We start from the raw sequence: 52,402 nt of genomic DNA, 5'->3' as shown, positions 1-52,402 counted from the left end.
GCGCTGGTGAAGGATCTCGTCGACCGGCTGATGGGCACCAACCCCGCCCACCGCTTCACCTTCATCCAGGAAAATGCGGCGCGGGTCGAGGAGGATGCGATCGACGCCTGACGATTAGGCCCGTGCCAACCCTGCCTTGCGCGCCGAAAACACCGCAATCGCGTAGCAGCCCGCGAGCAGTCCGGCATCCTTGAACAGGAATTGCGCGAGCGATCCGATAAAGGGGAAGCCATAGCCTTCCTCCCACAGCGGCACGCCAAGCGTGAAGCTGAGCGTGATGAGGAACGTCGCCATGCCCATCAGCCCGCCGATCACGCTGATGCGCGGCGAGAACGCGCCGAGCGCGAGCGCGGCGGCCGTCGCGAGTTCGATCGTACCGATCACGTTGCTCGCCACGCGCGGCCCCCAGAGCGGGTACATCCACGCAAACAGCGGATATTGGCTGGCGATCCGCGCAACGCCCTCGGCTTCGTACTGCGCGAATTTCGCGATGCCGAAGAACAGGAAAATGAAAACGAGCGCCCAGCGCAGCGCGGCGATGGCGCTGTCGGTGGACGGCACCGGATAACGATTGGACATGGCAAGCCCCCAGATTTCGAAACGATTGCCCGGGCTTTCGCGACGGCGGCGGCAAAGGTTACATGGGCCGAGAGGGCACGCGCAGTCGTCGGTTGCGCACGCTCACCAGATTGACGTTGCCGTGGCGCGTTAATAACACACCTTCAGTGCATGGAGGAGAAGGTCGTGATCCAACTGAATCGTCGTGACGTGATGACGGCGGGCGCGGCGCTCGCTGCTGTGCCCTTGATCGGCGCCGGCACCGCCGAACCAGGCTGGGAGAAACTCCCGACCGAGGCCTATCCCGGCAAGCGCGACGACATCAGCTTCGCCGATCCGCTGCACGGCTGGTATGGCACCGGCAAGGGCGATTTGTTCCGCACCACCGACGGCGGCGCGAGCTGGGCGAAGGTCGCGAGCAAGCCCGGCACATTCATCCGCGCGCTCGGCTTCGTCGATGCGAACACCGGCTTCATCGGCAATGTCGGCACGGATTATTATCCGGGTGTCACCGATACCACGCCGCTCTATCGCACCGACGATGGCGGCGTCACCTGGACCCCGGCGGAGCTGGGCGGCAAGACCATTGTCGGCGTCTGCGCGATCGACGTGCTGAAGACGCAGCGCATCTATCAGGGCAAGCTCGAACCGCGCGTTGTCGTCCATGCGGCGGGGCGCGTCGGCGGGCCGACCGGACTGCTGCGCTCGACCGACGGTGGCAAGAGCTGGTCGGTCAGCGATCTGACCGCGCAGGCCGGGATGATCCTCGACATCAAATTCTTCGACGAGCAGACCGGGCTGATCTTCGCGTCGACCAGCCGCGATGCCGCGAGCACCGAAGGGCTGATCCTGCGTACAGTCGACGGCGGCAAGAGCTGGACGCCGGTGTATAAATCGGGCCGCGCCGCCGAGCTGATCTGGAAGGCGTCGTTCGTGAACGCCAAGGTCGGCTATGCGACCGTCCAGAGCTATGATCCCGCCCGCGCGCAGCAGTTGATCGTCAAGACCGTCGACGGCGGGAAGAGCTGGACCGAGCTGCCGATGGTGATGGAAGCCAAGGCGCGCCAGTTCGGAATCGGCTTTATCGACGAACAACGCGGCTGGGTCGGTACGATGGTTGGCGGGTTCGAGACCAAGGACGGCGGCAAGACATTCGCGCCCGCCCCCGTCGCCCGCGCCGCCAACAAGTTCCGCGTGGTCGCCGACGGCAAGAAGCGGCACGTCTATGCAATCGGCACCGAGGTGCAGCGGCTGACGATTGGGTAGCGGCGATCGGTTCGTGATCCTCCGTCGCGCGCCAACGCTGCCCGGCGCGCCGGTCGACTAGAGCCGACCGGAGGATATTGCTCTCAGAATCAACAGCTTCACGCCCCATTTGTGAAAGGGAATGATGAAGGTCAGATAGATTCTTCCAAACAGGTTATGAACCGTGCAGATCGTGGAAACGACAACGCTTGGGGCGCCGCCATCATCGACCCGCAGCAACGAAAGTCGGAAATCCAGATGCTTGTTGTCGCGGCCCGCAATGAGTTCGTCATCAGCCAGGACGAAAATTGGCCACGGCCCGATTTTGTCGCCGACAGCGTAATGGGTCTTGCGACTGGGATCGGCGATTTCCGACACCGTGGGCGCCTCAAGGCCGCCCCAGCCCGCAACCTTGTTTCGCACGATCAGCAATGCTTTGATCCAGCCCGGATGGTGGCCGAATAGGGCAAAGAAGATATCGACCATCGTCGCTGGCCGATGGGCCAAACGCGCGCGATAGGAATCCCAGAAATACGCGCGTTCGATCAGCGCGCGGTCCAACGCACTGCTCGGTGGAATGGCGCACGGACTAACGATCTTGTCGACGACTCGATCTGCCTTTCATGCTTCTGACGTTTCAGCGCGTACAATAGAGCGCCACATCCGACTGGGAACCCTGTCAACAACATCGATACGATCAGCGCTGCGCGGGCCATTCCTCGCGCAGCAGCCCCCAGATGAAGCTGTCGCGCACGCCGATATGCGTTTCCCATTCGCCGCGTAAGCGCCCCTCGAGCGTGAAGCCGAGTGTCCGGAGCAGATTGTTCGATGCTTCATTGGCAGGATCGGTATCGGCGCAGGCGCGGCGCCAACCCTCCTCGACGAACAGCAGATCGAGCAACCGGGTAACCGCTTCGCGCGCCAGCCCTTGCCCCCAGTGCGGCCGGGCGAGCAGATAGCCGATCTCGACCACGCCGGGACGCACTTCGCCTGCCCCGAGCGTGCCGATCGCGCGGCCATCCCCTTTCGGCGCGATCGTCCAGCCACGCCATTTGGGGTCGCCTACCCGGTCGCTCAGATAGATGCGCGTCTGCTCGACCGTCTCATGCGGTCCGCTCGACCAATATCGCATCAGATCGATGTCCGACAACGGCTCGAACAGGGCCTCGGCATCGTCGATCGATTGTGGCCGCATCGTCAGCCGCGCACTTTCGAACCGATCGTTCACGCGCAGAGCGCCTCCACCAGCGCTTTGACTTTCTTCTGCCGCCACTGCGGCAGCGGGGCGACCAGCCAATAGCCGAGCCGATAGGGTTTGGGGTCGCCGATCACCGTGACGCGGCCCGACACGATGTCGGCGCGCGCCAGCAGCTCGGGCACCGTCGCACGGCCGATACCGGCCGCTGCGGCGTCGAGCGCCAACCCGGCATCGCCCACGCGGACCAGCGACACTTCGGGGTCATTGAGGCACCCTGGCCAGGAAATGCGCGTGTCGGCGCCACCACCCGGCCGCTCGACCGTGACCATGCCTTCGGATTCGAGCGATTCGCCCTCATGCTCGCCCGGCCCTTCGCCCCAGCGGATCGCGAGGTCGAGATTGGCTTCGGTGAAATCGATCACTTCGTCGGCATTGACCAGCGCGAACCGCAGCTCGCGGTCCTGATGCGCGATTTCGGCGAGGCGCGGCAGCAACCACTTCTCGGTCAGGTCGCGCGGCGCTGCAATCGTCAGCGACTTGCTCGATTGTCCGGCCTGCATCGCGCGCACCGATTCCTCGAACTGGAGCAGCCCGTGGCGTAACGCGGCGAGCCCCGCCTCGGCCTCGGGCGTCAGTTCGAGCCCCTTGGTGGTGCGGCGGAACAGCACGACGCCGAGTGTATCCTCAAGCGCGCGAATCTGCTGACCGACGGCGGCAGGGGTCACCGCCAGCTCGTCGGCTGCGCGGGTAAAGCTAAGGTGGCGCGCGGCGGCGTCGAGCACGCGCAGACCATTGAGCGGGAGATGCGTGCGCTTCATCGGGCGTCAGCTCGCGACGGCAGGCGCAATCAGCGCGAATTTGGGGATGTCGACGTCGAACGCCGATCCATCGGCGCCGATCATGTGATAGCTGCCCTGCATCGAGCCGGTTGGTGTCTGCAAGGGGCAGCCCGAGACATAATCGAAGCTCGCGCCGGGGGCGATTTGCGGCTGTTCGCCGACCACACCTTCGCCCTCGACCGAATGGCGGAGACCCCGACCGTCGGTGATCACCCAATGCCGCGTCAGTAGCTGGACCGCGACTGGGCCTTCATTCTCGATGCGCACATGATAGGCCCAGAACCAGCGGCCGCGACGTGGCTCGCTCTGCTCGGGCAGATAGCTCACCGACACGCGCACGATCACGCCTTGCGTCTCGGCGACATTGGGAAACAGCGATTTCATCGCGCCGATCATAGCCCGACTTTGCCGAGCGCGCGATCCAGATCGTCAATCAGATCGGCGGGGTCTTCGAGCCCGACATTGATCCGCAGCATGCCTTCGTTGATGCCCATTTCGAGCCGCTTTTCCTCGGCGACGCCCGAATGGGTGGTCGAGGCGGGGTGCGTCATCAGCGAGCGCGAATCGCCGATGTTGTTCGAGATGTCGATCAGTTCGAGCGCATCGAGCAGGCCGTGCGCCTGCGCGCGGTCGGCGACTTCGAAGGCGAAGATCGGCCCGCACGCGCTCATCTGGCTCATCGCCAGATTATGCTGCGGGTGGCTCGGCAGGCCGGGATGGAGGATGCGCGGCACACGCGGTTCGAGGAAGCGGCCGACCTTGACCGCATTCTCGCTCTGCCGCTGGATGCGCAGGTCAAGCGTTTCGAGCCCTTTCAGCACCACCCACGCATTGAACGGCGACAAGGTCGGCCCGGTATTGCGGTGAAAGGGCAGCAACACGTCGTTGATAAACGCCGCCGTCCCGCACACCGCGCCCGCGAGCACACGCCCCTGCCCGTCCATCATCTTGGTCGCGCTATACGCCGTGACGTCGGCGCCAAATGCCATCGGCCGCTGAAGCGCGGGCGTCGCAAAGGCATTGTCGACCACGGTGGTGATGCCCCGCGCCCGCGCGATGTCGCACACCGCTTTCAGGTCGACGATGTCCATCGTCGGGTTGGCGGGGGTTTCGAAAAAGAAGACTTTGGTGTTGGGCCGCGCCGCATCGATGAACGCCTGCGGATCGCGTGCGTCGACCGTCGTGGTTTCGATCCCGAATTTGGGCAGCAGCGTATCGACCAGCCAGCGGCACGATCCGAATGCCGCGCGCCCCGCGACAACATGGTCGCCGGTCTGGAGCTGGCACAGCAGCGCCGCCGTCATCGCCGCCATGCCGGTCGCCATCGTCCGGCACGCCTCGGCGCCTTCGAGCAGCGCGATCCGATGCTCGAGCATTTCGACCGTCGGATTCTGCAGCCGCGAATAGGTCATGCCAGCCTGGTCGCCGGCGAAGCGCGCGGCGGCGTCGCCCGCGCAGTCATAGGCATAGCCCGAGGTGAGGAACAATGCCTCGCTCGTTTCGCCCCATTCGCTGCGCGCGGTGCCGCCGCGCACGGCTTGCGTGGCGGGGCGCCAGTGGCGGGCGGCTTCGGACTGTCCAGTACGACGTTTCATCCCCGCCCGTTTGCCGGGACCGCGCCCCTCCCGTCAATGGCCAGCGGGTGCTTGAACCGCGCGCACCGAAATGAGAGAGGCGCGGGCGATGATGACCGATTCGCCGCGCCCCCGCCCGTTCCTGATTGCCTTGGCGCTCGGCATCGCTGCCGAATTGCTGTTCTTGGTCAATCTGGCGATCCCGGCAAAACCAGTGTTCGACGAAGTCTATTACGCCGAAGGCGCGCGCACGATCGCCAGCCTTCACGGCCCGTACAACATCGAACACCCGTTGCTTGCCAAGACGATCATGGCGGGTGGCATCCTGTTGTTCGGCGACAATAGCTTCGGGTGGCGCTTCTTCTCGACGATCGCGGGCGCGGTCGTGATCATGAGCGTGTTCGCGATCGGGTGGCAGTTGTTGGGCCGGGTGCGCCCTGCGCTCTATGCCGCCGTGTTCGTGCTGCTCAATTTCATCGTTTACATCCAGGCGCGGATCGCGATGCTCGATGGCTTTATGGCCGCATTCGTGCTGCTGGCGATCGTCGCGATGATTGCCGCCGCGCGCGCGCCCGCCGCGAGTACGCGGCGCTGGCTGCTTGCAGCGGCGGTGCTGCTGGGGCTGGCGGTCGGCGCGAAATGGACCGCGATTCCGTTTGTGGCCTTTGCTGGAGTCGCGATGATCTGGCTCAAGACGCGCCGCGACCGCACCTATTTCGCGGGTGTCGGGCTGGTGCCGGGTCTCGCGATTTTGGGGGTGGTGAGCATCGCCACCTATGTTCTCACCTTCATGCCCGCCTTCTTTTACCGTTATGAGCCGCTTACGGTCGCGACCTTCATCCCCTATCAATTCCGCATTCTCGCACAGCAGACTGCGCCCCTGCCGGTCCATCCCTATCAATCGCCGTGGTGGAGCTGGGCGCTCGACCTGCGGCCGATGTGGTATCTCTACGAGCCGGTCGACGGCGTGCAGCGCGGCATCCTGATGCTCGGCAATCCCGCGGTGATGTGGGGCGGCTTGATCGCGGTGGCGGCATGTTTCTACGCCGGATTGCGCGACCGGGTGCGACCGATGCTCGCGATCGGGCTGCTCTGGCTGGGCTCCTATGGGATGTGGGCGCTGATCCCCAAGAAGATCGGCTTTTTCTATTATTATTACCTGCCGAGCGTGTTTCTCGGCCTTGCGCTCGCCGCCGCGCTCGAACGCTATGCCGAGCCGCGCTTCAAATATGCCAGCGAAGCCGCACTGGTGCTGACCTTCGCGCTGTTTGCGTGGTTCTTCCCGATCATATCCGCCGCGCCGCTCGACAGCGACCAGGCCTTCCTGCGCTGGATGTGGCTCGCAAGCTGGCGGTAGGGGATGTCGCGTCGCCCGATGTGTTGGCGACGATTTTTTTGCCCTTGCCCGTCTGGTCGCCACTGCTCGGCATGTAAAATATACTTTCCTTTAACGTGTCGCGTATACTTTCCATGCAGAGACATGGAGGTGTGCGATGTATGAATTTACACATGGCGGCGTTTGGTTTCGTTGGAGCGCGCTTGACCGAACATCCCGACTGCTCGCGACCGCCACTATCGCAAGCAATGCTGTCGCTAGCATCCTGATCGGCATGGCCGCAAAACCGGTTAGCACGCGCTTTGGCTTCGACGTCACGCCGTACGCGGCGGTTCTCGCCCTGCTTGGCGTCGTGGCGGCGGTGGTGACGGCATGGCTTTGGTACCGTTTCAGCATTCGCCAGGACGAGATGTTCAACCGTGTCCAGAACTGGACGCTGGGAGTTTCGGGGGTTGCGGCGTGCGCTGCATCGACGATCTGGAGCGTCCTGGCGACTGCTTCTCTGCTCATGCCAATGCCCTCGTTCGCGCCCATTGCCCTATTTGCCGGCGCGAACGTCATCTTCTGGTTCATCGCGATGCGCAAATGGGTATATTGACAATCCTGCCGACAATCCGTGGCGAGCGCGGCCTTACCCAGCAAGGCCTTGCCGATCTTCTCGACGTATCGCGCCAAACAATCAATTCGATCGAGCGCGGTCGGTTCGAGCCCAGCCTGTCCCTCGCGCTGAAGGTCGCGCAGTTGCTGCAACTTCCCGTCGAGGAATTGTTTCGCTTAGATGAGTGCGAATGAGGTGGGCGGGGCGACCGGGTGAAGCTGCAATCCTTGCCCGCCCGCCCGCATCGACGCGGATAGCCTAGTACCGCCCCCAAACAAACCGCGACGACAGCGCGTAGTTCCACACTGCGCCGACCAGCACCCCGACCAGTGCCGATACTGCCCAGCCGCCCTCGCGCGCATCGTGCAGGAAACCCGCGACGCCGATATTGGCGACGAGTCCCACCGAACAGACCACGCAGAATGACACCCAACCGTCGAGCAGTGCCTTGGCGCCCTTCAGCCGCCGGTCGCGATAGGTGAGGGCATTGTTGAGGAAGAAGTTGGCGGTCATTGCCGTCACCGCTGCCAGAATCTGGCCGGCGAGGAAGGTGCCCTCACCCCAGAGGCGCACGACCGGGAACAGCACCGACATGTGCACGCCAACGCCGATCAGTCCGATGGCGGAGAACATTGCAAAGCGCACCGGCACGATTCGCCCGAACATCCGGTCGTAGAGCGCGATCAGGAATTCCATCGCGACGACATGGTCGAGCTTGCTCTCGCCGAGCTCGCGCGTGCGAAACGTATAGGGCAGCTCGACGAACTTCAGCGGCTGCGGGCTGGCGGTCATGATGTCGAGCAGGATCTTGAAGCCGATCGCGTTCAGTCCCGGCACGATCCGGCGCACGACATCGCTGCGGATCATGAAAAAGCCGCTCATCGGATCGGTGAGATCGGCCTTGAGCACCCGGCGCGACAGGCGGGTGGCGAACGCCGATTTGGCGACGCGGTCGCGGTCCCAATCGCCGGTCCCACCGCCCGCGACGAAGCGCGAGCCGATGGCGACGTCGAGGCTCTGGTCGGCGCGGAACGTCGCGAGCATCTGCGGCAGCAGTGTCTCGTCATGCTGCAAATCGCCGTCGATCACCGCGACCAGCGGCGCCGCCGTTGCGCACATCCCCTCAATGCACGCCGAGGATAGCCCGCGCCGCCCGATCCGCTGAATCACCCGCACCCGGCGGTCGGCCCGCCCGAGCGTCCGCGCGGCATCGGCGGTGCCATCGGGGCTGTCGTCATCGACAAAAATCGCTTCCCACGCCAGGCCCGCCAGCGCCGCGTCGAGTTTGGCGACGAGCTTGGGCACATTGGCGGCTTCGTTGAAGGTCGGGATCACGATCGCCACGTCGAGCAATGCGGCGGCCTGATCGCTGGTGGTCATCGTCTGGAGCATCGCGCTTCCCTTGCCCAGCCGTGCGCGGTCACGCAACTGCCCTGTTGAGCCGGTCGACGAGCCGCACCCGCGCCGCGAGCGCGTCGGCGGGGCGCCCGGTCAACAGATCGCGCGCGATGAAGTGGCCGGTCAGCCGCAGCCCGTCGAGAATCTGCGGCCAGTCGCCCACCCCGCCTTGATGCAGGAATGCCGGCAGCGGCAGTAGCCTGTCGCGATAGGCTTCGCCCGCCGCCGCACTGACCGCCGCGCCGCTGTTGGGGCTGACCCAGGCGAGATCATCGGTGGCGCCAGTCGCGGCGCACTGGCCGAGATCGAGGCCGAAACCCAGTTCAGCAAGCAGCAACAGCTCGTAACGCACCAGCGCCGCTGCCCAATCGCGCGCGGCGGGCGCCGCCTCAACCGCGTCGAGGATCGCCCCCAAAGTCGCGTACACGGTCGGATAGGGCTGCGCTTCGGGCAAGGCCGCTGCCGTCAGCGCGCTCACCCAATCAATTGCGGCGGCGGGCAGCGGGCGCTCGAACAGCGGCGCGCGGCTATGCACCAGCTCAACCGTAAGCGCGCCGAGTTGGCTGTCGGTGCGCGCGCGCCAGTCGCCGACGACCAGATTGCCCGGCTGGAGCACCGGCCGCAGCCGGGTCGAGCGGCCGCCGCGCACATAGCCGGGTTGCAGGCCATGCTCGGCGGTCAGCGCGCGGACGACCGCCCCATGCTCGCCATGCGCGCGCACCGCGAGGATCAGGGCTTCGGCGCGAATGTGCATGGGGCAGCTATAGCGCGCGCGGGCGCAGGGCGGAAATCAGCGACGGATGCGTTTGGCGATCGCGTGCAGCCCCAGCCGATTCACGGCCTGCTTGGCCTGCGCCATGCCGCCATCGAAGGCGCTGAGCGCCGCCACCGTCGCGCGATTGACGAGCGTCGGGCGCAGCAGCAGCAGGTCGGCGCATGCGACGCCATCGGTCGCGAACTGGCGCTTGTGCTGGCCCTCCCCCTCGGTGAAGTCGAAACGGCGGTGACAGCCCTCGGCGAACAAATCGCGCATGGCTTCCATCTGCAGCACGCTGCCCGGCGACACATCGGCAAAATCAGGATCGTGACCGACATGGTCGTAGCGCACCGTGCCATGCTCGATCGGACAGTAGAGATAGGCGACTGGCTGCTCCTCGACATAGAGCAGCCATGCGCGCGCGGCATCGGCTGCGGCGAGCGTGAGCATCGCCTGCACGAACCGCGCGTCCTCGGGCAGGCCGCCGCCGAGCAGCTTGGCCTGATAGGTCTTGCGCGACAGATCGCGCGCGACGGCGTGAAAGGCCTCGATCTCCGCCGGAGTGCGGAACCGCCGCACGTCCAGCGCTCCGCCCGATGCCTGCGCGAGCTTCTTCGCCTTGCGCTTGATGCCCGATCGCGTGTCGGCGCTGAGCGCGGCCAGATAGGCTTCGTAGCCCGTGGTCAGGTCGATGAAATAGCGCGTGTAGCGCTGGCGCACGAAGGCGATCAGCCCACCCGCCGCCACGGCCCCCAATTGCGCGATCGGTAGCGAAGTGATCGCATAGCCATCGGCGTCGCGATCTAGCGCGGGCAGTGTCGGCACCCGCGCCGCCAGCGCATCATCAAGCGACAGCGCGACGCGCACCAGCCGCCGTTCGACCGCGAACAAGGTGCGCGCGCCGACCTGAAACCGCAGCGGCAGTCTGGTCGCGCTCACGCCGCGCGCTCGGCCACCAGATTTGACCAGAGCTGTTCGGCCTGGCGCCAGCGTCGCCGCATCGCGCTGGCGGCGAGCGGCAGGTCACTGCGGCCCAGCTCAAGCGAAATGTCCGGCACGTCCCTGAAATGCGTCGTCGGCAGCCGGTCGCGATGCGTGTCAAGAAACGCACAGAGCGCATCGAAGCGGCGGACATGGACGGCGTTAGGGGCCGTCCCGGATCGATTAGCCAGTTCGAAGCCGTGGTTGACGATCGTCACTGCCTGATGCCCTTGCGCCGCCGCATGATCGAGCGCGGCGCGCATTTCGGTGATCGACAGCGCGCAAATCTGGACGGTGCGCAGTTTGCCCGGGCTATCTTCAATCACCGTCACTGGAACTTCGATCACGCCCAGCCGCTCGACCGGCGCAATCTGACGCGGCGGCAGGCCGATATTGCTCGGCCAGGGATGGTTCGATCCGTCGTGGCTCGAATCATAGGTAAAGCCCAGCTCGGCGAGCGCCACCAGCGTGTCATCATTGGCCGCATAGCTGCCCGCGCGGAACGCGAGCGGTGCCGGTGCCCCGGCGGCCATCAGCAGATCGCGCGCCTGCGCAATCAGGTCACGCTGCGCGTCACGCGGAAATTCGCCCAGCTGGAACCTGGCATAGCTGCTGCCCCGGTCGCCCACGACCGCGCCGGTCCAATTTGGGTGGAGATGCAATTGGACGCCCTGCCCCGCGCTCAGGACTTTATCGACAATCCGCTTGATCGGATCGAGCCCGAAAATCACCGCGGGCATCGGATCGATGAAGAAGCAGGCCTTCAGCCCGTGCCGCGCCAGCGTTGCCAGTTGATAGGATACGCCGACGCCCGCCGGCTCGAACGACCGCTCGTACAGCGTCGCCAGATCATGCCCTGCGACATGGTGACGCCAGACGATCTCGGTATCGACGGTGAGGAAAACGGGCGTCGGCATGGGCTTGGCTTAGCCGCAGAGAATGAAAATTCCCCAAACTTGCCGAGACGCTGGCGAGTCAGCGCGCGTGGAAAAAGTCATAAAGCTGCTGCGCGACCGCTGCCGATACGCCCGGCGCCTTTTGCAGATCCTCCAGACTGGCACCCCGCACCGCCCGCGCGGTGCCGAAATGCATCAGCAACGCCTTCTTGCGCGCAGGACCAATGCCGGGGACATCGTCAAGCGGACTCGCGCCGATCGCCTTGGCGCGCTTGGCGCGATGTGCACCGATGGCGAAGCGGTGGACTTCGTCACGCAACCGCTGGAGGTAGAACAGCACCGGCGCGTTGACCGGCAGCTGGAATTCGCGCCCGTCCATCAGGTGGAAGACCTCACGCCCGTCGCGGCCGTGGTGCGGCCCCTTGGCGATGCCGACGAGGCAGACATCCTCGATTCCGAGTTCCTCGAGCGCGGTCTTTACGGCGTTGAGCTGCCCGCGCCCGCCGTCGATCAGGACAAGATCGGGCCAGTCACCGGAATCGCGATCGGGGTCCTCGTCCTGCGCGCGCGCAAAACGGCGCTGAAACACTTCGCGCATCATGCCGAAATCGTCGCCCGCCACCGTCTCCGGGCGCTTGATGTTGAACTTGCGATACTGGCTTTTGCGAAAACCCTCCGGCCCCGCGACGACCATCGCGCCGAGCGCGTTCGTCCCCTGGATATGGCTGTTGTCATAGATTTCGATGCGATCGGGCGGCTCGGCAAGGTCGAACAGCTCGGCGACCTCGCGCAGCAGCTTGGCCTGCGTTGTGCTCTCCGCCAGCCGCCGATCGAGCGCTTCCTCAGCGTTACGCTTGGCCTGATCGATCAGCTTGCGGCGCACCCCGCGCAGCGGCACCGAAAAGCTCACCTTGTGGCCGACATGCTCGCCGAGCGCCTCGCCGAGCAGCTCGCCCTCGGGCAGGACGCGGTCGAGCAGCACGCTGCGCGGCGGCGGCACTTCTTCGTAGAATTGGCCGAGAAAGCTGGTGAGCACTTCATCCTCGGGCACGTCAGCGGTATGCGCCGGGAAGAAGCTGCGGTGCCCCCAATTCTGGCCGCCGCGGATGAAGAAGGCCTGGATGCCGATCACGCCGTTGCGGTTCGCCATCGCGAAGATATCGGCATCGCCGACGCCATCGGCGTTGATCGCCTGCGACCCCTGAATGAAGGTCAACGCGCGCAGCCGATCGCGCAGGATTGCCGCGAGTTCGAAGTCCATATTCTCGGCTGCCGCCTGCATCTGCGCGCCTAGCTTGGCCTGCACTTCGGTCGATTTGCCCGCGAGGAACGCCTTCGCATCGGCGACCAGCTCGGCATAATCCTCAGGCGAAATCCGCCCGACACACGGCGCCGAGCAACGCTTGATCTGATAGAGCAAGCACGGTCGGTCGCGGCGCTTCATGAAGCCGTCGGTGCAGCTCCGCAGCAGGAACAGCTTTTGCAGCGCGTTGAGCGTGGTGTTGACTGATCCCGCGCTCGCAAACGGGCCATAGTAATTCCCCTTCGCCCGCCGCGCGCCGCGATGCTTCTGGATGCGCGGAAAATCGTGATCGGCGCGCAACAGGATGAAGGGGAAGCTTTTGTCGTCGCGCAGCAGCACATTATAGGCGGGACGATAGCGCTTGATCAGCTGCGCCTCGAGCAGCAGCGCCTCGGCCTCGTTGTTGGTCGTCACGATCGTCATCGACCGGGTCAGCGCGACCATCCGCTGGAGCCGCTTGGGGAGCCGGTCGACCTGCGTGTAATTGGTCACCCGATTCTTGAGCGCGCGCGCTTTGCCGACATAGAGCACATCGCCCCGCGCATCATGCATCCGGTACACGCCCGGCCGGGCGGGCAAGGTCGCGAGCACATTGCGAATCGCCGCGACGCCGCCCGCGAGATCGGGCGCATCGGCACCGCGCACCGCATAGGTTGCTTTCTCTTCGTTGAAACGTTCGGGCGAATTGGGGTCCTGCACCCGGGCGATTTAAGCGCGCGAAGGCGGCGCGGCAACATCGCGCGCTGGCCGAGGGGGCGTCGCGGGCACGCTATTCGCTTGGCTCAGGCCCGGTGGCGCCCTGCTGGTGACCGACCATGTCGCCAACAGCGATCCCAACTTCCCGGCGCGCGCGGAAATCGTTAAGGTCGGGTTTGTGTACGAAGGCAAAAGGTAGCTGCTCGTAAACGCCGACGACCCGATGTCCAAAAAAAACGCCGCGCGCCGACGCCGCCGTGGAGCGGAGTCGGCGCGCGGCTCAATCGTCAGCAACTCACTTGATGGCAGCGAGGCCTTCGGCGAGCTTCTTCATCGTTTCGTCAGTGATCTGACCTTGCGACAGCGGTTGCACCTGCGCGAAGCTCATTGCCTTGATCTGGTCATAGAAGGGGTTCTGCGTGATGTCGGCGCCGAGCACCTCCTGCAGGACAGCCTTGGCCTTTTCATCGGCGACGAGCGTTTCGATCGGCGTGTCGACGCCGAACTTGGCGGCGGCGGTAGGTGCGGTAGCAGGCGCGGGCGCGGGCGCCGTCTGAGCGAATGCGGGGGTGGCGACAAGCGTCAGCGACGCGGCAAGGGCGATAAGCTTCATACAAAACCTCGGAACATGGCACGGCCAATGCTCGACCGCGCAACGATCACACCCGATTTTGGGAACCAAAGCTAGCGCAATTGCGCCGGGCCGCATCAATTCGGGCGCGAAAGCCCGGAAATCGTGCGGTCGATCAGCGCGCGATCAGCATCGGCGCCGTGGCGTTCGGCGATCAAGGCACCGGCTGCGGCAGCGGCGGCCTGTGCGGCGACCGCGCGAACATCGGCAATTGCGGCGCGTTCAGCGGCGGCGATCTTGTCCTCGGCCATTTTGGTGCGGCGCGCGACAAGCTCGCTTGCATCGGCTTCGGCCTTGGCGAGCATCGCCTTGGCTTCGGTTTCAGCCTGCGCGATGATCGCAGCGGCGTCACCGGCACTCGAAGCCGTCTGAGCCTTGGCCGAGGCGAGCAGCGCTTCGGCCTCGGTCTTCAGCGCACTCGCTTCGTCGAGCCGACGCCGGATCGTGTCGATCCGTGCATCGAGCGCCTTGCCGATCATCGCGGGCACCCGCGCCCACAGGATGATGCCGATCACGACCAGCATCGACAGGGCGACGAAGCCTGGCGCGCCTACGCCGAGGAACGACGGCTCGGCGTGCAGTTCGACAGTGCCGGTCGACGTTGTCAGGCCTTCGGTCGGGTGATTAGCCATGCGCCAGCGCCGCCTTTACGTGAGTTTCAATCGCCGCGCGATCAACCGCCACGCCCGACAGCTTGGCGACGATGGCCTCGACGGCATCGGCCGTGGTCGCCTCAACTTCGGCAAGCGCGCGGGTGCGTGCCACCTCGATCTGCCCCATGGCCGCGTCGATACGCGCGTGCGCATCGGTATCGCCCTGCTTGGTGCGCGATTCGGCTGCTGCCATTGCGCGCGTCTTGGCATCGGCCATTGCCGCCTGCGCCTGGTGGCGCGCGGTGTCGAGCCCGGCCTGATAGCTGGTCTCGAGCTCAGCGGCATTGGCCTTCGCCCGCGCCGCCGCGTCGATGTCGCCGTCGATGCGGGCGTTACGATCATCGATCGTCCGCTCGATCTTGGGCACCATCGACTTGCCGATCCCGAAATAGATCAGGGCAAATACGATCGCGAGCCAGAACAGCTGCGATGCGTAGATCTCCGCGATCTGGGATAGCTGCGGCATGGCGGGTAAGCCTTCTTACTTGACGACGAAGAGGATCAGGATCGCGACGACGAACGCGATCAGGCCCAGCAGTTCCGACGCCGCAAAGCCGATGAACAACCGGCCCTGCTGGCCGTCTGCCGCACCCGGATTGCGCAGCGCGCCTTCAAGGAACGAACCGAACACATTGCCCACGCCGAGCGCGGCGAGGCCGATACCGATCGCTGCCAGGCCGGCACCGATGTACATTGCACCAAGATCAGTCATGTCGAAAACTCCTTAGGGTATATTCGTTGTAAAATCAGAAACTTAGTGCAGATGCACTGCGTCGTGAAGGTAAAGCGAAGTGAGCAGCGCGAACACATAGGCCTGGATCGCGCACACCAGCAGTTCGAGCGCGGAAACGCCGACGATCATCACGAAGCTGAGCAGCGACACCACCGGGCCGAGCGCGCCACCGGCGTTCAGCCCTTGCACCACGAAGCTGCCGAACACTTCGAGCAGGATGTGGCCTGCCGTCATCGCGACGAACAGTCGCAAGCCCAGCGAGAAGGGGCGGACCATGAACGACACGAACTCAACCGGGATAATCACCGGCATCAGCCAGCCCGGCGCACCGTGCGGCACGAACAGCGAGAAGAACTTGAGCCCGTGGCGCGCGAGGCCCACGAACACCACAATGCCGAACGACAGGAACGCGAGCACCGCCGTCACCGTAATGTGGCTGGTGACCGCGAACGTGTGCAACCCCGGCACGATCGCGAGCGGCAGCACGCCCACCAGATTGGCGAACAGGATGAAGAAAAACAGCGTGAAGATATAAGGCGCGAACTTCTTGCCGTCCTTGCCGATGTTCTGCACCACCATGTTGTCGATGAAGCTGATCGCGCCTTCAACCGCGACCTGCCAGCGACCGGGGATGAGCTGGCGGCGCATGCCGCCGCTCATGAACAGCCACAGCAACGCCGCAACGACGACCATATACAGCGCCGAATTGGTGAAGCTGATGTCGTACCCGAACAGCTGCATATGGCCGAACACGGGTTCGACCTTGAACTGCTCCATCGGGTCAATTCTGCCGGCCACGATGATTACCCTTGCTGACGAAAGTGGCGAGCGCAGCTCATTCGGCGCGCTCCTGCGAAATGCGATAGATGTTGCGGAAGGCGACGACCACCGACAGCGCCAGCAGGACGAGCATGATCCACGGCGTCGTGCCGAGCCAGCTATCGAGCAGCCAGCCGATCAACCCACCGCCGAGCGGCGCGCCGATCAACTCGGCGAGCACACGCGACCCTTGCGCATAGCCCTTACCGGCGCTCGCGGGCTTGGCCGCGCCGCCCGACACATCGGCCTTCGCGCGCGCAATCCGGGCGTCAAGATCGTCATGTCCGTTGTGGCGGTTATCGGCCAACGCGAAGCTCACAGCCCATCCTGATAAAGAAACGCCGCCGCGCAACGATGCGGGCGACGGTTGAGCAACGCAAAGGCACGAGCCTCGCGTCGCGGCGCCCGTTTAGAAAGCGCGACTGGCCAAGTCAACCGCAGTGCAACAGAGGGAGCAACACGGGGGCAAACCGCCCCCGTGCGCCGTGTCAGATGCAGCGCGAATCGCGTTCGGGTGCGGCGCCGGTGCGTGTGTGCCAGCTCCCGTCCGGGGCCTGGTATTTTTCGCCGGGCACGGTCTTCAGGATCAGGTTGCAGCCCGAGGTCAAGGCGAACGCCTCGACCGTCGCGCCATCGGGGGCGGCGCGCGTGTACGCTGCCTTGCGCTGGATGTTGATGCTGTTGACGAGCGCCTCCAGCTCGGGGGTCGCCGCGCCGACAATGCCGAGATAGCCGTCAGGCTGTTCGCCGACCTGCCCGCTGGCACGCGCTGCGGCATAGGCCGGGTCGCGGGTCTGGGCGATCGCGGGGGCAGCAGCCACCAACATGGCGAGTGCGGAAATCAGAACCTTGTTCATCTCAAAAAATCCCTGGATTCTGGTCGATCACTTTTTTGGCCTCGCGATCGAGCTTCAGCACGACCTCGGCCTTCACATTGATGTTGAGGTTGATGACGATCGGTTTGTCGGGCGCGGTGACATTGACGCAACCGCCAAGTCCCGTTCCCAAACCGATCACCATCAATCCAACGCGCATAGGTTTCATTTCGGCTCTCCCTTTGGCACAGCTTCGCTTGCGCGGGGCTGAACGGGTGTGGCGTCGGTGTTCGGCGCAACGACGCGTTCTGACAAGCTCCGTCGCGCAAAGGCGCCCGGATCGGACAGATCGAATAGCTGGCGGAACGGCGCCTGGATCCGGACATTGAAGACGAAGGGCAGCTTTTGCAGGCGCCGCACGAGGAAATTGCTCTTCGCGCCCTCGCCCTGGCTCACGCCGGTGAAGCGCACTTCGGTGATCATGTCACCCGCGAGCGCGCCATTCATTTCGATCGCCAGCCGCTTGTAGCGCAGCGCTTTGAGCGCCTGAAACGCGGTATTGCCCCAGAAACCCAGATTCTCCTGGGTGACTTCGCCGACGTAGGCGATGGTGCCCCCGCCTTCGCGCACATTGAGTTCGCCGCCTTCGATGCGCCCGCCCTTGGCGTCGAAGATCATCGGCAGCACCCCGTCGAAGGTACCGGTCGCGCTCAGATTCTTGAAATCGAGTTCCTGGAGGAATTGCGCCGCGTCGACGCCTTCGAGGCGGAACGTCAGCCGCCGTTCGGCGCTGACCGCGAGGTCGATTTCGGCTGGGTCGAGAATCAGCATCCCGCCGGCAAAGGGCCAGCGCCCGCCTTCGATCCGCACATGCTGATCGGCGAGCGTCTGGTAGCGGATCACACCACCCTCGACCCGCACCCCTGGATTGACGCGCGCGAGTTTGACCTCCTGCCCCGGCGCGGTCACCAAATTGAGCAAGTCGGTGAAGTGGATTTCGGTCGCCAACCCTTCGACCGGGCCGATGGCAGCGGCAAGATCGGTGCCGAGCGTGCGGAAGGTGCCGCTGCTGGTGACCGAGTCGCCGTCCCAGGCGATATGGCCGCTGCCGACGACATCGCCCTTCACTTCCTCGATCACGCCTTTGGTGAAGCGCGTGAGCTGCTTGGGCTGGAAGGCATCGGTAAAGTGCAGGCCCGGCACGTCGAGATCGGCGTGGCCGCTCGCGCTATCGAGGTCGTGCGCGAGTGTCACGCGCGCCACCGTGGAACCGTTCGCGGGCGTGGTGAGTGTCGCGGTTGCGGCGATCCGGTTGTCGGCGAGCGTCAGGGCGACATCGCGGCTTTCGAGCGGAAAGAACCGGGGCGCCGCATCGGCGTCGGCGACCTGCAACGCCCCGTCGAGCGACAGCGCCTTGCCGTCGAAACGCCACCCGCCAGTGCCGCCGCTCAGCAGCAGCGGGACTTGGGCAATCTGGCCGCTGGCGCCGCTGAAATCGCCCGAGGCACCGCGCTTGACGACCACACCGCTGAATGCCGCTGCGGTGATGTGGGTTACTTTGTCGTCCGAACCCAGCCGCGCGTCGAGGCCGGTTGCCGCAAAGCGATTGTCGGCGAAGCCATAGCGCGCACTCGCGGCATCAAGCAGCAGCGCGCTGCCGCCGAGCTTGCCCCTGAGCTGCGTCGCGCCGAGCCGCGCGCCGCCCGTCAGCCTGGTGCCGTCGAGCCGGGCCAGTGCATCCCCCTCAGCACAAAGCTTGAGCTGCGTCGCATCGAGCGCCAGCGATCCGACGCGCAACGACTCGAATGCCACCGCTGTGCAACCCGGATTGATGCGCAGGCTGCGCCCGTTCCAATAGGCCTCAATCGGCGCGCGCGCGCTTTCGATGCGGCCGTCGCTGATCGGCCCGCTCAGCACCGCCTTGGTCGTGATCCGCGTGGCGCCGGGGGCGGCGGTGAAGTCGATGTCACCCAGCGCGAGTCGTGCATCGCCCGCTGCATAGGGCCGGACGAACCCGCTCCCCCGAATCGGCGCGCGCGGCCCCGCCTGCGACAGCCGCAGCACCGCGCTCGGCAGGCTGCCGCCGGTCAGCGCAAGCAAGCCGTCGACGCGAACCCCGCTGCTGTCGATCGCGATGCCGTCGCCACCGCTCAGCGTGGCCTGCGCGGCACTGCGGCTGGTGGCGTTGGCGTTGGCGAGCGTGAGGGCAAAGTCCTTGCCCGCGCCGGTCAGCTTCACATCGGCGGTGCCGCCGAAATCGCGCGCGGCGGCCGATGTCGCCGCCGCCGCCTTCGCCAGCAAAGGCCCGACCGGCGTGCCCTCACCCGCCGACCGCGCGCGCGCAATCGCCGCCAGCCAGCGGGGTCCGAGCGCCGCGCGCTGCGCCGAGGCTGCGCCGTCAAAGCCATAGCCCGCCGTGCCAAGGTGATAGCGCCCCGTCAGCCCCAGCGCCGTCGCGCGCGCATCGGCACTGTCGGCGCGCCCCGAACGCAGGTCCATGCGACCCGCAGTGCGCTGCGGTCCGCCATCGAAGTCGAGCGTCCCGGCCAGCGCGGCAAGTTGCCCTTGCGGCGCCCGCAGCCGGTCGACCGCCACGCGCCCGCGCCCGCGCCAACGATCGAGCCGGGCATCCAAGGTGGCATCGACATCGGCCACAGCGCCCGACGCCGTCACGCCCGCGCAGGCCATCGTTGCCGCCCGCACCGGGCCGACAAGCGTCGGCTGGCGATCGGCGATCCGCACCGCCAGCGACGCCGCCAGCCGATCGACGCGGCAATCAGCACTGTCCAGACGGTCGGCAATGATCGCCAGCTGTCCGGCAAAGCCGTCGCTGAGCCGCCCGCGCCCGGCGAGCTTCGCGCCGATCACACCTGCGGGCGTGTCCAGCCGCAACCGCGCGTCGGCGACATCGACCCAGATCGTCGGCAGCGCGAATGGTTTGCCATTGGCAGTCGGCAGCAGCTTGTCGACGGCGCCAAGCTTCAGCTTGCCGTCCACCAGTCGCCCCCGCAGCCGCACCTGCCCCGCGCGCACCGCCGACACCTCGGCACCCGACAGCGAAACATTGGTGGTGAGTTCGACCCAATCGGCCACCAGATCGGGCTGTGCCGGATCGCCGATGACAACATTGGTCAACCGCTGCGTCTTCAGGCCGACATCGGCGATGGTATAGCGTGCGGGCACACGGAGCCGCGCCAGTTCCCGGTCGACAAAATGGGTTGCGATCGGCCGACGTTCGAGCCACAGCCCCGCCGCCGCCAGGCCCAAAATGGCCAGCGAACCGCCAATCCAGCGCGCACGCCTACCCTTGCGCCTTGCCTCCCCGGTCGATTCGGTCACGCTTACTCCCAGCCCGTTCGGCGGCGCCACCATAGACCTGCCCGGGCAGCGCGCAATTGCCACCCCGCCCGACAGGGCTTAATTCGCGAACCGCATGACTGTTCCCGCCGATCCGAACGGGGCCGATTCGGCGGCACCCGATTATCACGGCCATCGCGCGCGGCTGCGAGCGCGGCTGGTCGATCATGGCGGCGACGGACTGCATGATTACGAGCTGATCGAATATCTGCTCGCGCTCGCCATTCCGCGTCGCGATACCAAGCCGCTCGCCAAGGCATTGCTCACCGAATTCGGCAGCATTGGCGGCCTGATGGCGGCGCCGCCCGAAGAGCTGACCCGGGTCAAGGGCATGGGCGAGGCCAGCGTCGCGGCGCTCAAGATTGTGCAGGCGACCGCGCTGCGGATGTTGAGCACCGATGTCGCCAGCCGTCCGGTGATCGGCAATTGGCAGGCGCTGCTCGATTACCTGCGCGCCGACATGGCGCATCATTTGATCGAGCGCGTGCGCGTGCTCCATCTCAACACCCGCAACATGCTGATCCGCGACGAGCTGATCGCCGAAGGGACGATCGACGAAGCCGCCGTCCATGTCCGGCAAGTGTTGAAGCGGGCGATGGACCTGGGCTCGGCGGCGATCATTCTCGTCCACAATCACCCGGGCGGCGATCCTTCGCCGAGCCGCGCCGACATCGAGCTGACGCGCTCGATCGCCGCCGCGCTCAAAGCACCCGGCATTGCGCTCCACGATCACATCATCATCGGCACACAAGGGCATGTCAGCCTGCGCGCGCAGGGACTGATTTGAACCCCCGTCGTCGCCCTGCTAGGGGCAGCGCCATTCCGCCCGCCGCCAGAAAGCCCTGCCATGGTTCCCCGTTATTCCCGCGCCCCGATGACCGCGATCTGGTCGCCCGAGGCGCGCTTTGCGATCTGGTTCGAGATCGAAGCGCACGCGACCGACGCGCTCGCCGAGCTCGGCGTGGTGCCGCAGGACGCAGCGGCGGCGCTGTGGCGCTGGTGGGCAACCAAGCCCGTCATCGACGTCGCCGCGATCGACGCGATCGAAGCCGTCACCAAGCACGACGTGATCGCTTTCCTGACCTGGGTTGCCGAGCAGGTGGGCGACGAGGCCCGCTTCATGCACCAGGGGATGACCTCGTCCGATGTGCTCGACACTGCGCTCTCGGTCCAGCTCGCGCGCGCGAGCGATTTGCTGATCGCCGATATCGACGCGCTGCTCGAGGTGATCCGCCGCCGCGCGTTCGAGCACAAGCTGACGCCGACGATCGGCCGCAGCCACGGCATCCACGCCGAGCCGGTGACGTTCGGGCTCAAGCTCGCGGGCTATCACGCCGAATTCCAGCGCGCCCGTGCCCGGCTGGTCGCGGCCCGCGCCGAAATCGCCACCTGCGCGATTTCGGGCGCGGTCGGCACGTTTGCCAATATCGATCCGCGCGTCGAAGCGCATGTCGCGGCCAAGCTCGGCCTGAGTGTTGAGCCGGTCTCGACCCAAGTCATCCCGCGCGACCGGCATGCGATGTTCTTCGCCACGCTCGGCGTTATCGCCTCGTCGATCGAGCGGCTCGCGACTGAAATCCGTCACCTTCAGCGCACCGAAGTGCTCGAAGCCGAGGAGTATTTCTCGCCGGGGCAAAAGGGCTCATCGGCGATGCCGCACAAGCGCAACCCGGTGCTGACCGAGAATTTGACGGGTCTGGCGCGGATGGTGCGCGGCTATGTCACCCCTGCGCTCGAAAATGTCGCGCTCTGGCATGAACGCGACATCAGCCATTCGTCGGTCGAGCGTTATATCGGCCCCGACGCGACGATCACGCTCGACTTCGCGCTCGCGCGGCTGACCGGTGTGGTCGACAAGCTCGTGGTGTACCCGGCGCGGATGCAGGCCAATCTCGACCGGATGGGCGGCCTCGTCCATTCACAGCGCGTGCTGCTCGCGCTGACGCAAGCCGGGGTCAGCCGCGAGGACGCCTATGCGCTTGTCCAACGCAACGCGATGAAGGTTTGGGAATCGGACGGCGCGCTGTCGCTGCGCGATCTGCTCAAGGCCGACCCCGACGTTGCCGCCGCGCTGTCTCCGGCGGAAGTCGATGCCAAGTTCGATCTCGATTATCATTTCGCGCAGGTCGACGCCGTCTTCGAACGCGTGTTCGGCGCCTGATCGCGGGTCAATCGTCGGCGGATGGCACCGCGAATTCGGCCAGAATGGCGTCGCGTAGCGCTTCCCAATCGGGAAAATTCCAGCGCGAAGGGCGTTCGATGCCGACGATGGGATCGACGGCCGAGGGCGAATAACGCCACGGCAGCAAGCACCGGGTCATGATGCAGAAGAATGGACACACGGGTGGCCTTGTCGGATCGCCATCGGGGTCGTCGAGCACGATTGCGAGCCGCCCGCTCTGCAGCCGGACCATCGTTCCGACCGGAAAAATGCCGATCATGCTCGCGAAGGGCGCCAGGATATGGGGGTCGAACTGGTTAGGTACGCTCATCATCCATTCGATCGCGCGGGCCGATGACCAGGCCGACTTATGCGCGCGCGGCGAGGTGACAGCGTCATAGACATCGCAGATCGCCGCCATCCGCGCGAAGATCGACAATTGGTCGCGACCTAATCCTGCGGGATAGCCGGTCCCGTCGACGCGCTCATGATGGTGGAGCACCACGTCGAGCACGATCGGCGGCAGCTGCTCACCCTCCGCGAGAATTTGGTGGCCGATCTCGCAATGCCCGCGGGCCATTTGCCCCTCTTTGGTGGTGAGCGGGCCGGGCTTGGCGAACAGACTGGGCGGCACCATCGCCTCACCGACATCATGCAGCAGGCCGGCCAGGCCGATATCGTGATCGAGCGAGGGATTGAGCCCGAGCCGCCGGGCAAGGTTGATCATCAGCCCGCACACCGCGATCGAGTGCATATAGACGTGGTCGTCGCGGTCTTTGATGCGGATCACGCTCAGGACCGCGCCGGGGTGGCGCTTCACCGACGCGGCGATTCCGCTGACGACCGGCCACAAGGGCTCAACGTCGAGCCCGCGCCCGAAGCGGACATCTTCGAACACGGCGGTGATGCGGCTCTTGGCGACGGCGACGATTTCCCTGGCGCGTGCGCGCTCCTGCGCCGCGGTGCCACGCCGGGCGGTGAGATGAAGCCTGGGGCCAGTCGCCACCGGCGCGACGGCCGTCGGGGCAACCTCCGGCTCGTTCAGCTCGGGCGTCCGCCGCACCATCGGCCGCCAGTCGGCGGGGATGAGGGTGCTGTAATGCTCAAAGCTTTGGTTCTCAGCGCTCACGGTATCGCAACCTTGGTTCGGATGGGTGAAACTCACTCGAACCAAATTAGGCGGGGCCGACTAACCACTGACTAATGCTGGGCGCCCAAACGGGCGTCTCAGCATCATCCTTTAGTCGCAAAAGCGCAGAATATCGGGCTTTTGGGTGCTCAGATCACCGGCGCGCTATGCCGAGCGAGGCTAAAGCCCCGCCCGACGCCGCTTCTCAAACGTTGGCTTCGAAGTGCGCGAGGATAGCCACGCGCATCTCTTTCCAGTTCGTCATCCGCCAGCGATCGGGCGATTCAATGCCGACAATCGGGTCCATCCCCGGTGGCGACAGGCGCCACGGCAGCGCCTGCTTGGTCATGATGCAATAGAAGGGGCACACCGGTGGCATCATCGGGTCGCCATCGGGATCCTCGAGCACGACCGCCAGCCGATCGCTCTGGAGCCGGACCAGCGCACCGGTCGGAAAAATGCCGATCATCCCCGAAAAGGCGCTCAATATCTGCGAGTCGAACTGGCCCGGCTCTTCCGACATCCATTCGATCGCCGCCGCCGGCGACCAAGCGGGCTTGTAGGTACGTGCCGAGGTGACCGCGTCGTAAACGTCGCAGATCGCCGCCATCCGGGCATAGGTCGAAATGCTGTGCTGATCCTTGAAATCGGGATAGCCGGTCCCGTCGAGCCGTTCGTGATGATGGAGCACCACGTCGAGCACGATTTCGGGCAGGCGATCCTCGCCACCCGTCAAAATGTCATGGCCGAGTTCGCAATGCGTGCGCATCACCGCCATTTCCTCGGCCGTGAGTGGCCCGGCCTTGTCGAGCAATGTCGTGGGAATGCGCGCCTTGCCGACATCGTGCAGCAGCCCGGCCAGCCCGATCGTGTGGTGCAGCGACGGATCGATGTTCATGCGCCGCGCAAGATTGATCATCAGCCCGCAGACCGCGACCGAGTGCAAGTAGGTATATTCGTGGCGGTCCTTGATCCGGGTGACCCCCATGATCGCGCCTGAATGGCGCTCGACCGAGGCGGTGATGCTGCTGACCAGCGGCCACAGCGCCTTGACGTTGATGTTGCGACCAAAGCGCACATCCTCAAACGTCGAGGTGATCTGCTCCTTGGCGACCGAGACGATTTCGCGCGCACGGTTGCGTTCCTGCGCGACCGAGGCGCGCCGCGCGCCAAGGTGGAGCGCTGCCGGGCCGAGGCTGGCGCGTGGTGCTGCCCGCTGGGGCATGGGGGCACCACCGGTACCCGGCGCACGCCAGTCCCCCTGCATCAACGAATCGGCGCTGTCATGATCCCGGCTACTAAAATCCACGAAAATGCCCCTGCTACGCGAATTGACATCGGTGGACGGGGAATGCGCCCGACATCCTAATTAATGAATCAAGGGAGACGGTTAATTGCCCCGATTTGGGTAATGCATCAGACGCATGTGCGATTTCGCGTAACAAAATTGCAAAGACGCGCAACAATCTCCACATCGCGCTTAGCCGGAACGATCCGGCATATGGAGACCCATCATGCGCTATGTTGACGCGGTGGGCAGCACCACGCTTGCCCTTCTGTCCTTGGTGCTGGTGGCTGGGGTTATCACCCTCTAGTCCACTGGCCGTCCGCCCCTTTGCGAAAAGGGGCGGGTAGGACCTGGGTTCATCCGCCGAGCGCGGTTTTCACTTTCTGGAAGAATCCGCTCGTCTGCGGGCATTCGGTGCCGGTTTCAGTCGCGCGAAAGGCTTCGAGCAGTTCGCGCTGCTTGGCGGTCAGCTTGGTCGGCGTTTCGACTTCGATCCGCACCACCAGATCGCCCCGACCGCGCCCTTGCAGCACCGGCATCCCTGCACCGCGCTGGCGTAGCTCGCGGCCTGATTGCATGCCGGGCGCGATGCGGATTTCGTGACGTTCGCCGTCGAAGCCGGGAATCGTCACGCCGCCGCCGAGCGACGCGGTGGTGAAGCTGATTGGGGTCCGCGCATAAAGCGTCGTGCCTTCGCGCTCGAAGATCGCGTGGCGCGCGACGTGCAGGAAGATATAGAGATCGCCCGATGGCGCGCCGCGCATTCCCGCCTCGCCCTCGCCCGTCAGGCGCACGCGCGTGCCTTCGTCGACGCCGGGCGGGATGTTGACGGTGAGCGTCTTGGTCTTGTCGACGCGGCCTTCGCCCCGGCAATTGGGGCACGGATCGGCGATCACCTGACCCATGCCGTGGCACGCCGGGCAGGTCCGTTCGACCACGAAGAAGCCCTGCTGCGCGCGCACCTTGCCAATGCCGTTGCAGGTCTTGCAGCCCTTGGCCATCGTCCCGGGGCGCGCGCCGGTGCCGCCGCAGGGATCGCAAATGCCCGAGACATCGACGGTGATCTCGCGCGACAGCCCGTGGAAGGCGTCCTCCAGCGTGATTTCCATGTCGTAGCGCAGATCGGCACCACGCTGCGGCGATGCACGACCGCCGCCACCCCGGCCGCCCATGAATTCGCCGAAGATATTTTCGAAAATGTCGCTGAAGCCGCCGAAATCCTGCGGCCCCGCGCCGCCGCCCTGCTGGAAGGCGGCATGGCCGAAGCGATCATAGGCCGCGCGCTTCTGCGGGTCCTTCAGGCAATCATAGGCTTCGTTGATCGACTTGAACTTCGCCTCGGCGTCATGATCGCCGGGATTGCGATCGGGATGCCAACGCATCGCCAACTTGCGATACGAAGATTTGAGCGTGGCATCGTCGGCGCCACGCTCGCATTCGAGCAGTTCGTAATAATCAACCTGGGTGGTCATCGATGGCCCCCGCCCTCGAACCCGTCACCCCGGCACGCGGCCGGGATGACGGTCGATGCGTCCTGAAATTACGCCTTGGTGTCGTCGACTTCGGAGAATTCGGCGTCGACCACATCTTCCTTCGGCGCTTCGGGCGCGGCGTCGGCGGCCGGTGAGGCATCGGCCTGCGCCTGCTTTTCGTAGATCGCCTGGCCGAGCTTCATCGCAACCTGCTGCAACTCGCCCGACTTGGTCTTCATTGCCTCGGCATCGCCCGATTCGACGGCAGCCTTGGCCTCGGTCACTGCCGTTTCAATCTGGCCCTTCAGCGCGGCGTCGATCTTGTCGCTGTGCTCGGCGAGCTGGCGCTCGGTCTGGTGGATCAGGCTTTCGGCGGTGTTCTTGGCTTCCGCCGCGTCGCGCCGCTTCTTGTCATCCTCGGCGAACTGCTCGGCATCGCGCACCATCTGCTCGATGTCGGCATCGCTGAGGCCGCCCGAGGCCTGGATGCGGATCTGCTGTTCCTTGCCGGTGCCCTTGTCCTTGGCGCTGACGTTGACGATGCCGTTGGCGTCAATGTCGAACGTGACTTCGATCTGCGGCACACCCCGCGGCGCTGGCGGAATGCCAACGAGGTCGAACTGGCCGAGCATCTTGTTGTCGGCGGCCATTTCGCGCTCGCCCTGGAACACGCGGATCGTCACCGCCTGCTGATTGTCGTCAGCCGTCGAATAGGTCTGCGATTTCTTGGTCGGGATCGTCGTGTTGCGATCGATCATGCGCGTAAACACCCCGCCCAGCGTTTCGATGCCGAGCGACAGCGGCGTCACGTCGAGCAGCAGCACGTCCTTGACGTCGCCCTGCAGCACGCCGGCCTGAATCGCGGCACCCATCGCCACGACTTCATCGGGGTTGACGCCGGTATGCGGGTCCTTGCCGAAGAACGCCTTCACGGCCTCGCGCACCTTGGGCATGCGTGTCATGCCGCCGACGAGCACAACTTCGTCGATCTGGTTGGCCTTCAAGCCGGCATCGGCCAGCGCCTTCTTCAGCGGCTCGATCGAGCGCTGGATCAGCGCGTCGACAAGGCGCTCCAGATCGGCGCGGGTGAGCGTTTCGACGAGGTGGAGCGGCGTCGTCGCCCCTGCTTCCATCCGCGCGGTGATGAACGGCAGGTTGATCTCGGTCGTCGCGGTCGACGACAGCTCGATCTTTGCCTTTTCGGCAGCTTCCTTCAGCCGCTGGAGCGCCAGCTTGTCGGTGCGGAGGTCCATGCCCTCCTTCTTCTTGAACTGCTCGGCCAGATATTCGACGATCTTGTTGTCGAAATCCTCGCCGCCAAGGAAGGTATCGCCGTTGGTCGCCTTCACTTCGAACACGCCGTCGCCGATTTCGAGGATCGAGATGTCGAAGGTGCCGCCGCCAAGGTCATAGACCGCGATCGTCTTGCCGTCCTGCTTCTCGAGGCCATAGGCGAGCGCGGCCGCCGTCGGCTCGTTGATGATGCGCAGCACTTCGAGACCCGCGATCTTGCCCGCGTCCTTGGTTGCCTGACGCTGGGCATCGTTGAAATATGCCGGGACAGTGATCACCGCCTGCGTCACGGTTTCGCCCAGATAGCTCTCGGCGGTTTCCTTCATCTTCTGGAGCGTGAAGGCGGAAATCTGCGCAGGGCTGTAATCCTCGCCCCCGGCCTTCACCCAGGCGTCGCCATTGGGACCCTTGACGATGTGATAGGGCACCAGTTCGGTGTCCTTCTTGGTGATCGGATCGTCGAAGCGGCGGCCGATCAGCCGCTTGACTGCGAATACGGTGTTGTCGGGATTGGTCACGGCCTGGCGCTTGGCCGGCTGGCCGATCAGCCGCTCGCCGTCCTTGGCGAACGCGACGATCGACGGCGTGGTGCGCGCGCCCTCGGCGTTTTCGATGACCTTGGGCTTGCCGCCCTCCATCACTGCAACGCAAGAATTGGTCGTACCCAGATCGATACCAATAACTTTACCCATGGTCCTCCGTCGGCCCCCGTCTGCAAATGAATGTTAAGCCCGTCACGCTGCCGGTTGTGGCCGGCACCGTGTCCAATGTCCGCGATATAGGGGGGCTTTCGCTTGCCGCAAGATTGTGCCGGTTCTAGAAGCGTCGCATCAAATTCCTCATTTGGGATGTCTTGGCCAATGCGCCCCGCCGTTACCCTCCTACTCGCTGCCACGCTTGCCGGCTGCGGCCAGCCCGCGCCGCTGTTTGTCGACAACGCCTACGTCCGCCTGCCCGCCGTCGCCGGACGGCCCGGTGTCGCCTATTTCACCGTTCATGGCGGCAAGGACGCCGCGACGCTGATCAGCGTGACGTCACCGCTGGTCATCAAGTCCGAGCTGCACGAAAGCATGTCACACGGCGGCATGGCATCGATGGCACCGGTCAAGGACGTGCCCGTCCCGGCCAAGGCGACACTCACTTTCGCGCCCGGCGGCAAGCATGTGATGCTGTTCGACATCAACAAGAGCGTCGAGCCAGGCGGCAAGGTGACGCTGGTTTTCACGTTCTCAAACAATGACCGGCTCGAAGTCGAAGCGCCGGTGATTGCGGCAGGCGATCCGCCGCCCAAATGACGGGGCGGGCGCTGACGCGCGGCGAAGTCGACCTCGCCCGCAGCTTGTTCGGTGACGCGATCGATTACAGCCAGCCGCGCATCGTCAACCGCAAATGGGCGTTTTTCCAGCCGCGCGACACCGTGATGGCACCGCTCGGCAATGTCCATTTCCACCCACTCGGCGCGCGCTACCGTGATGACTTTGCAACCGGCTCGCTATGGGATCAGGGACTGCTGATCCACGAGCTGGTGCACGTCTGGCAGCACCAAAAGGGCATGTTCCTGCCGCTCCAGCGCCACCCCTTTTGCCGCTATGACTATCGCCTCGAGCCCGACCGCCCGTTCGAGCGCTATGGCATCGAACAACAAGGCGAGATTGTCCGCCACGCGTTCCTGCTGCGCCACGGCGTCTGTCCGGCGGGGGCGACGCCGGGGTTTGATTACGAAGCGTTGCTGCCGTTTCGGTGAAGGCCCTGTCCCGGTTGCCACAATTCCCCGGTTCGTCCCGAGCGCAGTCGAGGGGCGGGCCTCGCGCCTCGCGGCCCGTGTCTCGACCTCGCTCGACACGAACGGAGACGAGGTGGTTAGAGTCGGACGAGAAAATAGGGTAGGCGCGGCTCATGCAGTCGCTCGACCACTACGGCCTGTCCGCCAGCCACGGCTTTCTGTCACCGCGCGAAATCGACGAGATTGCGTTGCCACCCGATTTCGATGCGATCGAAGATGCGGCGGCGATGCTGCCCGATTACATCGCGAGCGGGCGCGTGCGGCATTGGCTAGGGCGATTGCCGCTGCCCAATATCACCGCTTTCATCGCCGACGCCGATGATGCCGAGGCAGGCGCGGCGATGCTGCGCTATGGCTTTCTCGCGCAGGCGTGGGTGTGGGGCGAGGGCGAGTCGATCGACCGCCTCCCCGCCAATCTCGCGGTGCCCTTGGTGGCGCTTGCCGACCGGCTGGGGCTCAAGCCGATCATGACTTACCAGCATTATGTGCTCGACAACTGGTTCCGGCTCGACAAGGCGGACGGGATTGGGCTCGGCAATCTCGCGATCGACCAGCATTTCGCGGGCGGTCGTGACGAGAGCGGCTTCATCCTCGTCCATGTCGCGATCGAAGCGATTGCGGGCCGTGCGCTGGAAGGCGCGGTCGAGCTTCACCGCGCCGCCGCCCAAGATGACCTGGCGGGCGTCGAGACGTTGCTCGGCATGATGGACAGCGCGCTTGGCGCGATCAACGCCGGGCTGGAGCCGATGGCCGCCGCCTGCGACCCGCATGCCTATTACACCCGCGTGCGGCCTTACATGTTCGGCTGGCCGGGCGAGGGGCTGATCTACGAAGGGGTCGAAGCCTTTGGCGGCAAGCAGGTGTCGCTCCGGGGTCAGACCGGATCGCAGAGCAGCATCGTCCCCGCGATCGACGCGGTGCTCGGCGTGCCGCACGGGTCGAGTGCGCTGTCGACGTTTCTCGACGAAATGCACGGCTATCGCCCGCCGTGCCATCGCGCCTTTATCGAGGACCTGCGGTCGAGCCGCGTGCGCGAGGTGGCGGCGCGCAGCCCTGCGCTGCGCGAGCCCTACAACGCGTGTCTGGCTCAACTCGCACATTTCCGGACCGCGCATCTGCGCCTCGCCGCAACCTATATCAGCGCGCAGGCCGCCATATCGGGCGGCGATGGCGAGACCGGCACCGGCGGCACGCCCTTCCTCACCTATCTCGCGCGCCACCGCGACGACAGCCGCGCGGCGTTTCTTTAGCCGACCTGCCGGCTTGGGGGTGCATCAAATGTCCCGCTTGCCCTGAGCTTGTCGAAGGGCCGTCCTTCTTCTGCCCACCGCTCGCACAAGAAGGACGGTGCTTCGACAGTGAGCAGGTGAAACGTCCCCCGGACGTTTCAGTCAAGCCCGGGGGGCTTGACGACCTGTTCACCAGCACGAACGGGGTGAGGAGGTACGAACTAGGTCGTCTTTGCGCCCACCCGCCCCTTCCCCCCCGCCACCCCAGTTGCTAAGGCGCTCGCGATCGACGCCCGTGCGTGCGCGGCTCCCCGCCGCCTCCCCGCCGCATCCGGGCCAAACATGAGGAGTCGAACATGACCGCCATCGGACAGGACAGCCTGAAAACCCGCGACACGCTCAACGCGGGCGGCAAGACCTATAGCTATTTCAGCCTGTCCAAGGCCGCCGCAACGCTCGGCGATGTCAGCCGCCTGCCCTTTTCGATGAAAGTCCTGCTCGAAAACCTGCTCCGCTTCGAAGACGGCAAGACGGTGAGCGTCGAGGATATTCAGGCGCTGGTCGACTGGCAGAAGAACCCGCACGCCCCCGATCGCGAGATTCAATATCGCCCGGCGCGCGTGCTGATGCAGGATTTCACTGGCGTGCCTTGCGTGGTCGATCTGGCGGCGATGCGCGACGCGATCACCAAGCTCGGCGGCGACGCGCAGAAGATCAATCCGCTGGTCCCCGTCCATCTCGTCATTGATCACTCGGTGATGGTCGACGAGTTCGGCACGCCCAAGGCGTTCGAGGACAATGTCGAGCTTGAGTACAGCCGCAACAACGAACGCTATGAATTCCTGAAATGGGGATCGAAGGCGCTCGACAATTTCAAGGTCGTGCCGCCCGGCACCGGCATCTGCCATCAGGTGAACCTTGAAAACATCGCGCAGGCCGTGTGGTCGTCGGCGAATGGCGACGACATGATCGCCTATCCCGACACCTGCGTTGGTACCGACAGCCACACGACGATGGTCAATGGCCTCGGCGTGCTCGGCTGGGGCGTGGGCGGGATCGAAGCGGAAGCGGCGATGCTCGGCCAGCCGGTGTCGATGCTGATCCCCGAGGTCGTCGGCTTCAAGCTCACGGGCACGCTCGCCGAAGGCATCACCGCGACCGACTTGGTGTTGACCGTCACGCAGATGCTGCGCGCCAAGGGCGTGGTTGGCCGCTTCGTCGAATTCTACGGCCCCGGCCTCGATGCGCTGAGCCTCGCTGACCGCGCGACGATCGCCAATATGGCGCCCGAATATGGCGCGACCTGCGGCTTCTTCCCGGTCGACGACGCAACGCTCACCTATATGCGCCTGACCGGGCGCAGCGACGAACAGATCGCGCTGGTCGAGGCCTATGCCAAGGCACAGGGCATGTGGCGCCTCGCCGACGCGCCCGATCCGGTGTTCACCGACACGCTCGAACTCGACATGTCGTCAGTCGTGCCGTCGCTGGCGGGGCCGAAGCGCCCGCAGGACAAGGTGATTCTCACGCAAGTCGACGATGTGTTCAACGCCGACCTTTCGGGCGTCTACAAGCACGCTGAACCCAAGCGCGTCGGCGTCGAAGGGCGGGACCACGATATCGGCGACGGCGACGTCGTGATCGCGGCGATCACGAGCTGCACCAATACGTCGAACCCCTCGGTGCTGGTCGCCGCCGGCCTCGTCGCGCGCAAGGCCAATGCGCTCGGCCTCAAGCCCAAGCCCTGGGTCAAGACGTCGCTCGCGCCGGGTAGCCAAGTCGTCACCGATTATCTCGACAAGGCCGGGCTGACCGCCGATCTCGACGCGATCGGTTTCAACCTTGTCGGCTATGGCTGCACAACCTGCATCGGCAATTCGGGGCCGCTTGCGCCCGCGATTTCGGCAGCGATCAACGATAACGACATCGTCGCTGCCTCGGTCCTGTCGGGCAACCGCAATTTCGAAGGCCGCGTCAGCCCCGATGTGCGCGCGAACTTCCTCGCCAGCCCGCCGCTCGTCGTCGCCTATGCGCTCAAGGGCTCGGTCACGACCGATTTCGTCGGGACCCCGATCGGCCAGGCGACCGACGGCAGCGACGTGTATCTGAAGGACATCTGGCCGACCAACGCCGAAGTCCGCTCGGTCATGGACGCGAACATCGATCGCGGCATGTTCCAGTCGCGCTATGCCCATGTGTTTGCGGGCGACGCCAAGTGGCAGGCGATCGACGTGACCGGATCGGACACCTACACATGGCGCGCGGGCTCGACCTATATCGCCAACCCGCCCTATTTCGACGGGATGACGATGACCCCGGCGCCGGTGCTCGATATCATCGATGCGCGCCCGCTGTCGATCTTCGCCGACTCGATCACCACCGATCACATCTCGCCAGCCGGTTCGATCAAGGCTGACAGCCCGGCGGGCAAGTTCCTGCAGGAGCATCAGGTTTCGAAGGCCGACTTCAACAGCTATGGCGCGCGGCGCGGCAACCACGACGTGATGATGCGCGGCACTTTCGCCAACATCCGCATCAAGAACGAAATGACGCCGGGTATTGAGGGCGGGGTCACGAAGTATGTGCCGACCGGCGAAGTGATGCCGATCTACGACGCGGCCATGCGCTACAAGGCCGATGGCACCCCGCTCGTTGTCGTCGCGGGCAAGGAATATGGCACCGGTTCGTCACGCGACTGGGCCGCGAAGGGCACCAACCTGCTCGGCGTGCGCGCGGTGATCACCGAAAGCTTCGAACGCATCCACCGCTCGAACCTCGTCGGCATGGGCGTGCTCCCGCTGCAATTCGCCGAAGGCACCGATCGCAAGACGCTCGGCCTCGATGGCAGCGAGACTTTCACGATCACCGGCATCGCTGATCTGAAGCCGCGTCAGGATGTCGAAGTGACGCTGACTCGCGCCGATGGCACGACCAGCAGCTTCCTGACGAGATGCCGGATCGATACGATCAACGAACTGGAGTATTTCCTCAACGGCGGCATCCTCCACTATGTGCTGAGGAATCTGGCGGTCGCGTGAGCGGCGCGCTGTCAGCGGCATGCCATTGCGGCGCGGTTCGGGTGACGATCCCGACCGCGCCTGATTACATCAATGACTGCAACTGCTCGCTATGCATCAAGCACGGCGCGACCTGGGGCTATTTCAAGCGGACCGAGGTTGAGATTACGGGTGATCGGATTGGCAGCTATGTCCACCCGCGCATGACCGACCCCTTCGTCCGGCTGCATTTTTGCCCGGGCTGCGGCTGCACGACACATTGTGTCGCGCTTGACGACGCGATCGACTGGGCGTGTGTGAACGCCCGGTTGTTCGAGCCGGACGAAATGGCGGCGGTAGAAGTACGACACCCTGACGGACGCGGTTGGATTCGCGGTTGATCACCATCGCTATCGAATTCATCGGATGGGCAGCGGCGCTGCTCATCCTCGCTTCTTATCTGCTGGTGTCGACGGGGCGCCTCGACGGGCGTTCGCCCACATTTCAATGGATGAATGTCGTCGGCGCGGCGGGATTCATTCTCAACAGCGGCTGGCACGGCGCCTTGCCGTCAGCGGTGCTCAACATCGCGTGGATGGCGATCGGCGTGGTGACGCTGATCGGCCTTGCTGGCCGTCGGCCGCGCTGAAGATTAATTGAACAGCGCGACCAGTGTTGGCACCTCAACCGTGCCGCCGCGCTGCATGAACAACTGGGTCTCGCTCTCGCGGCCCTGCACGAGCGCGTAGAGAGCCTCGCCGATTGGCTTATACCCCCGGTCAAACTCGAATGTCGCGGTCATCGGCAGCGGGCGCAAATCGGTCGGGCGATCGCCAACGACCGCGATCGGGGTCACCGCACTCAGTATCGCATACATCGGGCCTTCGGCGCCGGTGATCTTGAAGGTCTGGCCGATCGCCGCCGCCCAATAGCTGGCTTCGGACTGGGCGCTCGCGGCGGCGGTCGCCGCAAAGCTCGCCAATTTGGTTTCAGGCACGACGCTGACCGTGTTCGCAGCTGCGATATCATCCCTGCATCCAGCGAGCAGGCCGAGCGGTCCCAATGCCGCGACACCAGCCACCGCCGACTTGATCAGCGCGCGCCGCGAGGTTTCGACCTCGGTCATCTTAAATCCCCTTAACCTCTCCCAGAAATAAATCCGTAATGGATTTTATTCGGGGCTGCCAGCGTGACCGCGCGCGCGGGCGTACAGAAAATAGACGGTCAGGCCGATCGCATTCCAAATGATGAATGAAATCTGCGTCTTGGTCTGGAGGCTGGTGAACAGATACGCACAGCCGAGAATCGCTGCCGGCGCCACCAACCAGGCAAATGGCGTGCGAAAGGGTCGCTTTGCGTCCGAGTCGCGTCTTCTGGACACCAGCACGCAGGCAGCGACTGCAATGAAGGCAATCAGCGTCCCGGCGTTAGCGAGGCTCGCGATTTCATCGAGCGGCATCAGTCCCGCGACGATGGACACAAGCACGGCGGTCAGCACCGTGATCCGCACCGGCGTGCCCCGGCTCGAAATCTTGGCAAGGCTCTGCGGCAAGAAGCCATCGCGCGCCATCACGAGGAAAATGCGGCTCTGGCCGTAGAGGAACGCCAGCAACACCGTCGGCAGCGCAATCGCCGCCGCTGCCGCCACAACGGTCGCTACCCCGCCCTGCCCGATCGAGCGCAGGATCAGCGCGAGCGGCTCGGCGCTCTTGCCGAACTGCGCAACCGGCAGCGCGCCGACCGCGACGGCGGCGACGACGAGATAAATCACCGTGCACGCAAGCATCGACCCGACGATGCCAATCGCCAGATCGCGCTCGGGGTTCTTCGCTTCCTCGGCTGCGGTCGAGATCGCGTCGAAGCCGTAGAAGGCGAAGAAGATGATCGCCGCCGCGCCCATCACGCCGTACTTCACCCCGCCAGTGCCCTCGGTCGAGCCATAGCCATTGGGGGCGAAGGGCGCGAAGTTGGCCGCGTCGAAATGCGGTAGCGCAACCGCGACGAACAGCGCGAGCGTGACGATCTTGAGCACGACGAGGATCATGTTGATCCGCGCACTCTCGCGCGTCCCGAGCATCAGCAACCCAGCGACAACCGCGATGATCGCGACGGCGGGCAGATTGACCACCCCGCCCAGCGCCGGGCCGTTTGCGAGCGCCTCCGGGAAAGGGACGCCCAACCCCTTCAGGAACCCGACGGCATAGCCCGACCAGCCGACCGCGACGGTCGACACCACCAGCGAATATTCGAGGATCAGGCTCCACCCGACCACCCAGGCGAAAATCTCGCCCAGCACCGCATAGCTATAGGTGTAGGCGCTCCCTGACGCCGGAATCATCGTCGCCATTTCGGCATAGCAAAGCGCCGCGCACGCGCAGATCGCGCCCGCCACGACAAAGCTGAGCAGCACCGCAGGCCCGGCACGGTCGGCGCCGACGCCGATCAGCGTCAAGATGCCGGTGCCGACGATCGCCCCGACGCCGAGCGCGACAAGGCTCGGCCAACCGAGCGTGCGCGCCAGCCGGTGATGTTCGGGCTGGTCATCGCCGGTCAGGATCAACTTGGTTCGAAACAGGCTGGCCAAATTTATCATCCCCATCGGTGTCGCGCTTGTCGAAGCGTCGTGTTTTCGTCAGGGGGTTAGAAAGGAAATGCGGCTCGACGACAAGTTCGAGCGAACGGAGATGGACAAGATGGACATGATGCTCGACTTCGCGCTCGGCGAGACCGCCGATATGATCCGCGAAACGACGCAGCGCTTCGCCAGCGCCGAAATCGCCCCCAAGGCCGCCGCGATCGACGCCGACAATAAATTCGACCGCTCGCTGTGGCCGGCGATGGGCGCGCTCGGGCTGCACGGGATCACGGTCGAGGAGGAATGGGGCGGGCTTGGCCTTGGCTATCTCGACCACTGCGTCGCGATGGAAGAAGTGTCGCGCGCCTCGGCGTCGATCGGGCTAAGCTATGGCGCGCATTCGAACCTGTGCGTCAACCAGATCCGCCGCTGGGGTAACGACGCGCAGAAAGCGAAATATCTGCCCAAGCTGATTTCAGGCGAGCATGTCGGCTCGCTCGCCATGTCCGAAGCGGGCGCGGGGTCGGACGTGGTGTCGATGAAGCTCAAGGCCGAGCTGCGCGGTAACGACCGCTATGTCCTCAACGGCACCAAATTCTGGATCACCAATTCGACCGAAGCCGACACGCTCGTCGTCTATGCCAAGACCGAGCCCGAGGCGGGATCGCGCGGGATCACGGCGTTCCTGATCGAAAAGGACATGGCCGGGTTCAGCGTGTCGAAGAAGCTCGACAAGATGGGGATGCGTGGCTCGGACACCGCCGAGCTGGTGTTCGAGGATTGCGAAGTCCCGGCCGAAAATGTGATGGGGCCGATGAATGGCGGGGTCGGCGTGCTGATGTCGGGGCTCGATTACGAGCGCGCAGTGCTGGCGGCCGGGCCGCTCGGCATCATGCAGGCCTGCCTCGACGTGGTCATCCCGTACGTGCGCGAGCGCAAGCAGTTCGGCCAGTCGATCGGCCAGTTCCAGCTGATCCAGGCCAAGGTCGCCGACATGTATGTCGCGCTCAATTCCGCCCGCGCCTATGTCTATGCCGTCGCGCGGGCGTGCGATGCTGGCAAGACGACGCGCTTCGATGCGGCAGGGGCGATCCTGCTCGCGAGCGAAAACGCAGTGAAGGTGTCGCTCGAAGCGATCCAGGCGCTGGGCGGCGCGGGCTATACCAGGGAATGGCCGGTCGAACGGTTCCTGCGCGATGCCAAGCTCTACGACATCGGTGCAGGCACGAATGAGATCCGACGCTTCCTGATCGGGCGCGAATTGATCGGCGCAGGGTGAGCTAGCCGCGCAGCGCCGCTGCCCGCCGCGAGCCCATCAGCAACGCCGCCATGTCGCCGCGCACCTGGAAACTTACGATCAGCAAATAGGCCGACAGGAACAGCGCGCCGCCGAAGCTCGCGACCGGCGCGAGCACCAGCCCGACGGTCGAGAAATTATTGCGCCACGCCACCCACAGCCCCGACAGGATCAGGAAACACGAAAAGTCGACGTTGAACTGCCCCTGCCAGCCCATCTCGCCGATCGCCGCGAAGAAAAGAGGCACCAGCCCCATGCCATGCTGCACGATCACCGGGCCGGTATAGCCCAGCATCAGCGCGAGGATCGCGGCGAGAAGAATGCGAAATCCGGTCATGGCCAACGACTCCTGTAGCGATTGCTACAGTTTCCTAAGCCGGTCGCGGCGCGGTGGCAAGGGCGTTGATCGCCCCTGCCGCGTGCATGCCCTTACCAGACCTTCACGCGCTTCTCAGGCGCCAGATACAGCTTGTCGCCCGGCTTCACGCCGAACGCCTTGTACCAGCCGTCGAGGTTGCGCACCGTCTGCGCGCGAAAGCCGCCGGGCGAATGGCCATCGGTCGCGACCTGCCCGCGCAATGCCCTTTCGCGCACCTTTTCGCGCCAGCTCTGCGCAAAGGCGAGGAAGAAGCGCTGGTCGCCCGTCAGCCCGCCGATCACTGGCGCGGGCTTGCCCTTCAGCGATGCGTGATAAGCCTCATACGCCGCTGTGAGGCCAGCGACATCGGCGATATTCTCGCCCAAGGTCTGCTCGCCATTGATGTGCAGCCCCGGCAGCGCTTCATAAGCGCTGTACTGCGCGACCAGCGCCGCGCTCTGTTCCTTGAAGTGGGCGAGGTCTTCGGGCGTCCACCAGTTGCGCAGCCGCCCTGCCGCGTCGAATTCTGCGCCGGTATTGTCGAAACTATGGCTGATCTCATGCCCGATCACCGCGCCGATCGAGCCATAATTGGCGGCCGCATCGCGCTTGGGGTCATAGAAGGGCGCTTCGAGAATCGCCGCCGGGAAGTTGAGTGCATTCTGCAACGGCAGGTTGACCGCGTTCACTGTCTGCGGCGTCATCCACCATTCGCCCTTGTCGGGCGCCTGCGTCAGCTTGGCGAGCTGCCAGCGATATTCGGCGAGCCGTGCGCGCGCGAGATTGCCGACCGGGTCATCGGCCTTCACGTCGAGCCCGCTATAGTCGCGCCAATGCTCGGGATAGCCGACGCTCACGCGCATCGTCGTGATCTTGCGCCGCGCTTCGGCCTTGGTCGCGGGCTTCATCCAATCGAGTGCGCCGACGCGCTTGTCGAACGCCGCGAGGATGTTGCTGACCATCGCCTGGATATCGCGCTTCGACGAGGCCGGGAAATAGCGCGCGGCAAAGATCCGCCCGACGGCATCGCCGAGGTTACCGTTGACCGCCCCGATCGCGCGCTTGTCGCGCGGGCGCTGCTGCGCGGTGCCCGACAGCGCCCGCCCGTAGAAATCGAACGACGCCGCGTCAAAAGCCTTGGGCAGCACGGCGGCCGCATCGTCGATGTGGTGGAACGCCAGCCAATCCTGCCAGCTCGCCAGCGGCTCGCTCGCGACCAGCGCCGACAGCTTGCTGGTCGCATCAGGCATCCACACGATGAAGTCCTGCTGGCTGCCGAGCTGTGCCGCGCCAAAGAACGCGCCCCAGTCGATCCCCGGCGCCTTGGTGTCGAAATCGGCGCGCTTCCACGGATTGTTCGCCTTGTGCACGTCTTGTGCGGCGACATTATCGAGATGCGCGGTCGCGATCCTGGTTTCGAGCGCGATCACCCGGTCGGCGCGCGCCGCCGGATCGCTCATCCCCGCCAGCGTGAAAATCCTGGTGATGTAATCGCGGTACGCCGCGCGCGTCGCCAGTGATTCCTTTTCGGCCGACAGATAATAGTCGCGCTCGGGCAGGCCCAATCCGCCCTGCAGCAGATAGGGCACCGCCTTGCCGGGCGCCTCCAGCCCTTGCGTCACGAACACGCCGAACAGATGCGCGGTATGGAAATTGGTCGCGTTGAGCGGATCGACATCAGCACGGACATCGCCGCCGAGCATGGCCGACAGCGCGCGCTTGTCGGCGAGCGCGGCAATGGCATCGAGGTCGGGCTTGAGCGGCGCAAGGCCGCGCGCTTCAATGCCTGCGGTGTCGGTAAAGGCGCGGTAGAAATCGGCGATCTTCTGCTGATCGCTGCCGGGCGCTGCCTTCGCCGCAAGCGCGGCGTCGATGATCGCGCGGTTGCGTGCTTCGGCGAGATTGAACACGTCAAGGAAGAGGCCGGTGAAGGCGCGATCGGCAGGAATCTCGGTCTTGGCGCGCCACACGCCGCTGGCATAGCCGTCGAAATCGTCGCCCGGCTTGACGCTCTTGTCGATGCCAGCCTGGTCGATCCCGCTCGCGCGCGCGACGGGCGCTTTGCCCGGCGCCGCCAAGGTGACTGCACCCGCGCTGGCGAGCAACATCGCTGCCAAAATTGCCTGACGCTTCATCCTGCTTCTCCCTGATTTTATGGCGCTGGCATTACACCGCCGCCCCCGCGCGCGCCAGCTTCCCAATCGCGACCCACAAGGCTAGTCAGGTGGTTCGATAAGCGAGAGGAAGCCGCATGAGCGCCCCGGTGCTCGACACCAAGATTTCGGTCGAGAGCGACCTGTTCCGCGCCAATGCCGCGCATAATCGCGCGCTGGTCGAGCGGCTGCGCGCCGATGTCGCCAAGGCCGCGCTGGGCGGCAATGAGAAGTCGCGCGAAAGGCATACGGCGCGCGGCAAGCTGCTGCCGCGCGAGCGGGTGGAGCGGCTGCTCGATCCGGGCTCGCCGTTTCTGGAGATCGGCCAGCTCGCCGCGTATGAGGTGTATGGCGAGGATATTCCCGGCGCAGGCGTGATTGCGGGGATTGGCCGCGTGTCGGGTCGCCAGTGCATGATCGTCTGCAACGACGCGACGGTGAAGGGCGGCACCTACTATCCGCTGACGGTCAAGAAGCATCTGCGTGCGCAGGAGATTGCGCAGGAAAACCGGCTGCCGTGTATCTATCTGGTCGACTCCGGCGGCGCCAACTTGCCGCATCAGGCCGAGGTGTTCCCCGACCGCGACCATTTCGGCCGCATTTTCTTCAACCAGGCCAATATGTCGGCGCTCGGCATCCCGCAGATCGCCTGCGTGATGGGGAGTTGCACCGCGGGCGGCGCCTATGTGCCCGCCATGTCCGACGAGACGATCATCGTGCGCGGGCAAGGCACGATCTTCCTTGCAGGTCCCCCGCTGGTGAAAGCGGCGACGGGCGAAGTGATTTCGGCGGAAGAACTGGGCGGCGCCGACACGCATGGCCGCAAATCGGGCGTGGTCGATCATGTCGCCGAGAATGACGAGCATGCGCTGACGATCGTGCGCGATATCGTTTCGCATTTGGGCAATCCGTTCGTGTCGAGCGAAGTCGAGACACGCGCCAAAGAGCCCCGCCCGCCGAAATACGATGCCGAGGAGCTTTATGGTATCGTGCCCAGCGACGTCCGCGCGCCCTATGACGTCCACGAAGTGATCGCGCGGCTGGTCGACGGGAGCGAGTTCCACGAATTCAAGGCGCTCTACGGCACGTCGCTGGTGTGCGGCTTCGCGCATATCTGGGGCATGCCAGTCGCGATCCTTGCCAACAACGGCGTGCTGTTTTCGGAGAGCGCGCAGAAGGGCGCGCATTTCATCGAGCTCGCCTGCCAGCGGCGGGTGCCTTTGCTGTTTCTCCAGAACATCTCGGGCTTCATGGTCGGCGGCAAATATGAGGCCGAAGGGATCGCCAAGCACGGCGCGAAACTGGTGACGGCGGTGGCGACGGCGAGTGTCCCCAAGATCACCGTGCTGATCGGCGGGTCGTTCGGGGCAGGGAACTACGGCATGTGCGGGCGGGCTTACGGGCCACGCTTCCTGTTCACCTGGCCCAATGCGCGGATCTCGGTGATGGGCGGCGAGCAGGCGGCGAGCGTACTGGCGACGGTGCACCGCGATGCGGAGACGTGGAGCGAGGCGGAGGCGGAAGCCTTCAAAGCGCCGATCCGCGCGAAATATGAGGACGAAGGCAACCCCTGGCACGCGACCGCGCGGCTGTGGGACGACGGGATTATCGACCCCGCGCAGACGCGCGATGTGCTCGGGTTGAGCTTGGCAGCGTGCCTCAATGCGCCGGTGGCGGAGGCGCCCCGGTTCGGGGTGTTTCGGATGTGAGGGGGCGCGTCGGCCCCTCCGTCAGCGCTTCGCGCTGCCACCTCCCCGAGGCAAGCTCGGGGAGGAATTGGGTCTTCTCATTCCTCCCCGAGCTTGCCTCGGGGAGGGGGACCATGCGAAGCATGGTGGAGGGGCAGACGCGCGCGGGCCTCGGCGACGATACCTCGAACGACCGCGTCCACATCCTTGAGCACTTCGCCAGCGGGAATGCGCATCGTCGCAAGCCCGCGCTTGGCAAGCCACGCATCTCGAGCAGCATCGCGCGCAGGCTGGTCACCCCGCGAATGCGACTCGCCATCGACTTCAACCACCAGCCGAGCATCGCTGCAGTAAAAGTCCAACGTGTATGGCCCGGAAGGATGCTGGCGGCGGAATTTCAAGCCGCCCGGCCGGGCCTGCAACGCCTGCCACAGCAGGATTTCGGGCAGGCTCATCGCCCGCCGCAATCGGCGCGATTGCTGAACCGTCCCGGCGCTTGCCTTTGGCGCAATGTCCTTGAACATGACGATCACCCCTCCGTCAGTGCTTCGCACTGCCACCTCCCCGAGACAAGCTCGGGGAGGAATTAGAAGGACACGACATGCCCCTCTTCCTCCTCCCCCTCCTCCTCCAGATCACCCCCACGCCGCCGCTGCCAAAGGGCACCGGCAAGCCGCCCGAGCCGCAAGGTGAAGCCGCGGCGGTGATGGTCCCCGTCAACGCCACTTTCGCCGCGATTGCCGCGCGCAATGGCGAGTTGCTGCGCCCGCTCGCGCGTGAAGATGGCAATCTGTTCATCGCCAACGAAGCCGCCGACGGCACCCGCAAGATCATCCGCCGCCCGATGACCGAATTCTTCGCCGGACTGAAGCCGGGGCCGGAGAAATATGAGGAACGCCTCTACGACCCTGCGATCGAAGTCGACGGCGATCTCGCGTTCGTGTGGGGGCGCTTCAATTTCTACATCGACGGCAAGCTGCACCACTGCGGTTATGACCTGTTCGATCTGGTGCGCGAGAATGGCACGTGGAAAGTCGCCAATATCAGCTATTCGAGCCGCACAACGGGATGCAGCGAGTAATGCACGCGCGATCGGAAGACCCAAACTTGTTCTTCGTGCCTTCGCGTCTTTGTGTGAGTCAATTTTTCTCACACAAAGACACAAAGGCACAAAGAAGAGATAGTTGCGCTGCGCGCAGGATCGACAAGGCGATCGCATGATCACCTCACTCCTCATCGCCAATCGCGGCGAGATTGCGTGCCGCATCATCCGCACCGCGCGCGCGATGGGCGTGCGCACGGTTGCAGTCTATTCGGATGCCGATGCCAAGGCGCTGCATGTGCGCCAGGCCGATGAGGCAGTGCATATCGGCCCCTCGCCCGCGCGCGAATCCTATCTGGTGGGCGAGAAGATCATCGCCGCCGCCAAGGCGACGGGCGCCGAGGCGATCCACCCCGGCTATGGCTTCCTGAGCGAGAATGCCGATTTCGCGCAAAGCGTGATCGACGCCGGGCTGATCTGGGTCGGCCCCAAGCCAGATAGCATCCGCGCAATGGGGCTGAAGGATGCCGCCAAGGAACGCATGATCGCCGCCGGGGTGCCGGTGACGCCGGGCTATCTCGGCGAAGACCAGTCACCCGACGTGCTCGAAACGGAAGCGGGCAAGATCGGCTATCCCGTCCTCATCAAGGCGGTCGCGGGCGGCGGTGGCAAGGGGATGCGCCGCGTCGAGGCCGCTGCCGACTTCGCCGACGCGCTGGCGAGCTGCAAGCGCGAGGCCGCATCGAGCTTCGGCGACGACCGCGTCCTGATCGAGAAATACATCCTCTCGCCGCGCCATATCGAAGTGCAGGTGTTCGGCGACACCCACGGCAATGTCGTCCACTTGTTCGAACGCGACTGCTCGCTCCAGCGCCGCCACCAGAAAGTGATCGAGGAAGCCCCCGCGCCCGGCATGTCGGAGGAAACCCGCGAGGCAATCTGCGCAGCGGCGGTGCGCGCGGCCAAGGCCGTCGATTATGTCGGCGCCGGCACGATCGAGTTCATCGCGGACGCCAGCGAAGGCCTGCGCGCCGACCGCATCTGGTTCATGGAAATGAACACGCGGTTGCAGGTCGAGCATCCGGTGACCGAGGAAATCACCGGCGTCGATCTGGTCGAGTGGCAACTGCGCGTGGCGAGCGGGGAGGCGTTGCCGAAGCGGCAGGACGAGCTTAGCATCAACGGCTGGGCGATCGAGGCGCGGTTGTATGCGGAGGACCCGGCGAAGGGGTTTTTGCCGAGTGTGGGGCGGTTGGAGCGATTCCGGCTTACTAATCTGATCCGACCAAGTCGCTGGCGAAACGAGGTTCGAGGGGGCGAGTTCGAAAGTGACTATCCCGGCACTGGGCGGATCGAGACCGGTGTTGCAGAAGGCGGCGAAATTTCTTCCTTCTATGATCCGATGATAGCGAAACTGATCTGTCACGCTGCGGATCGGCGGGCAGCAGCACTGGGACTTTGCGGAATCGTCGCCGACGCGGAGATTTGGCCGCTCAAGACAAATGCCACCTTTCTGCACGCACTTCTGGTGAACCCCGATTTCACGCGGGGCGACGTGCATACGGGCTTCATCGACACGCACCAAGAAGACGTGATCTTCGAAATGGATCCCCCGCAATGGCTGCTCGATCCGATTGCCGAAGTGCTGGTTGAAGCGTCAAACGTGTCGGTCCCCCAGGGATTTCGCCTCAACGCACCCAGCAATGGATCGGTCCGAATAATGGACCGGGGGCACGAGTTTGTCGGCCGCATCGATAGCCGAACGAGCTATGATCTACGTGCCTACCCTGTCATTACGCCGGTGCGAGATGCCGTCTTTGCGACAATGCAGGGCGCTACGTGGAGATTCACGACGCCGGCCGCTCGAGGCATCGCGGCAGGCACCACCGCCGACGGCGCGATCCTGTCCCCCATGCCGGGCCGCGTCACCGCGGTCGATGTCGCGGCGGGCGATGTCGTCACCAAGGGCCAGCGGCTCGTGACGCTTGAGGCGATGAAGATGGAGCACAGCCTGACCGCGCCCTTCGACGGGACGGTCGACGAGCTGAACGCCACCCCCGGCGCGCAGGTGAGCGAGGGGACGGTGCTGGTGAAGGTGGTGCGGGCCGAATAGAGTCCAAACCGTCACCCCGGACTTGTTCCGGGGCCCACCGTGCAACAATCACGTTCGTCGCGAATGGCGACGTGGGCCCCGGAACAAGTCCGGGGTGACGACAAAAGAAAAACGGGAGAGAGCCAATGCCATTCGATTTCACGGGCAAGAACGTCATCGTCTTTGGCGGCACGTCGGGCATCAATCTCGGCATCGCCAAATCGTTCGCGCGCGCCGGGGCCAACCTCGCGGTCGCCAGCCGAAGCCAGGAGAAGGTCGATGCCGCCGTCGCCGCGCTCCACGGCGAGAAACAGGCGCTCGGCTACAGCCTCGACGTCCGCGATTTCGACGCGGTCAAAGCCGCGATCGAGCATTTCCGAGAGACACGCGGCACGATCGACGTGCTCATCTCCGGCGCGGCGGGCAATTTCCCCGTCCCTGCCGCCGCACTTTCGCCCAACGGCTTTCGGTCGGTGATGGAGATCGACGCGCTCGGCACGTTCCACGTCATGCGCGCGGCCTATGAGCACCTCACCAAACCCGGCGCGAGCGTCATCAACATCTCCGCCCCGCAGGCGTGGATCCCGATGGCGCTGCAAATCCATGTCTGCGCGGCCAAGGCAGGCGTCGACATGATCACCAAGACGCTCGCGATCGAATGGGGGCGCGAAGGCGTGCGCGTGAATTCGGTGTCGCCCGGCCCGATCGACGGGACCGAGGGGATGGACCGGCTCGCCCCCACCCCAGAGGCCAAGGCGGCGTCGGCGCGCGCGGTGCCGCTCGGGCGGCTCGGCACGGTCGATGACGTGGCGGATGTGTGCCTGTTCCTCGCGAGCGACTATGCGCGCTATGTCTCGGGCGTGGTGCTCCCCGCCGACGGCGGCTGGACGGCGGGGCGCGGGTTTGGCGCATTGGGGGGCTGAACGACCTCGACCGCTTCTTCGGCGCCCGGCCGTTCGAGTGTCGCAAGCTGGCTGTCGAGTAAGTCAGGTGACATGAAGTGGCCAGTGCGCGACGCCATGCGGCGGCGGAGTTCGTCGCGCGGCACGTCGAGCAGCACGAACCTCACTGGCGCCTCGATCGCCGCGCGGAGCCGATCGCGATAGGCGCGGCGCAGCGCCGAACAGGTGGCGACGACGCTCGCCCCATCACCGAGCGCCGCGTTCACGGCCCCCGCGATTCGATCAAGCCACGGCCAGCGATCCTCATCGGTCAGCGCGATCCCGGTGCGCATCTTGGCGATGTTCGCGGCGCCGTGCAGTTCATCGCCCTCGACAAACCTTGCGCCCGACGCCACCGCAAGCGCCTGCGCATAGGTCGACTTCCCACACCCGCTGACGCCCATGATGATCGTGACAGGGATGGCGGGCTGGTCCATGACCCGAGCATTGACGCGCCCGCGACAGGAGACAATCGTGCCCGGCAAATATTACGACGAATGGCAGGTCGGCGAGAGCATCGAGCACCCGCTCCACCGCACCGTCACCGAAACCGACAATCTGCTGTGGTCGACGATGACGCACAACCCGCAGCCGCTCCACCTCGATGCCGAGGCCGCGCGGGCGAGCGAATTCGGGCAGATCCTCGTCAACGGCACCTTCACTTTCAGCCTGATGGTCGGGCTGACGGTCGCGGAAACGACGATGGGCACGCTTGTCGCCAATCTCGGCTATGACAAGCTGGTGATGCCCAAGCCGGTGTTCATCGGCGATACGCTGCACGCCACGAGCGAAGTGACCGAACTGCGCGAGAGCAAATCACGCCCCGACGCCGGGCTGGTGACGTGGCGCCACCGCATGATCAACCAGCGCGGCGAGACGGTGTGCGAATGCCTGCGGACGGCGCTGCTCAAACGCGCATGAGCCGCCAGCGCTGATAGGCATCGGCTATTCGGGATGCGACATCGGAAGGGGTGTCCGACGTCGTATCCACTTCCAGATCATACGACATGCCGACATGCACCAGATCAAACTGTCCGCGCGCCTGCCCGATCAATCGATCGCCCCGCGCCACTTCGCGCCTTTCCAGCTCAGGGAGCGCGCAATGGACGCCAACCATGAACACGTCGCAGTCGGCCAATGCTTCTCGCCAATCATCCCGCAGCACTTCTTCGAGCACAACCTCGTCCAAAATCACCCCTGCTGACACGCCGGCAAGCGCGGCCGCCATCCGGGCGTGCGCTTTCAGCAGCGCGAGGCCTAGCGGGCCATGATTAAGGCGGATTTCGCCGCGTGAATCGCGGTCAAAGAAGAAGCCGTCGGGATGATTGTGCAGTTTAAGCGGCAGCATCGCGAACGCATCGTCGATGCCGGTCCGAACATGCGCGGGGTCGAGTATTTCCTGCAGCGCCCGCGCAACACTTGTTTTTCCGGCGGAGGTGCACCCGTTTAGAAAAACAACGGTCATGCCGATTGCCCCGTTAGACGGTAAAGCTCTCGCCGCAGCCACAAGCGCCCTTGGCGTTTGGGTTCTCGAAAGTGAAGCCAGCAGCAAAGTCGTCCTCGACCCAGTCCATCCGGCTGCCGACGAGGTACAGGATCGACCCGCCATCGACGAACAAGGTGCCGCCGGGCGTGTCGATGCGTTCGTCGAAGGCCTTGGCTTCGCTGACATAGTCGACCGAATAGGCGAGCCCCGAACAGCCGCGGCGCGGGGTCGACAGCTTGACGCCGATCGCCCCTTCGGGCGCGCGCGCCATCAGATCGGCGATCCGCGCTTCGGCGGCGGGACTCAGGTTGAGCGCGGCGGGGCGCTGGCGGGTGGTCGTGGCCATCACAGCATCCCCATTTCAAGTCGAGCCTCATCGCTCATCTTGCTGGGGTCCCACGACGGGTCCCACACCAGATTGACTTCGGCCGAGCCGACCCCCGGCACCGCGCCGACCCGCAATTCGACTTCGGCGGGCATGGTTTCGGCAACCGGGCAATGCGGCGTTGTCAGCGTCATCGTGATCACCGCATGGCCCTCGGTCGTCACATCGACGCCGTAGATCAGCCCGAGATCATAGATGTTTACCGGGATTTCGGGATCGTAGATGTCCTTGAGCGCCGCGACGACGGCTTCGTAGGTTTCGCCACCCGGCTCGCCCGAGGACACGCCCTGCGGCGCCTGCTTCAGGAAACCGTCGAGATAATCGCGCTTGCGCTCGAACGTCTCGACGGCCGTTTCGACGCGCGCCTTGGGCGGCGTGGGTACCGAGTCGACGTTCTCCACTTCGAAATCGCTCATCCAAATATCCTCGTTACTCGCTCGATACCCTTGATCAGCGCCGCGACATCGCTCGCATCGCTGTATACCCCGAAGCTCGCGCGCGCGGTTGCGGGCACGCCGAGCATGTCCATCAGCGGTTGCGCGCAGTGGTGCCCGGCGCGGATCGCGACGCCCTCTTCGTCCAGGATGGTGCCGATGTCGTGCGGATGCACGCCGTCGATCGCGAAGCTGACGATGCCCGCCGACTCCTCGGGGCCGAACAGCCGCACCGAATTTATCCGCGACAGCGCCGCGCGCGTTTCGCGCACCAGCTCGGTCTCGATTGCGTGGATGCGGTCAAGCCCGATGCTTTCGACATAGTCGATCGCGGCATGCAGCCCGAGCGCGCCGACGATGTGCGGCGTTCCCGCTTCGAACCGGCCTGGCGGCGGGGCATAGGTAGTACCCGCAAAACTCACCCGGTCGATCATCGCACCGCCACCTTGGTAGGGGGGCATGTCAGCCAAAATCTCGCCGCGCGCCCAGAGGACGCCAATGCCAGTGGGGCCATAAAGCTTGTGCGCCGAAAAAACGTAGAAGTCGCAGTCGAGCGCCTGCACGTCGACGCTCATGCGCGGCACCGCCTGGCACCCGTCGAGCAGGATTTTCGCGCCAACCGCATGCGCAATCTCGCCCGCGCGGCGGGCATCGAGCACCGAGCCGAGCACGTTCGATACATGCGCGAGGGCGACCAGCTTGTGCGCAGGCGTAATCATCGCCGCCATCGCGTCCAGATCGATGCGGTGATCCTCGGTCAGCGGGATCACATCGATATGCGCGCCGATCTTCGCGGCGATCATCTGCCACGGCACGATGTTGCTGTGGTGTTCGAGCTGGCTCAGCAGGATGCGGTCGCCGGGCTGGAGCTGCTCGGCGGCCCAGCAAGTCGCGACCAGGTTGATCCCCTCGGTGGCGCCACGCACGAAGACGATTTCGTTCTCGCTTGCCGCGCCGATGAACCCCGCCACCCGCCGCCGCGCGGCTTCATAGGCCAGCGTCATGTCGGCCGAGCGCTTGTACACGCCGCGATGGACGGTCGCATAATCGGGGCCATAGGCCTGCGTAATCGCGTCGATGACGCTCTGGGGCTTTTGCGCGGTCGCGGCGCTGTCCAGATAGTGCCAGCCGGGGGTCAGGCCCGGAAAATCATTCCGGACAGCGCGCCGGGCTTCTACGGGCAAAATAGCGGTGGTTGCGTTCATCTTGCCAACCCTGACTCGTCACCCCGGACTTGTTCCGGGGCCCACTTGGCCACAACTACCGTCCCCGCGTGCTGCGCGGTGGACCCCGGAACAAGTCCGGGGTGACGGATGGGGTAGCGAGGGGCCCAGCTCACAACATCCGCTCCAGCGCGACACTCGCCGCCGCCTCCAGCGATTCGCGCGCGGCGTCATCCGCCACATCGTCAAACACACCCGAAATGAACCCGCGCAGCAGCAGCGCCTTCGCCTCGGCGGGCGCAATGCCCCGGCTCATGAGGTAGAACAGCGCATTGGCGTCGAGTTCACCCACCGTCGCGCCGTGCGCGCACTTCACATCGTCGGCATAGATTTCAAGCTCGGGCTTGGCGTTCGCCGTCGCGGTGCGGGCGAGCAGCATTGCCTTCACCGACTGCGACGCATCGGTCTTCTGCGCATGCCGCGCCACCGCGACCTTGCCGAGATACGAGCCCGTCGCGCGCCCGCCAAGCACCGACCGCACGACCTGGTTGCTGGTCGCGTGCGGCTCGATGTGGCGCATCGTCGTGACGATCTCGAGCGTCTGCTCGCCGCCGCCGAGCATCGCCGCGCCAAGCTCGAAATGCGCGCCTTCGTGCAGCGTGACATCGATCGTCACCCTCCCCAGCCGCCCGCCCGTATTGAGCACATGGAAAGTCGCCCGCGCGCCTGCGCCGAGGATCACCGCATAGTCATGGATCGCGACGACATCGGGCGCGGCATCCTGCACGATCACCCGCGCAACTTCCGCGCCCGCCGCAACCTCGATCCGCTCGGGTGCAGGGACAGGCCACACCGAGGCGACAGCCTCAAGATCGCTATAGCGCCAGGATTCGTCGCGGCGGGTGGGACGGGCCAAAGTCACTTGGCGCCTTCCTTCTTCGTGCCTTTGCGTCTTTGTGTGCGAAAATTTGACTCACACAAAGACGCAAAGACGCGAAGAGAAGAGTGATTGCCTGCGGCGCTCATTATGCCGTCACCCCGGCATAGCCCTCGGCCTCGAGCTCGAGCGCGAGTTCCGGCCCGCCGGTCTTCACGATCCGCCCGCCGCTCAGGATATGCACGAAATCAGGCGCGACATAATCGAGCAGCCGCTGGTAATGCGTGATCAGGATCACCGCCTTGTCGGGCGCGCGCATGATCCGGTTGATGCCGTCGCCGACCGCGCGCAGCGCATCGATGTCGAGCCCGGAGTCAGTCTCGTCGAGGATCGCGAGGCGCGGCGCGATGATGCCCATCTGCACCATCTCGTTGCGCTTCTTCTCGCCGCCCGAAAAGCCGACATTCACCGGGCGCTTGAGCATCTCATAATCCATCCCCAGCCCCGCGGCCTGCGCCTTGGCGAGCTTCAGGAATTCACCGCCCGAGAGCGGCGCCTCGTCGCGGCCTTTACGCTGCGCGTTAAGTGCCTCGCGGAGGAACTGGACGTTGGACACGCCGGGGATTTCGACCGGGTATTGGAAGCCGAGGAACAGGCCTGCGGCGGCACGCTCGTGCGGGGCGAGGGCGAGAAGATCGAGCCACTCACCACCTTCGCTCGCAACCAATCCACCGTTCGTATCGAGCGCAGTCGAGATACCGGCCCCAAGCGCATCGCCAAGCTCCTGTTTCTCGACTTCGCTCGAAACGAACGGAGACTGAAACAGGACGGAGCCGGAAGTCACCTCATACCCCGGCCGCCCGCCGAGCACATAGCCCAGCGTCGACTTGCCGGCGCCATTCGGCCCCATGATCGCATGCACCTCACCCGCATTCACGCTGAGCGAGAGGCCCTTGAGGATTTCCTTGCCGTCAATTTCGGCGTGGAGGTTAGTTATTTTGAGCATGGTTATTTCAGGTACTTCCGTAGCATCGTGATTTGATCGGTGAGATAACGGTCCACCTCATTCGGTGGGATTATAATTGCGTCATCTGGATACACATAAGCAGCACCGGAAAGCTTCGCCGACGCTCTGAAGAACAGGAGAGACGCAAGCATTTCCGCCATATCACCACCTGTTCGCGAGATCATTTGATGCGAACCGAAACGCATTGCCTCATCGGGCAACGCCCCGCTTTCAATCTCATCAAAATAGTACTCGAATCCGGTCGCAAGGCCTTCGACCTCGACAGGAAGGAACCCGGTGTGAGTTACGAGATCAACCTCCTCCGGCTTGAACGGAATGTCGCTTGCACTCGCCGCGCTGAAAACGTCTGCAAAGTCCGGTCGCCGTTCTTCCGGCATCACGAGAAGTTGAATGACCGCCATTACCCCACGCTCCCCTCAAGCGAAATCCCCAGCAGCTTCTGCGCCTCGACCTTCTCAAGCCCCTCCCCTTCAGGGGAGGGGTTGGGGTGGGGCTTGTCCACATTCTCCAACGCTTGAAGGATCGCGACCTTCACGCCCTCGACATTGCGCATCACATCGTGGTTGGTGACCCGCAGCGTGCGATAGCCCATCCGCGCCAACGCGGCGTCGCGAAAGGCGTCGGCCTCGGCACCATGCGTGTCGCCATCGACTTCCACGATCAGCCTAGCCGCAGGGCACACAAAGTCAGCAATCCCCCAGCCGATCACTTGCTGGCGGCGAAACTTCCACCCGCCCAGCTGGCTGTTCGACAAACTCCGCCACAGCCGCTTTTCCGGCTCGGTGGGGTTGTTGCGCATGTGGCGCGCGCGTTCGTGCAACTCGGCGATGGTATTCGCGGAGAGGCCCCACCCCTTGCCCCTCCCCTGAAGGGGAGGGGTTTGAAGGCGTTTCGCGTCATCGGTTGGCGTCAGGTTCATCCAACCGAGCCTTCCAACGAAATCCCCAGCAGCTTCTGCGCTTCCACCGCGAATTCCATCGGCAGTTGCTGCAGCACTTCCTTCGCAAAGCCATTGACGATCAGCGCCACCGCCGCTTCCTGATCCAGCCCGCGCTGCATCGCGTAGAAGAGCTGGTCGTCGGAAATCTTCGACGTCGTCGCCTCATGCTCGATCTGCGCGCTCGGGTTGCGGACTTCGATGTACGG

57 protein-coding genes are annotated in these 52,402 nt (G+C 64.9%); 18 read left to right on the top strand and 39 right to left on the bottom strand.

The genetic code is table 11. The annotated features are described in order from the left end of the window. Positions 1-114: 114 nt before the first annotated feature. On the bottom strand, positions 115-579 hold the full coding sequence (locus tag K2W81_RS10810) for a DUF417 family protein (RefSeq protein ID WP_294104155.1): 465 nt from the start codon (positions 577-579) through the stop codon (positions 115-117). Between the two features lie 165 nt (positions 580-744). Between K2W81_RS10810 and K2W81_RS10805 the strand changes: the two genes are divergently transcribed. Continuing rightward, positions 745-1,824 (top strand): hypothetical protein, encoded by a 1,080-nt coding sequence (locus K2W81_RS10805; RefSeq protein WP_294104153.1) that lies wholly within the window; start codon positions 745-747, stop codon positions 1,822-1,824. Positions 1,825-1,881: 57 nt separating this feature from the next. Here the strand turns inward: K2W81_RS10805 and K2W81_RS10800 are convergent, their stop codons facing one another. From K2W81_RS10800 to K2W81_RS10780, 5 genes are all read right to left on the bottom strand, one after another. After that, the gene (locus tag K2W81_RS10800) at positions 1,882-2,364 is read right to left on the bottom strand and encodes a DUF2867 domain-containing protein (protein ID WP_294104151.1); all 483 of its coding nucleotides are present in this window, start codon (positions 2,362-2,364) and stop codon (positions 1,882-1,884) included. A gap of 136 nt (positions 2,365-2,500) precedes the next feature. After that, positions 2,501-3,031, bottom strand: a complete 531-nt coding sequence (locus K2W81_RS10795) for a GNAT family protein (RefSeq protein WP_366932237.1) — start codon at positions 3,029-3,031, stop codon at positions 2,501-2,503. Next, a complete protein-coding gene (locus K2W81_RS10790) occupies positions 3,028-3,819 on the bottom strand; it encodes a LysR family transcriptional regulator (protein WP_294104149.1) in 792 nt (263 codons plus the stop codon). Before K2W81_RS10790 ends, K2W81_RS10795 begins: the two co-directional genes overlap by 4 nt. 6 nt (positions 3,820-3,825) lie before the next feature. Continuing rightward, complete coding sequence (gene apaG / locus K2W81_RS10785) at positions 3,826-4,224, bottom strand: Co2+/Mg2+ efflux protein ApaG (RefSeq protein ID WP_294104179.1); 399 nt, start codon at positions 4,222-4,224, stop codon at positions 3,826-3,828. Positions 4,225-4,232: 8 nt separating this feature from the next. Further along, positions 4,233-5,435, bottom strand: coding sequence for an aminotransferase class I/II-fold pyridoxal phosphate-dependent enzyme (locus K2W81_RS10780; protein ID WP_294104147.1), 1,203 nt, complete (start codon positions 5,433-5,435; stop codon positions 4,233-4,235). Positions 5,436-5,526: 91 nt separating this feature from the next. Here K2W81_RS10780 and K2W81_RS10775 point away from each other — a divergent pair, with 91 nt between their 5' ends. From K2W81_RS10775 to K2W81_RS10765, 3 genes are all read left to right on the top strand, one after another. Then, complete coding sequence (locus K2W81_RS10775; RefSeq protein ID WP_294104145.1) at positions 5,527-6,771, top strand: phospholipid carrier-dependent glycosyltransferase; 1,245 nt, start codon at positions 5,527-5,529, stop codon at positions 6,769-6,771. Between the two features lie 136 nt (positions 6,772-6,907). Continuing rightward, the gene (locus tag K2W81_RS10770) at positions 6,908-7,348 is read left to right on the top strand and encodes a hypothetical protein (RefSeq protein WP_294104143.1); all 441 of its coding nucleotides are present in this window, start codon (positions 6,908-6,910) and stop codon (positions 7,346-7,348) included. Further along, entirely contained in the window at positions 7,345-7,542 is a 198-nt protein-coding gene (locus K2W81_RS10765) for a helix-turn-helix transcriptional regulator (protein WP_294104141.1), read from the top strand. The genes K2W81_RS10770 and K2W81_RS10765 overlap by 4 nt, the downstream gene beginning before the upstream one ends. A 64-nt stretch (positions 7,543-7,606) precedes the next feature. Here the strand turns inward: K2W81_RS10765 and K2W81_RS10760 are convergent, their stop codons facing one another. The 14 genes from K2W81_RS10760 to K2W81_RS10695 form a co-directional block, all read right to left on the bottom strand. Next, positions 7,607-8,740 carry a glycosyltransferase family 2 protein gene (locus K2W81_RS10760; RefSeq protein WP_294104139.1) on the bottom strand — a complete coding sequence of 378 codons (1,134 nt, stop codon included), beginning with the start codon at positions 8,738-8,740 and terminating at the stop codon, positions 7,607-7,609. Positions 8,741-8,768: 28 nt separating this feature from the next. Beyond that, positions 8,769-9,500: a DNA repair protein RecO gene (gene recO, locus K2W81_RS10755; protein WP_294104138.1), complete on the bottom strand. Its 732-nt coding sequence runs from the start codon at positions 9,498-9,500 to the stop codon at positions 8,769-8,771. A gap of 36 nt (positions 9,501-9,536) precedes the next feature. After that, positions 9,537-10,442 carry a GNAT family N-acetyltransferase gene (locus K2W81_RS10750; RefSeq protein ID WP_294104136.1) on the bottom strand — a complete coding sequence of 302 codons (906 nt, stop codon included), beginning with the start codon at positions 10,440-10,442 and terminating at the stop codon, positions 9,537-9,539. After that, entirely contained in the window at positions 10,439-11,401 is a 963-nt protein-coding gene (locus tag K2W81_RS10745) for a polysaccharide deacetylase (RefSeq protein WP_294104134.1), read from the bottom strand. Before K2W81_RS10745 ends, K2W81_RS10750 begins: the two co-directional genes overlap by 4 nt. A gap of 58 nt (positions 11,402-11,459) precedes the next feature. Further along, entirely contained in the window at positions 11,460-13,382 is a 1,923-nt protein-coding gene (gene uvrC / locus K2W81_RS10740; protein WP_294104132.1) for an excinuclease ABC subunit UvrC, read from the bottom strand. A gap of 292 nt (positions 13,383-13,674) precedes the next feature. Beyond that, entirely contained in the window at positions 13,675-13,992 is a 318-nt protein-coding gene (locus K2W81_RS10735; RefSeq protein WP_294104127.1) for a hypothetical protein, read from the bottom strand. A 95-nt stretch (positions 13,993-14,087) separates the two neighbouring features. Then, the gene (locus K2W81_RS10730) at positions 14,088-14,642 is read right to left on the bottom strand and encodes a hypothetical protein (RefSeq protein WP_294104126.1); all 555 of its coding nucleotides are present in this window, start codon (positions 14,640-14,642) and stop codon (positions 14,088-14,090) included. Further along, positions 14,635-15,129 (bottom strand): ATPase, encoded by a 495-nt coding sequence (locus tag K2W81_RS10725; protein ID WP_294104125.1) that lies wholly within the window; start codon positions 15,127-15,129, stop codon positions 14,635-14,637. Before K2W81_RS10725 ends, K2W81_RS10730 begins: the two co-directional genes overlap by 8 nt. A gap of 15 nt (positions 15,130-15,144) precedes the next feature. Next, complete coding sequence (locus K2W81_RS10720; protein ID WP_010544368.1) at positions 15,145-15,357, bottom strand: F0F1 ATP synthase subunit C; 213 nt, start codon at positions 15,355-15,357, stop codon at positions 15,145-15,147. Positions 15,358-15,417: 60 nt separating this feature from the next. Then, complete coding sequence (locus K2W81_RS10715; protein WP_294104169.1) at positions 15,418-16,197, bottom strand: F0F1 ATP synthase subunit A; 780 nt, start codon at positions 16,195-16,197, stop codon at positions 15,418-15,420. 34 nt (positions 16,198-16,231) lie between these two features. Continuing rightward, the gene (locus K2W81_RS10710) at positions 16,232-16,477 is read right to left on the bottom strand and encodes an AtpZ/AtpI family protein (RefSeq protein ID WP_294104167.1); all 246 of its coding nucleotides are present in this window, start codon (positions 16,475-16,477) and stop codon (positions 16,232-16,234) included. Positions 16,478-16,703: 226 nt separating this feature from the next. Beyond that, a complete protein-coding gene (locus K2W81_RS10705; RefSeq protein ID WP_294104123.1) occupies positions 16,704-17,072 on the bottom strand; it encodes a YdbL family protein in 369 nt (122 codons plus the stop codon). Position 17,073: 1 nt separating this feature from the next. Next, a complete protein-coding gene (locus K2W81_RS10700; RefSeq protein WP_294104121.1) occupies positions 17,074-17,259 on the bottom strand; it encodes a YnbE family lipoprotein in 186 nt (61 codons plus the stop codon). Continuing rightward, positions 17,256-20,369 carry a YdbH domain-containing protein gene (locus K2W81_RS10695; protein ID WP_294104119.1) on the bottom strand — a complete coding sequence of 1,038 codons (3,114 nt, stop codon included), beginning with the start codon at positions 20,367-20,369 and terminating at the stop codon, positions 17,256-17,258. The genes K2W81_RS10700 and K2W81_RS10695 overlap by 4 nt, the downstream gene beginning before the upstream one ends. Positions 20,370-20,463: 94 nt before the next feature. Here K2W81_RS10695 and radC point away from each other — a divergent pair, with 94 nt between their 5' ends. After that, the gene (radC, locus tag K2W81_RS10690) at positions 20,464-21,174 is read left to right on the top strand and encodes a DNA repair protein RadC (RefSeq protein ID WP_294104117.1); all 711 of its coding nucleotides are present in this window, start codon (positions 20,464-20,466) and stop codon (positions 21,172-21,174) included. A 60-nt stretch (positions 21,175-21,234) separates the two neighbouring features. Then, positions 21,235-22,548, top strand: coding sequence for an adenylosuccinate lyase (purB, locus tag K2W81_RS10685; RefSeq protein ID WP_294104115.1), 1,314 nt, complete (start codon positions 21,235-21,237; stop codon positions 22,546-22,548). Between the two features lie 7 nt (positions 22,549-22,555). Here the strand turns inward: purB and K2W81_RS10680 are convergent, their stop codons facing one another. From K2W81_RS10680 to dnaK, 4 genes are all read right to left on the bottom strand, one after another. Next, entirely contained in the window at positions 22,556-23,677 is a 1,122-nt protein-coding gene (locus K2W81_RS10680) for an HD domain-containing phosphohydrolase (protein ID WP_294104113.1), read from the bottom strand. A gap of 205 nt (positions 23,678-23,882) precedes the next feature. Further along, a complete protein-coding gene (locus K2W81_RS10675) occupies positions 23,883-24,944 on the bottom strand; it encodes an HD-GYP domain-containing protein (RefSeq protein WP_294104111.1) in 1,062 nt (353 codons plus the stop codon). A 377-nt stretch (positions 24,945-25,321) separates the two neighbouring features. Further along, positions 25,322-26,437: a molecular chaperone DnaJ gene (dnaJ, locus tag K2W81_RS10670; RefSeq protein ID WP_294104109.1), complete on the bottom strand. Its 1,116-nt coding sequence runs from the start codon at positions 26,435-26,437 to the stop codon at positions 25,322-25,324. Between the two features lie 68 nt (positions 26,438-26,505). Further along, entirely contained in the window at positions 26,506-28,422 is a 1,917-nt protein-coding gene (dnaK, locus tag K2W81_RS10665) for a molecular chaperone DnaK (RefSeq protein WP_294104107.1), read from the bottom strand. A gap of 168 nt (positions 28,423-28,590) precedes the next feature. Here dnaK and K2W81_RS10660 point away from each other — a divergent pair, with 168 nt between their 5' ends. The 6 genes from K2W81_RS10660 (at position 28,591) to K2W81_RS10635 (ending at position 34,387) form a co-directional block, all read left to right on the top strand. Beyond that, positions 28,591-29,025 carry a copper chaperone PCu(A)C gene (locus tag K2W81_RS10660; RefSeq protein ID WP_294104105.1) on the top strand — a complete coding sequence of 145 codons (435 nt, stop codon included), beginning with the start codon at positions 28,591-28,593 and terminating at the stop codon, positions 29,023-29,025. Continuing rightward, positions 29,022-29,474 carry a vgr related protein gene (locus K2W81_RS10655; RefSeq protein WP_294104103.1) on the top strand — a complete coding sequence of 151 codons (453 nt, stop codon included), beginning with the start codon at positions 29,022-29,024 and terminating at the stop codon, positions 29,472-29,474. Before K2W81_RS10660 ends, K2W81_RS10655 begins: the two co-directional genes overlap by 4 nt. Before the next feature lie 152 nt (positions 29,475-29,626). Beyond that, positions 29,627-30,763, top strand: a complete 1,137-nt coding sequence (locus tag K2W81_RS10650) for an indoleamine 2,3-dioxygenase (RefSeq protein ID WP_294104101.1) — start codon at positions 29,627-29,629, stop codon at positions 30,761-30,763. 335 nt (positions 30,764-31,098) lie between these two features. After that, entirely contained in the window at positions 31,099-33,780 is a 2,682-nt protein-coding gene (acnA, locus tag K2W81_RS10645) for an aconitate hydratase AcnA (protein WP_294104099.1), read from the top strand. Beyond that, on the top strand, positions 33,777-34,139 hold the full coding sequence (locus tag K2W81_RS10640) for a hypothetical protein (protein WP_294104098.1): 363 nt from the start codon (positions 33,777-33,779) through the stop codon (positions 34,137-34,139). Before acnA ends, K2W81_RS10640 begins: the two co-directional genes overlap by 4 nt. Continuing rightward, the gene (locus K2W81_RS10635; protein ID WP_294104165.1) at positions 34,139-34,387 is read left to right on the top strand and encodes a hypothetical protein; all 249 of its coding nucleotides are present in this window, start codon (positions 34,139-34,141) and stop codon (positions 34,385-34,387) included. The genes K2W81_RS10640 and K2W81_RS10635 overlap by 1 nt, the downstream gene beginning before the upstream one ends. Before the next feature lie 3 nt (positions 34,388-34,390). On the opposite strand, the gene K2W81_RS10630 is transcribed toward K2W81_RS10635, so the two are convergent. Together K2W81_RS10630 and K2W81_RS10625 are read right to left on the bottom strand one after the other, a co-directional pair. Then, positions 34,391-34,864, bottom strand: coding sequence for a hypothetical protein (locus K2W81_RS10630; RefSeq protein ID WP_294104096.1), 474 nt, complete (start codon positions 34,862-34,864; stop codon positions 34,391-34,393). 45 nt (positions 34,865-34,909) lie between these two features. Further along, on the bottom strand, positions 34,910-36,337 hold the full coding sequence (locus K2W81_RS10625; protein ID WP_294104094.1) for an amino acid permease: 1,428 nt from the start codon (positions 36,335-36,337) through the stop codon (positions 34,910-34,912). 94 nt (positions 36,338-36,431) lie between these two features. On the opposite strand from K2W81_RS10625, the gene K2W81_RS10620 reads away from it, so the two are divergent. Further along, positions 36,432-37,592, top strand: coding sequence for an isovaleryl-CoA dehydrogenase (locus tag K2W81_RS10620; RefSeq protein WP_294104163.1), 1,161 nt, complete (start codon positions 36,432-36,434; stop codon positions 37,590-37,592). 1 nt (position 37,593) lies between these two features. Here K2W81_RS10620 and K2W81_RS10615 read toward each other — a convergent pair whose 3' ends face one another. Further along, entirely contained in the window at positions 37,594-37,947 is a 354-nt protein-coding gene (locus tag K2W81_RS10615) for a hypothetical protein (RefSeq protein ID WP_294104092.1), read from the bottom strand. A 92-nt stretch (positions 37,948-38,039) separates the two neighbouring features. After that, positions 38,040-40,103 (bottom strand): M13 family metallopeptidase, encoded by a 2,064-nt coding sequence (locus tag K2W81_RS10610; protein WP_294104091.1) that lies wholly within the window; start codon positions 40,101-40,103, stop codon positions 38,040-38,042. A gap of 116 nt (positions 40,104-40,219) precedes the next feature. On the opposite strand from K2W81_RS10610, the gene K2W81_RS10605 reads away from it, so the two are divergent. Then, positions 40,220-41,830 (top strand): carboxyl transferase domain-containing protein, encoded by a 1,611-nt coding sequence (locus K2W81_RS10605; RefSeq protein ID WP_294104090.1) that lies wholly within the window; start codon positions 40,220-40,222, stop codon positions 41,828-41,830. A gap of 77 nt (positions 41,831-41,907) precedes the next feature. On the opposite strand, the gene K2W81_RS10600 is transcribed toward K2W81_RS10605, so the two are convergent. Beyond that, complete coding sequence (locus K2W81_RS10600) at positions 41,908-42,333, bottom strand: endonuclease domain-containing protein (RefSeq protein ID WP_294104161.1); 426 nt, start codon at positions 42,331-42,333, stop codon at positions 41,908-41,910. A gap of 77 nt (positions 42,334-42,410) precedes the next feature. Here K2W81_RS10600 and K2W81_RS10595 point away from each other — a divergent pair, with 77 nt between their 5' ends. From K2W81_RS10595 to K2W81_RS10585, 3 genes are all read left to right on the top strand, one after another. Further along, positions 42,411-42,890, top strand: a complete 480-nt coding sequence (locus tag K2W81_RS10595) for a nuclear transport factor 2 family protein (RefSeq protein ID WP_294104088.1) — start codon at positions 42,411-42,413, stop codon at positions 42,888-42,890. A 136-nt stretch (positions 42,891-43,026) separates the two neighbouring features. After that, on the top strand, positions 43,027-44,964 hold the full coding sequence (locus K2W81_RS10590) for a biotin carboxylase N-terminal domain-containing protein (protein WP_294104086.1): 1,938 nt from the start codon (positions 43,027-43,029) through the stop codon (positions 44,962-44,964). A 125-nt stretch (positions 44,965-45,089) separates the two neighbouring features. Then, positions 45,090-45,866, top strand: coding sequence for an SDR family oxidoreductase (locus K2W81_RS10585; RefSeq protein WP_294104084.1), 777 nt, complete (start codon positions 45,090-45,092; stop codon positions 45,864-45,866). On the opposite strand, the gene K2W81_RS10580 is transcribed toward K2W81_RS10585, so the two are convergent. After that, positions 45,791-46,321, bottom strand: a complete 531-nt coding sequence (locus tag K2W81_RS10580; protein ID WP_294104082.1) for a gluconokinase — start codon at positions 46,319-46,321, stop codon at positions 45,791-45,793. The genes K2W81_RS10585 and K2W81_RS10580 overlap by 76 nt on opposite strands. Before the next feature lie 37 nt (positions 46,322-46,358). Here K2W81_RS10580 and K2W81_RS10575 point away from each other — a divergent pair, with 37 nt between their 5' ends. Further along, the gene (locus tag K2W81_RS10575; protein WP_294104159.1) at positions 46,359-46,805 is read left to right on the top strand and encodes a MaoC family dehydratase; all 447 of its coding nucleotides are present in this window, start codon (positions 46,359-46,361) and stop codon (positions 46,803-46,805) included. On the opposite strand, the gene K2W81_RS10570 is transcribed toward K2W81_RS10575, so the two are convergent. The 9 genes from K2W81_RS10570 to K2W81_RS10530 form a co-directional block, all read right to left on the bottom strand. Continuing rightward, complete coding sequence (locus K2W81_RS10570; protein WP_294104081.1) at positions 46,792-47,349, bottom strand: hypothetical protein; 558 nt, start codon at positions 47,347-47,349, stop codon at positions 46,792-46,794. The genes K2W81_RS10575 and K2W81_RS10570 overlap by 14 nt on opposite strands. Positions 47,350-47,362: 13 nt before the next feature. Next, positions 47,363-47,716: an iron-sulfur cluster assembly accessory protein gene (locus tag K2W81_RS10565; RefSeq protein ID WP_294104079.1), complete on the bottom strand. Its 354-nt coding sequence runs from the start codon at positions 47,714-47,716 to the stop codon at positions 47,363-47,365. Beyond that, positions 47,716-48,171, bottom strand: coding sequence for an SUF system Fe-S cluster assembly protein (locus K2W81_RS10560; RefSeq protein WP_294104077.1), 456 nt, complete (start codon positions 48,169-48,171; stop codon positions 47,716-47,718). Before K2W81_RS10560 ends, K2W81_RS10565 begins: the two co-directional genes overlap by 1 nt. Next, the gene (locus tag K2W81_RS10555; protein ID WP_294104075.1) at positions 48,168-49,394 is read right to left on the bottom strand and encodes a cysteine desulfurase; all 1,227 of its coding nucleotides are present in this window, start codon (positions 49,392-49,394) and stop codon (positions 48,168-48,170) included. Before K2W81_RS10555 ends, K2W81_RS10560 begins: the two co-directional genes overlap by 4 nt. Positions 49,395-49,524: 130 nt before the next feature. Next, on the bottom strand, positions 49,525-50,274 hold the full coding sequence (locus K2W81_RS10550; RefSeq protein WP_294104073.1) for a SufD family Fe-S cluster assembly protein: 750 nt from the start codon (positions 50,272-50,274) through the stop codon (positions 49,525-49,527). A 103-nt stretch (positions 50,275-50,377) separates the two neighbouring features. Next, positions 50,378-51,235: a Fe-S cluster assembly ATPase SufC gene (sufC, locus tag K2W81_RS10545; protein WP_294104071.1), complete on the bottom strand. Its 858-nt coding sequence runs from the start codon at positions 51,233-51,235 to the stop codon at positions 50,378-50,380. Between the two features lie 2 nt (positions 51,236-51,237). Continuing rightward, the gene (locus K2W81_RS10540; RefSeq protein ID WP_294104069.1) at positions 51,238-51,657 is read right to left on the bottom strand and encodes a hypothetical protein; all 420 of its coding nucleotides are present in this window, start codon (positions 51,655-51,657) and stop codon (positions 51,238-51,240) included. Then, positions 51,657-52,076: a DUF559 domain-containing protein gene (locus K2W81_RS10535; RefSeq protein ID WP_294104157.1), complete on the bottom strand. Its 420-nt coding sequence runs from the start codon at positions 52,074-52,076 to the stop codon at positions 51,657-51,659. The genes K2W81_RS10540 and K2W81_RS10535 overlap by 1 nt, the downstream gene beginning before the upstream one ends. Positions 52,077-52,171: 95 nt before the next feature. Then, a partial coding sequence (locus K2W81_RS10530) for a SufD family Fe-S cluster assembly protein (RefSeq protein ID WP_294104067.1) occupies positions 52,172-52,402 on the bottom strand: 231 nt, incomplete at its 5' end.

Source organism: Sphingomonas sp. (genome assembly GCF_019749955.1).
In the GTDB taxonomy this organism is placed as follows: domain Bacteria; phylum Pseudomonadota; class Alphaproteobacteria; order Sphingomonadales; family Sphingomonadaceae; genus Sphingomonas.
The sequence above is the reverse complement of the archived record's forward strand: the minus strand, read 5'-3'. Positions and strand labels throughout refer to the sequence as shown.

What these genes read in the sequence shown, in the direction of transcription:
- K2W81_RS10810 (WP_294104155.1), bottom strand. Translation starts at nt 579, where the DNA reads ATGTCCAATCGTTATCCGGTGCCGTCCACCGACAGCGCCATCGCCGCG.
- K2W81_RS10790 (WP_294104149.1), bottom strand. Translation starts at nt 3,819, where the DNA reads ATGAAGCGCACGCATCTCCCGCTCAATGGTCTGCGCGTGCTCGACGCC.
- apaG (WP_294104179.1), bottom strand. Translation starts at nt 4,224, where the DNA reads ATGAAATCGCTGTTTCCCAATGTCGCCGAGACGCAAGGCGTGATCGTG.
- K2W81_RS10780 (WP_294104147.1), bottom strand. Translation starts at nt 5,435, where the DNA reads ATGAAACGTCGTACTGGACAGTCCGAAGCCGCCCGCCACTGGCGCCCC.
- K2W81_RS10775 (WP_294104145.1), top strand. Translation starts at nt 5,527, where the DNA reads ATGACCGATTCGCCGCGCCCCCGCCCGTTCCTGATTGCCTTGGCGCTC.
- K2W81_RS10770 (WP_294104143.1), top strand. Translation starts at nt 6,908, where the DNA reads ATGTATGAATTTACACATGGCGGCGTTTGGTTTCGTTGGAGCGCGCTT.
- K2W81_RS10760 (WP_294104139.1), bottom strand. Translation starts at nt 8,740, where the DNA reads ATGCTCCAGACGATGACCACCAGCGATCAGGCCGCCGCATTGCTCGAC.
- recO (WP_294104138.1), bottom strand. Translation starts at nt 9,500, where the DNA reads ATGCACATTCGCGCCGAAGCCCTGATCCTCGCGGTGCGCGCGCATGGC.
- K2W81_RS10745 (WP_294104134.1), bottom strand. Translation starts at nt 11,401, where the DNA reads ATGCCGACGCCCGTTTTCCTCACCGTCGATACCGAGATCGTCTGGCGT.
- K2W81_RS10735 (WP_294104127.1), bottom strand. Translation starts at nt 13,992, where the DNA reads ATGAAGCTTATCGCCCTTGCCGCGTCGCTGACGCTTGTCGCCACCCCC.
- K2W81_RS10730 (WP_294104126.1), bottom strand. Translation starts at nt 14,642, where the DNA reads ATGGCTAATCACCCGACCGAAGGCCTGACAACGTCGACCGGCACTGTC.
- K2W81_RS10725 (WP_294104125.1), bottom strand. Translation starts at nt 15,129, where the DNA reads ATGCCGCAGCTATCCCAGATCGCGGAGATCTACGCATCGCAGCTGTTC.
- K2W81_RS10720 (WP_010544368.1), bottom strand. Translation starts at nt 15,357, where the DNA reads ATGTACATCGGTGCCGGCCTGGCAGCGATCGGTATCGGCCTCGCCGCG.
- K2W81_RS10705 (WP_294104123.1), bottom strand. Translation starts at nt 17,072, where the DNA reads ATGAACAAGGTTCTGATTTCCGCACTCGCCATGTTGGTGGCTGCTGCC.
- K2W81_RS10700 (WP_294104121.1), bottom strand. Translation starts at nt 17,259, where the DNA reads ATGAAACCTATGCGCGTTGGATTGATGGTGATCGGTTTGGGAACGGGA.
- radC (WP_294104117.1), top strand. Translation starts at nt 20,464, where the DNA reads ATGACTGTTCCCGCCGATCCGAACGGGGCCGATTCGGCGGCACCCGAT.
- purB (WP_294104115.1), top strand. Translation starts at nt 21,235, where the DNA reads ATGGTTCCCCGTTATTCCCGCGCCCCGATGACCGCGATCTGGTCGCCC.
- K2W81_RS10675 (WP_294104111.1), bottom strand. Translation starts at nt 24,944, where the DNA reads ATGCAGGGGGACTGGCGTGCGCCGGGTACCGGTGGTGCCCCCATGCCC.
- dnaJ (WP_294104109.1), bottom strand. Translation starts at nt 26,437, where the DNA reads ATGACCACCCAGGTTGATTATTACGAACTGCTCGAATGCGAGCGTGGC.
- dnaK (WP_294104107.1), bottom strand. Translation starts at nt 28,422, where the DNA reads ATGGGTAAAGTTATTGGTATCGATCTGGGTACGACCAATTCTTGCGTT.
- K2W81_RS10660 (WP_294104105.1), top strand. Translation starts at nt 28,591, where the DNA reads ATGCGCCCCGCCGTTACCCTCCTACTCGCTGCCACGCTTGCCGGCTGC.
- K2W81_RS10655 (WP_294104103.1), top strand. Translation starts at nt 29,022, where the DNA reads ATGACGGGGCGGGCGCTGACGCGCGGCGAAGTCGACCTCGCCCGCAGC.
- K2W81_RS10650 (WP_294104101.1), top strand. Translation starts at nt 29,627, where the DNA reads ATGCAGTCGCTCGACCACTACGGCCTGTCCGCCAGCCACGGCTTTCTG.
- acnA (WP_294104099.1), top strand. Translation starts at nt 31,099, where the DNA reads ATGACCGCCATCGGACAGGACAGCCTGAAAACCCGCGACACGCTCAAC.
- K2W81_RS10630 (WP_294104096.1), bottom strand. Translation starts at nt 34,864, where the DNA reads ATGACCGAGGTCGAAACCTCGCGGCGCGCGCTGATCAAGTCGGCGGTG.
- K2W81_RS10625 (WP_294104094.1), bottom strand. Translation starts at nt 36,337, where the DNA reads ATGGGGATGATAAATTTGGCCAGCCTGTTTCGAACCAAGTTGATCCTG.
- K2W81_RS10620 (WP_294104163.1), top strand. Translation starts at nt 36,432, where the DNA reads ATGGACATGATGCTCGACTTCGCGCTCGGCGAGACCGCCGATATGATC.
- K2W81_RS10615 (WP_294104092.1), bottom strand. Translation starts at nt 37,947, where the DNA reads ATGACCGGATTTCGCATTCTTCTCGCCGCGATCCTCGCGCTGATGCTG.
- K2W81_RS10610 (WP_294104091.1), bottom strand. Translation starts at nt 40,103, where the DNA reads ATGAAGCGTCAGGCAATTTTGGCAGCGATGTTGCTCGCCAGCGCGGGT.
- K2W81_RS10605 (WP_294104090.1), top strand. Translation starts at nt 40,220, where the DNA reads ATGAGCGCCCCGGTGCTCGACACCAAGATTTCGGTCGAGAGCGACCTG.
- K2W81_RS10600 (WP_294104161.1), bottom strand. Translation starts at nt 42,333, where the DNA reads ATGTTCAAGGACATTGCGCCAAAGGCAAGCGCCGGGACGGTTCAGCAA.
- K2W81_RS10595 (WP_294104088.1), top strand. Translation starts at nt 42,411, where the DNA reads ATGCCCCTCTTCCTCCTCCCCCTCCTCCTCCAGATCACCCCCACGCCG.
- K2W81_RS10590 (WP_294104086.1), top strand. Translation starts at nt 43,027, where the DNA reads ATGATCACCTCACTCCTCATCGCCAATCGCGGCGAGATTGCGTGCCGC.
- K2W81_RS10585 (WP_294104084.1), top strand. Translation starts at nt 45,090, where the DNA reads ATGCCATTCGATTTCACGGGCAAGAACGTCATCGTCTTTGGCGGCACG.
- K2W81_RS10580 (WP_294104082.1), bottom strand. Translation starts at nt 46,321, where the DNA reads ATGGACCAGCCCGCCATCCCTGTCACGATCATCATGGGCGTCAGCGGG.
- K2W81_RS10570 (WP_294104081.1), bottom strand. Translation starts at nt 47,349, where the DNA reads ATGACCGTTGTTTTTCTAAACGGGTGCACCTCCGCCGGAAAAACAAGT.
- K2W81_RS10565 (WP_294104079.1), bottom strand. Translation starts at nt 47,716, where the DNA reads ATGGCCACGACCACCCGCCAGCGCCCCGCCGCGCTCAACCTGAGTCCC.
- K2W81_RS10560 (WP_294104077.1), bottom strand. Translation starts at nt 48,171, where the DNA reads ATGAGCGATTTCGAAGTGGAGAACGTCGACTCGGTACCCACGCCGCCC.
- K2W81_RS10555 (WP_294104075.1), bottom strand. Translation starts at nt 49,394, where the DNA reads ATGAACGCAACCACCGCTATTTTGCCCGTAGAAGCCCGGCGCGCTGTC.
- sufC (WP_294104071.1), bottom strand. Translation starts at nt 51,235, where the DNA reads ATGCTCAAAATAACTAACCTCCACGCCGAAATTGACGGCAAGGAAATC.
- K2W81_RS10540 (WP_294104069.1), bottom strand. Translation starts at nt 51,657, where the DNA reads ATGGCGGTCATTCAACTTCTCGTGATGCCGGAAGAACGGCGACCGGAC.